Origin of the sequence: Burkholderia sp. MS455 (assembly GCF_016899445.1) — a bacterium.
GTDB lineage: Bacteria > Pseudomonadota > Gammaproteobacteria > Burkholderiales > Burkholderiaceae > Burkholderia > Burkholderia pyrrocinia_C.
On record NZ_CP041779.1, the window covers coordinates 1,414,029 to 1,470,275 of the forward strand.

The following is a 56,247-nucleotide window of genomic DNA, read 5'->3' on the forward strand; positions in this document are numbered from 1 at the left end:
TCCGCCATGATAATGGAGTCGGACCAGTTTCCATGCTGCATGGCGGCAGCGAGGGGCCGCGCTGGCGCTGCCGGGTGTTCAGGCGATGCCGTCGATATCGTGCGTTGCGCGGGTTTCGCCGGTTTCGTCGGCTTCATCGAGATCGCCCGGCTCGCACATCACGAGCCGATAGCCGAATCCGTACATCGTCATCAGCCGCACGCCGTGCCGGCCGTCGAGTTCGAGCCGGTCGCGCAGGGTGGCGACATGCGTATCGACGCGGCGGCTCGACGACGCGACGAGCGAGCCCCACACGAGCTGGCTCAGATGCGCGCGCCCGAGCGCGCGGCCCATGTTCAAGAAGAACGCGGTCGCGATCTGGAAGTGCTTCTCGGTCAGCACGTGCTCGCGGCCGCCGACGCGAACCGTGCGTTCGGCCGCATCGAACTCGAACTGGCCGACCCGCCAGCGCCGATGATGCGTCGTGCGGTGGTGCGCCCACCTGAGCCACGTCGACACACTCGCGACGAGCAGCTCCGGCGGCGACGAGTAGGGCAGGTGCTCGTTGGCGCCGGCCATGAAACAGGCGGTGCGTGACGTGTCGTCGTCACGCTGGCTGACCGACAGAATCGGCGCGGTATCGGAAAAGCGCGCGCGCAGCGTGCGGATCGCTTCGAGCGTGCGGTAGCAGGTCGATTCGCATTGCACGACGAACAGGTCGAACGGCCGCGTGTCGCACGCGGACAGCAGCTCGGGCAGATATTCGAAGCGGGTGGGCCGGTAACCGGATTTCCTGAGGATGTCGTCGATGCGCAGGCGGTCGTAGCCGTATCCGGCGCGGCGCAGGCGATCGTCGAACGCGTGGCGGCTCGGATGGTCGATCGTCAGGATTGCGATGGCGAGCGGAGATGCGTCAGTCACGATGCGACGCCTTCGAAAAAGATCCCGCCGGGGTAGGCGGGACAAATATCGACTATGGAAATCCCGACCGCCCGCATCCAGGCAGCGAGCGGCAGGTGAAGCCATTGTGGCGGCTTCGGCATCGCAGGGAAATCGGCCCAGTCCGAATGTGTGCGGATTTTCGGCATGTTTTTCCGGAAAGCGCGGGCTGCACTGCGATTTAGGACGGGGCTGATCGTTGAGATAAGCGTTATCGGACCATGGGCAGGGTCGTCTTGCCGACAATGTGACGGAACCTGCGTGGCGCCGCGACATGGTCGTGTCGTTGCGCATGCAACCTTGCCGCCGATGCGCGCGCCATGTGCGATGTGTCGCGCGTCGGCCGTGCATCCCGTGCGTTTCGCACGCCGTCTGTTTCCGCCATCGATGATGAAACCCTCCCTTCGCGTCGCCGTGCTGTTCGCATGGCTCGTACTCAGCCTGGCCGGCACGGCTTTCGTTACGTCGCGCTTCGTCGCCGACGCGCACGATCGCTTCTTCCAGAATTCGAGCATCGTGATTCGCCTGCTCGCGCAGAAGGCCGCGCAGCACGAAGCAATCCTCGCGACGCTTGGCGCCACCGCGTTGCCCGCGCCGCCGTCGAACATGCTCGACAGCCTGCGCGAGCGCATGCCGCAGCTCGACGCGCTCGCGCACTGGCAGCGCGGCGCCGGATGGCGCGGCACGGGCGGGCGGCTGCCCGTCGGCGCGCCTTCGCGCGACGGCGCCGCGACGTTCGCGCTGACGTTCGACGCGGACGGCGGATACTGGCTCGTCGGCGATACGGGATGGGCGGTGCTGATCGATCCGCGCCGGTTGCTGCAGCCGGGCGACAGGCCCGATTCGTTGTCGTCGGCGACGCTGCATCTGCACGATCGCACGTTCGAGCTGTTGCAGCGCGCCGCGCCCGCGACACCGTTCGGCTGGACGATGCGCGTGGAGAAGCGCCTGCCTGCGCAACCGCAGGCTTTCGTGCTGACGACCACGCGCACGTTGACCGTGGCCGATCTGCCGTGGCTGCCGATCGCGCTGTGGAACGCGGTGGCCGCGCTGCTCGTCGCGGGCGCGCTCGGCGCGTGGCGCTTGCGGGAGGCGCGGCGGCGCGAACATGCGCGCGAGCGGATCGACCGCTTCGGCCGCCTCGACACGCTCGGCGAGATGGCGGCCGGGATCGCGCACGAACTCAACCAGCCGCTGACCGCGATCGTCGCGCATACGCGCGCGGCCGAACGCATGCTCGACCTGCCGGCCGAGCGCGACGGCGTGCGCCGCGCGCTGCAGTCGAGTGTCGCGCAGGCGAAGCGCGCGGCGGCGATCCTCGACCGGCTACGCGGCGCGATGACGTCCGCCGGCGGCGGACGCGCCGACGCGATCGATCCCGACGCAGTGATGGATGCCGTGCTGTTCCTGCATCGCGACGAACTCGCGCGCGAAGGCATCGCGCTGCTGTGGCACAACGCGGCGCCGCGCGCCGCGCCGGTGGCCGAGCCGGTCGCGGTCGAACAGATCCTGCACAACCTGATCCGCAACGCGCGCGACGCGCTGGCCGGCATGCCGCTCGGCGAGATTCGCATCAGCGGCGGCCGTGCGGGCCGGCACTATCGCTTCAGCGTCGTCGACAACGGCCCCGGCGTGCCCGACGACGCGCTGCCGCACCTGTTCGAGCCGTTCTTCACGACGCGCGAAAACGGGCTCGGCCTCGGGCTGCCGCTGTGCGACACGCTCGCGCAGCGGCAGGACGGCTCGCTGATGATCCGGAACCGCCCGTCGGGCGGCGTCGAGGCGACGCTGCTGCTGCCGCTGGCAGAGGAGGCGGGCGCATGAGTGGGACACAAGCGATGCCGCACGACATGCCGATCGTCGCGATCGTCGACGACGACGATCCCGTGCGCGACGGCCTCGCGCTGCTGCTGCGCACGGTCGGGCTGCCGACGCGCTGCTATGCGGATGCCCAGGCGTTTCTCGCCGACGCCGACGACCGCGCGCTCGGCTGCGTGCTGCTCGACCTGCGCATGCCGGGCATGAGCGGCCTCGAGGCGCTCGACCGGTTGAGCGCGCAGCGCGCACTGCCGGTGATCGTGCTGACGGGCCACGGCAATGTCGATGCGTGCCGGCGCGCGTTCAAGCGCGGCGCGAGCGATTTCCTGCGCAAGCCCGTCGACGACGACGAACTGATCGACGCCGTGCAGCAGGCGATCCGCCAGCACGAGCGCCGACGCGACGGCGACGGAGCGGAACAGGCGCGCGCGGCGCGGGTCGCGACGCTGAGCGTGCGCGAGCGGGAGGTGCTCGACGGCATCGTGCGCGGCAGCAGCAACAAGGAAATCGCGCGCGTGCTCGGGTTGTCGCCGCGCACCGTGGAGACGTATCGCGCGAACGTGTTCGACAAGCTGCATGCGGCGTCGCTCGTCGAGCTCGTGCGCGACTATGCGGCGTTCGCACACGCGCCGACTCCGTAGCGCTACGGAGGCGCAACCCGTAGGCGAACGGGTTCAGCGAAAACGGCGGGCTCCCTACGATGACGGTTTCCACGCATCATCGAAAAGGAAGCATGTCATGCTCAAGCACTTCGCCCTCCCGTCGTCGCTCGCGTTGCTGTTCTCGGGCGCCGCGTTCGCCGATACGGCCGCACCCGAAACGAAGCGGCAGGACCTGAGCGACGCCGGTTACTACGCAACCGCGCGCGTGGTCGGCGCGTTCGACAACGCGACCAACATGGAGCTGACCAGCCCGCGCGTGACGAATCGCGTCGGCGGCCCCGACGGCAATTCGAGCGTGACGGGCGCGGTGGCGCTCGGCTACCAGTTCGGCAACGGCTGGCGCGCGGAAGGCGAATACACGTTCAAGCGCACGGACAACTTCGTCAGCTACTGGGCGCCGTTCGACGCGAACGCGAACGAGTTCCACGTGTCGGCGCAGCGCCTGATGCTGAACGGCTACAAGGATTTCGATCTCGGCCGCGGTTTCTCGGTGTACGGCACGCTCGGCGTGGGCGTGGCGATCGTGTCGGCCGACGGCTGGCAGACCAACGACACGCGCCGTTTCGCGTCGCGCACGCAGACCAACCTCGCGTATTCGGCCGGCGCGGGCGTCAGCTATGCGATCAACAAGCGTTTCTCGATCGATGTCGGGTATCGCTATGTCGACATGGGCAACGTCGAGTCGGGCTACAACACGTTCGCGAACCGCGTGCTCGCGCGCGACGAGCAGCTGAAGTCGAAGCTGTCGTCGAACGAAGTGTTCATCGGCTTGCGCGGTCGGTTCTAAGCGCTTTTCGATCGGATCGATGCGCGTCGTCGCCGGTTCGTGTTCGCGCATCCGGTGCGGCCGTTCGTTCGCCGGTAGGACCAGGCTGACCGCATCGACGCACCGATCCGGCCTGGTCCGATTTACGGCGCGCGGCACGAACGGCGATACTCGCCATCATCGATTCACTCCACGGGAGCGCGGGTCGTCACGGCGGACGTCGTGCAGTGCCGCGTCAACATCATCATGGGCATGCAGGACATCACCGGCGTTTTCGCGCTACCGCTCGCGCATCCATATTCCGACGTGCCGCCGCCGTATGGCCGGCGGCGCGCGCCGTTCGTCAGGAGCCGGCGGCCCCTGCCGAGCGTGTTCGATCTGCGCGTGACGCGCGAGCCGCTCGAGGCGCCGCGCGTCGCGGCGGTCCAAGCGGCGGATTTCGGCTCGGAGAATCGCGCGTGGGCGGCGTCGCGCGCCCGGCACCGCCGCTTGCGGCCGACGCTGATGACGCTGCTCGTCGGCCTCGTGTTCGGCTCCGTTTGTGTCGCGGCGACGCATATCATCGACACCCGCACGCGTGTGCCGTCACCGGACACGTTCTACGAGGCGGCGATCTCGATGATGCCCGAGGCGGGGGGCGCGGCGCCGGTCGCCGCCGTCATCGCGCCGGAAAGCATGCAGCCGGTAGCGAATCGACAGGAATCGTTCGTGATGCAGACGGATAGCGCCGCAGCGAAGGACCCGCAGGAGGCCGTCACGACCGTCGTGCCCGCCGATGCACCGAAGCCCGCGATGGCACCGCGCCGCAAGCAGGCGCGCATTGTTCCGGCCCGCGAGCCGGCGGCATCGACAGCATCGACGGCACCGGTTACGCCGGCCGCCGCGAATGCCGCCACGCCGAAGGTGCGTGCGGCGCGCCACGACGACGCGGCGCTTGCCGAGGCGTCGTCGTCCGGCTCGGCCGCGGCGGTCGGCATGACCGCCGCCGAGTTCACGCGCTGGCTTGTCGCGACGCGCGAACCCGCGCGCCAGACCGCGCAGATCGCGCACCCGGCCGACACGGGCGTGGCCTTCACAGATCATCCGCGCCTGATCGAACCCTGACGGCCCGTGCGTCGAGCGAACGGCGCGCTATTGCGCGTCGGGCTCGCCATAGAGCGCCGCGACGAAATCGACGAACGCCCGCACCTTGGGCGGCACATGGCGGGATTTCGGATAGAGCGCGTAATAGAGCCGCGTCGCGAGCGTATAGCCGGGCAGCACGTGCACGAGCCGGCCATGCGCGATGTCGTTGCGCACCGTATGGCGTGTGAACGCGCCGATCCCGAGCCCGCCGACCACCGACGCATGCAGCGCGGTAATCGCATCGATCCTCAAGGTACTGTCGAGTTTCACGGCCACCGCCGGCCCGCGCGCCGGCGCGAGCTGCCAGCATGCACCGTCTTCCCGCCCGCTGTAGCCGAGCAATTCGTGCTCGGCCAGATGCGCGGGCGTGCGCGGCAGGCCGCGGCGCGCGATGTAGTCCGGCGACGCGACGAGGATCTCGTCCGATATCGCGAGGGTGCGCGCCACGAGGTCGGAATCCGGCAGTTCGCCGCTGATGCGCAACGCGACGTCGAAGCCTTCCGCGAGCAGGTTGACCAGGCGGTCGCTGCATGACACGTCGAGGCGGATGTCGGGATAGCTGCGACGGAACGACGGCAGCCAGTCGGGCATCTCCAGCGTGCCGACGGAAAGCGGCATGCTGACGCGCAACCGGCCCGACGGCTTGCGCCGCTTGTCGGTCACGTCTTCCGCGGCGGATTCCACGCGTTCGAGGATATCGACGCAGGCCGCGTAATAGCGTTCGCCGGCAGGCGTGAGCGAGAAGTGCCGCGTGTTGCGATTGACGAGCTGGACGCCGAGCTGCGCTTCGAGCAGCTTCAGCTGACGCGAGACGGTGGAGTGGGTCGTGTCGAGACGCGCGGCCGCGGCGGAAAATCCCTTCGTGTCGACCAGGCATCGATAGATGCGCATCGCGAGCAATTGATCCATGCTGAAACGCGTCCGGATGGGCCGCGCCCGCGACGGCGGGCACGGCGGGGTTCGTGATCAGCGAACCAGCCTGACGATCCGGTCGGTCGTCATCACGTCGCCGAAGGTGTCCTCGATTTCCGCGAGCGCCGCGCGATGCAGCGTGTCCTTGTCGATCGACTGACCGTCGTCGCGGACGATGCCGCGTGTCGCGGAAGCGTCGGATGCTACCACGACCTTGTAGCCGAGCGGCACCGCGTCGCGCGCCGCGCCGGCAACGCATGCATGCGTCATCAGGCCCGCGATCACGAGCGTATCGATGCCATCGGCCTTCAGGCGCTTGTCGAGATCCGTGCTCGCGAACACGCTGACGGTCCGCTTCTGCAGCACGGTGTCCGTGGCGCGCGGCCTCATCTGCGGCACGAACTCGACGGTCTTGCCGCCGAGCGCGAACAGCGGCGAATCCGCGGGCGCGACGTGCTGGATCTGGAACACGCGGATGCCGTGCGCGTCCGCGAATTCGATCAGCCGCTGCGTATTGGCAATCGCACGCTGGATGTCGGGGATCGGCATCTTGCCGTTCAGATATTCGTTCTGGAAATCGATGACGACGAGCGCGGTCGATTTCGGCACGAGCTGGTCGATCGGCTTCGCACCGGCCATCGCGCGGATCGTCGGCGTGGCGGGAAACGCGGGTGCGGCGCTTGCGGCCGGCATCATCGCGGCGGCCGACGCGAACAGGGCGAAGCGCGCGAAGTTGCGGATCGAGAAGGTAAACATCGATGTGTCTCCAGGGAGTCAAAGGGTGATCGAACTGTACGTTCGATCGGCGACCATGGCGACATCGAGCCAGGCACAGTTCCTGTGTGTACGGTGCACAAGTCACGAACGCAGGACTATCTCGGCTCTGCGATAAAAGATACGGAAAGCGGTGCGAATTCAATAACAAGGGGCCCAGTCGCCTGGCCGCGAGTCGGTCAGGGGCGGCCCGGCCGAAGCGGTCGGCGAGCCGATGCTGAACGTGCAGATCCGTCGCCCCGGCGATTTGTCGCGAGTCGCGAACGGACCGCCGCGCGCGGATGTCTTGCCGGCCGGTATGACGTTTGCCGATCGAACTGACTACATCCTGCGCGGGTCGACGCGTCTGCCGGACGATTTCGTGATCGGCCGCGTCCATCGGCCATCGCCGCACGGATCCCGTATCGTTTTCACGTACGGCAACGCGTGCGGCGATCAACCCGACCCCGGCGTTGCGCCGGAGTGACACAACCCCGTCACTCGACCGTCACCGATTTCGCCAGGTTCCTCGGCTTGTCGATATCCGCTCCGCGCAAACACGCCGCGTGATACGCAAGCAGCTGCAACGGCACCACATGCAGGATCGGCGACAACAGTCCGTAGTAATCCGGCATCCTCAACACCGACACACCCTCGCTGTTGTCGATCCGCGTATCGGCATCGGCGAACACGTAAAGCTGCCCGCCGCGCGCCCTCACTTCCTGCATGTTCGACTTCAGCTTCTCGAGCAGCGCATCGTTCGGCGCGATCGTCGCGACGGGCATCGTATGGGTGACGAGCGCCAGCGGCCCGTGCTTCAGCTCGCCCGCGGGGTACGCTTCCGCGTGGATATACGAAATCTCCTTCAGCTTCAGCGCGCCTTCGAGCGCGATCGGGTAATGCAGCCCGCGCCCGAGAAACAGCGCATTTTCGTGCTGCGCGAATTCCGCCGCCCAGCGCTCGATCTGTGGCTCCAGCCTGAGCACGTCGTCGAGCGCATCGGGCAGTCGCCGCAACTGCATGGTGTAGCGTGCGAGCTGCGCATCGTCGACATAGCCGCGCAGCCGCCCGAGCGTCACGGCGAGGATGAACAGCGCGACGAGCTGCGTCGTGAACGCCTTGGTCGACGCGACGCCGATTTCCGGGCCGGCCCGCGTCAGGAACCGCAGGCCCGTCTGACGCATCATCGCGCTGGTCGGCACGTTGCAGATCGCCAGCGTGTCGATATGGCCGAGCGCCTGCGCATACTTGAGCGCGGCGAGCGTGTCGGCGGTCTCGCCGGATTGCGACACGCTCACCACCAGCGTGTTCGGTGTGGCGAGCGCGTCGCTGTAACGGTATTCGCTCGCGATTTCGACCTGCGCGGGCACGCGCGCGATCGTTTCGAGCCAGCGGCGCGCGGTCAGGCCGGAATAGTGGCTCGTGCCGCACGCGAGAATCAGCACGTTGTCGATCTGCCCGAACGCCCGTGCGGCGTCAGGGCCGAATACGGCCGGATCGAACAGCCCCGCATCCGGGATGGTCGCGGCCACCGCCTGCGGCTGTTCGAAAATCTCCTTCTGCATGAAATGCCGGTACGGCCCGAGTTCGACCACGCCTTGCGCGGAGGAAACGGTTTGTATCGCGCGCTCGACCTGCGCGCCGCTGCGATCGAGTACCCGCACGCCGCCCGTCGTCAACTCGACGACGTCGCCTTCCTCGAGAAAGATGAAGCGGTCGGTGATGCCGGCGAGCGCGAGCGCGTCGGACGCGAGAAAGCACTCGCCGTCCTTCACGCCGACGACGAGCGGGGAGCCGGCCCGCGCGCCGATCAGCCGCTGCGGCTCGTGTTTGCTGAACACCGCGATCGCATAGGCGCCGTGAAGCTGCGACGTCGCATCGCGCACGGCGGCGAGCAGGTCGCCGCGATACTTGCTGTGGATCAGGTGAGCGACGACCTCGGTGTCGGTCTGGCCGTCGAACTCGTAGTGCTTGTCGGAAAGTTGCTTGCGCAACGTTTCGTGGTTCTCGATGATGCCGTTGTGTACGAGCGCGATTTCGTCGCGCGAGAAGATCGGATGCGCGTTGCAGGTTGCCGGTGCGCCATGCGTCGCCCAGCGGGTGTGCGCGATGCCGGTGCTGCCGGTCAGGCCGGTGCTGCGCACGTGCGCGTCGAGATCGGCGACGCGCGACATGCTGCGTTCGCGGCGCGCCTGGCCGTCGACGACCGTTGCGACGCCGCATGAATCGTAGCCGCGATATTCGAGGCGACGCAAACCTTCAATCAGAATCGGGACGATGTCCCGTTGCGCGACCGCGCCGACGATGCCACACATTAGACTTCTCCTTCCCTTTTGATCATCATGAACCGCGCACCCTTGCATCAGCGCGACGCGGTTGCCGTTGCCGCCGCCGTCGTGAATCCGCATCGAGCGGGTGTGACGGGCTCCGCCATCCGGCTTTCGAATGCCAGATAAAGCGATTCCTCCAGTACGTTCCAGTGTGCACCGTGACGGTATGGGCCCGATCGCGCATGCCAGCAGGCGACCGTGCTCCAGTCGTTCATCTTGAGCGCGACCAGCGCGATCAAGCCCCACGGATAATCGGTGCCGGCGAGTTGATGCCATGTCCTGCCGTACTTCTGCATCCATTGCGCATAGATCATCTCGTTGGATTGTTCGGGAACCTTGATATCGGACAGGAGCGGGAAAATCTGCGCGACTTTCGCCGGATAAAAACTCGTACCGCCGACTTGCTGCGTGCTGGCGCGAAAGCCGGACTGCGCGCCGCGCCAGAACACCTTCAGGATCGCCGACGCGAGCTGGTCGGCACGCTGGCTCCACGGGCCCGCATGCATGTAGTCGGCGCGCCGTACGTAGTACGCCGCGAGCGCCCGGAACGCGCCGTGCACCTCGACGTTGTCCATCAGCAGCGCGACGTGCAGCGACGACGAGATCTGATAGATGCCGGCAGGCTTGTCGAGCAGGGTGTCCAGATGCGCGCCTGCGCGGCTCAGGCTGAGTTCCCATGCGGCGGGCATGCCGTCGGGCGGCGCGAAGCGGGCGAGCAGTTCGATCCAGGTCGCCATCATCGCGTCGTCGGCGTCCGCTTCAGCGCATGCGCTGTACTGGCCGTTCTGCACACAGTAGCGATCGAAGCCGCCGTCCAGACGCTGGCGCGGCAACAGCCAGGCAATCCATGCGAGTGCGGCCTGATGCGCGTCGAGCCGCGCATCGGACGCGGCGAGCAGCGCCTTCGCCGCGAAATAAGGATCGATGCCGGCACCGTTCAGGCGCACGGTGATCGCTCCGTCGGGGCGTTGGTACAGCCCGTTGAGCAGGAGCTCGGCGGCGCTCGCGTGCAGCGCGAAGCCGCACGCGGCGACACAGCAGGCGATGCGCCACAGGCGGCGCAGCCGGGCGGTGGCCACCGCGCATGCGCGTGCAGCCGGGAAAAGCGCGGGCCGGTTCATGATCGGGGGCTCCTGCGCGGTGGTCCTTCGCAATCGTCGCCGGATGCGGCGTTGGCCGCGTCGCGCCCGGCGAGCGTGTCGACGTTGTGGCTCAGTGCACCGTGGTGCCGGTGAACTTGAGGCTGGTGCCGCCATTCGCGCTCACGGGCCGGTTCGTCGCATGAGCGCTTGAAGGCGGCCCGCGGATCGCGCGGATGTCGACGGGAAACGACGGCGCGTTTGTCGCGCAGGGGCGGCTGTCTTTCGCCCCGGGCGGACGCGTCGCCTCCCGGCTTCGTTGCTTCGGCGCCTCCGTCTGTCCGCTGTCGTGCGAGTACTTCGGGACACACCTGTCCGGTATTAAGCAAGGCGTGAGCCATCGGCCGCGATGCACCGTGCAGCAAGGGGCGGGAGGGCGGGCTGAGAATGCGGACCGGGGGCGGCGGCGGGTTTTGATTCACCGACGAATCAGCTCATGCGCAATCGGTGCGATCGCACGCGGTCGACGTTGCGGCCCGCACGCGCCATGCGGCGGGCGATTTGTCTGCCGAACCGGTGCCACCTTGCGGGGGGGCGGCTTTGCGAGGTCGGCGCATCACGCGCTATTCACTGCATATGCATAGGTCGGGAGGCCGGGGCGATGCCCGCTACCGCGAGCGCAGGATGGACCGGACTCGGATGTAACCGCCGGTTCCGGATTTGCGTTACACATTCGCAACATTTCGCTCTCGCGGACTCATGCGGCGCAAACGACGCCGCATGTCGGGGAATCCTCCGTGCGCGACCGTGGCCGAGCGGTCGATTGCACGCCGCGGACTGCACGGACAAAGGTTGCGAAGCGAGGCGACGCAAAGCGTTTCGAAAGATGCGCGAGGTCCGGGGCGCAATGGGTGCTCGACATGAATTCGTTATTTATCGGACGACGTCGCCGGATGGATCGTGCGACCGACCGGATGTTTATCCATGCCGCGCTCGTCGGGCGATGCGACGCTCGTAGCAGTTGTGAAACATTCCGCACGCGCGGCATGTGCGCCGCGCGCGCCGAACGAACCGGACCCGGCCGCAGGGCGGTTGGTTTGATTATTGCTGTAGTGGTTGTGGCGTGACGAACAGACGTGACGCACGGCCCGGCGAGGAACGACTCATGACGTGACCGATCAAGTGCAACGGGACGCCGGTAGTACGACGATTCGCGTGGCGGAGACCGCGCGGACAGGATGGCGCGCTCGCCCGCGACACCGCTGCACCGCGTGCGCGGACGGGAGGCGCCGCCTGAATACATGCTTCGCGCCACGAGCAGGCTCATTCAGCGCGGGGTGGCTAAACGAGGATAACGATGAAAAAGATCTTGCTTGTGTTCGGGACTCGGCCGGAGGCCATCAAAATGGCGCCGCTGGTGCGCGCGCTGAAGGCGCAGACGGATGTCGACGTCAAGGTATGCGTGACCGCGCAGCATCGGGAAATGCTCGATCAGGTGCTGACGTTGTTCGACATCAAGCCCGACTACGATCTCGACCTGATGCGTCAAAGCCAGACGCTGACCGACGTGACGACCAGTATTCTTCAGGCGATCGGCTCGGTCTTCGACGAATTGCGCCCGGACGTCGTGCTGGTGCACGGCGATACGACGACCACACTCGCGGTCAGTCTCGCGGCGTTCTATCGCTACCTGCCGGTCGGGCACGTGGAGGCCGGTTTGCGCAGCGGCGACATCTGGTCGCCGTGGCCGGAGGAACTGAATCGCCGTGTGACCGACGCGGTATCGTCGTGGCATTTCGCGCCGACCGGGAAGGCGCGCGACAACCTGCTCAGCGAGGGCGTGCCGGGGGGCGCGGTCGTGCTGACCGGCAACACCGTGATCGATGCGTTGCACGAGGTCAAGCGCATGCTGGACCACAACGACGAGCTGACGGAAAAGGTTGCCGCGAGTTTTCCGTTCCTCGAACCGTCGCGTCGCGTCGTGCTGATCACCGGCCATCGCCGCGAGAGCTTCGGCGAGCCGTTCCGGCATTTCTGCGAGGCGTTGTGCACGCTCGCGAACCGCTATCGCGATGCGCAGTTCGTCTATCCGCTGCATATGAATCCGAACGTGCGGGAGCCGGCGCGCGCGCTGCTTGGCGGCGTGCGGAACATTTACCTGATCGAGCCGCAGGAATATCTGTCGTTCGTATTCCTGATGTCGCGCGCGCATTTCATCATCACCGATTCGGGCGGCATTCAGGAGGAAGGGCCGGCGCTGGGCAAGCCGGTGCTTGTCACGCGCGACACGACCGAGCGGCCTGAAGCGATCCAGGCCGGCACCGCACGGCTCGTCGGCACCAATCAGGAGCGGATCGTCTGGGAAGCGTCGCGGCTGTTCGACAACGAAAGGGCATACGAGGAAATGTCGCGCGCGAGCAATCCGTATGGCGACGGGCATGCGAGCGAGCGGATCGTTCACGCGCTGATGCGTACGCCGGGGGCGACCTCGAAGACGACGAGTTTTTCGATGGGGGCCGCGGAAATGCCGTATAACGCGCTCACGCTGGGGTTGCAGGCGTTGAGGTCGCGATGAACGTGATCGCGCGGTAGCGTCCGAACCGTTCGATGCGGTCGTGCGAAGGTCCGGTCCGGCCGGGAGGCTGGCCGGACCTTTGCATTGACGCGATTTCGCGATCGACCATTTTCCGTTTTCCCGGCCCGTTGATCGCACCGGGCAGCGTGCGGGAACGAGAAAGAAACGCCTTCTGCCGCGCATCGGGACGCCGGCACGCAAGCCGCCGGCGACATCGCCGACAGGTATGACCCGTCGCAACCTCCCTTTCCAGGCTGAACCTCCTTCCCCCGATTGCCTAAAACTCTCGAATCGCCTCGATCCGACGGCAAATTCGAAATGGTTCGATAATGCCATCGGCGATCCACGCGGACGAGCGGTTGACCGGGATGTCATCGAAAGGTTGCGAAGGCAACCGGAAGACAGCGTCGTTTGCGGCATCGGCCCGAGCGTGTCTGCAGGCGACACGGTCCACGAAACGGCGCCACGCCTGCCTGGTTGTTCGGAATGTGCGCCGCGCCGTTCGAATCCCCACTCGATGCCTGCCGGACGCGGGCGTCGCAACCAGGAGGTGAACGATGATCATGCTGACCGTCAACGGTAGCGAACAGCATTTCGACGGCAATCCCGACATGCCGTTGCTGTGGTATCTGCGCGATGTCCTTGGCCACACCGGCACCAAGTTCGGCTGCGGCATGGCGCTGTGCGGCGCATGCACCGTGCATCTCGACGGTGTCGCGATCCGTTCGTGCATCACACCCGTCGCGGCCGCTTCCGGCAAACGCGTGACGACGATCGAGGGACTGTCGACGGACCTGACGCATCCGCTGCAGCAGGCATGGCAGGAACTGAACGTCGCGCAGTGCGGCTACTGCCAGTCCGGGCAGATCATGCAGGCCGCGTCGCTGTTGAAGACGAATCCGCATCCGAGCGACGCCGACATCGACGATGCGATGTCCGGCAACATCTGCCGCTGCGGCACCTATACGCGCATCCGCGCGGCAATCCGGCTGGCCGTGCGCCGCGGAGGTGCGGCATGAGCGCGCCCGAACTCTCCGTCCACAACGAAAGCCGCCGTGCGCTGCTGCTCGGCTTCGCATCCGGCGGGCTGCTGCTCGCGTTCGGCGTGCCGTCGCTCGCGCGCGCAGCCGCGCCGGTGCAGCCGCCCGTCAGCACGAATCCGCAGTACGGCGGCGCCGGGATGCCGCACGGGTTGCGCGACGATCCGCACCTGTTCGTTGCGATCGCAACGGACGGCACCGTCACCGTGACCTGCATCCGCTCCGAAATGGGGCAGGGCGTGCGCACGAGCGTCGCGCTTGTGGTGGCCGATGAACTCGGTGCGGACTGGGCGCGCGTGAAGGTCGCGCAGGCAGTCGGCGACGAGCCGCGCTACGGCAACCAGAACACCGATGGCTCGCGCAGCCTGCGCCAGAGCTTCGCCGCGCTGCGCCGCGCGGGCGCGGCCGCGCGCACGATGCTCGAGCAGGCTGCCGCGACGGCGTGGGGCGTCGACGCGCGCCAGGTCAAGGCGACGGTGCACGAGGTCGTCGATACGAAGAGCGGGCGCAAGCTCGGCTTCGGCGAGCTCGCGGCGAAAGCGGCCGCGCTGCCGGTGCCGGATCCCGCCACCGTGATGCTGAAGGCGCCGGCCGAATTCCGCTATATCGGCAAGGGCAAAACCGCATTGATCGACGGCCGCGACATCGTCGGCGGCCGTGCGCACTACGGGATCGACACGCGGCTCGACGGCATGCTGTATGCGGTCGTCGCGCGACCGCCGGCCTATGGCGACACGGTGGCGTCGTTCGACGCATCGGCCGCCGAGAAGCTGCCGGGCGTCGTCAAGGTCGTGCAGCTCGCGTCGACGGCGCTGCCGTCCGGCTTCCAGCCGCTCGGCGGCGTAGCCGTCGTCGCGCGCGACACGTGGACGGCCATCCAGGCGCGTGCGCAATTGAAGATCGACTGGAAGCACGGGCCCAACACGAACTACGACTCGGCCGCGTATCGCAAGACGCTCGAAGCGGCCGCCGCGCAGCCGGGCGACGTGATCCGCAACGACGGCGACGCGGCCACGGCGCTCGCCGGTGCCGCGAAACGCGTGCGCGCGACGTACTACATCCCGCATCTCGCACACGCGACGATGGAGCCGCCCGCGGCCGTCGCACGGGTGGCGGACGGCCGCTGCGAAGTATGGACCTGCACGCAGGCGCCGCAGACCACGCGCGACGAGATCGCGAAGGCGCTCGGGCTGCCGACGGAGCACGTGACGGTTAACGTAACGCTGCTCGGCGGCGGTTTCGGCCGCAAGTCGAAACCGGACTACGTGGTGGAGGCGGCATTGCTGTCGAAGGCGGTCGGCGCGCCGGTCAAGCTGACGTTCACGCGCGAGGACGACATCGCGCACGACTATTTCCACGCGGTGTCGCTCGAAGCGTTCGACGGCGGGATCGATGCGTCGGGGAAGGTGGTCGCGTGGCAGCATCGCACGGTCGCGCCGTCGATCCAGTCGACGTTCAGGGCCGGCGTCGTGCACGAGCAGCCGGGCGAACTCGCGCAAGGGATCGCGGATCTGCCGTTCGCGATTCCGAACGTGCGGATCGAGAATCCGGCCGCGCAAGCGCACACGCGGATCGGCTGGTTCCGCTCGGTCTACAACATTCCGCATGCGTTCGGAGTCCAGAGCTTCGTGTCGGAGCTCGCACACGCGGCCGGCCGCGACCCGAAGGATTTCCTGCTCGAGCTGATCGGGCCCGCACGGCGTTTCGAGCCGCATATCACGGTGAAGAACGTGAACTACGGCGAGGATCCCGCGCTGTATCCGGTCGACACCGGGCGGCTGCGGCGCGTGGTCGAGACGGTCGCGCGCGAAGCCGGTTGGGGACGCAAGCTGCCGAAGGGGCACGGGCTCGGGATCGCCGCGCATCGCAGCTTCGTGTCGTACACGGCCGCGGTGTGCGAGGTGCAGGTCGGCGCGGACGGCAAGCTCTCGGTGCCGCGCGTCGACATCGCGATCGACTGCGGGCCGCAGGTCAATCCGGAGCGCGTGCGCTCGCAGCTCGAGGGGGCGGTGGTGATGGGGCTCGGCATCGCGCTGCACGGCGAGATCACGTTCAAGGACGGGCATCCTGAACAGAGCAACTTCAACGGCTTCCAGGTGCTGAGAATGAACGAGGCGCCGCGCGAAATCCGCGTGCATCTCGTCGCGCCGGACGACTTCGCGACGCCGCTCGGCGGCGTCGGCGAGCCGGGCCTGCCGCCCGTCGCGCCGGCGCTGACCAACGCGATTTTCGCGGCGACCGGCACGCGCATCCGCAGCCTGCCCATTGCGGATCAGCTCGTGAAGCAAAAGGCGGGCTGATGAACCGGTGCGCGCCGGTTCGCGATCGTCCGGCGCGCAGTCGTGACAATCCCCTCGGCGGATGCCGCGGCGCTTAGGCGCGCCGTGGCAGCGTCGCCGTATTCGCGGGATCGCTGATGCCGTTCGCGGCCCGCGCCGGCGCGTCGCCCGGCAAGTCGGGCAGCGTCAGCGCCGGCAGCGTGATCACGAAGCGCGCGCCGCCGAGCGGCGAATCGTCGAGCCGGACGTTGCCGCCATGCACGAGCGCGACGCGCCGCACGATCGCAAGCCCGAGACCGAATCCACCCGTCTGCCGGTCGCGGCTCGAATCGAGCCGCTGGAACGGTTCGAACACGCGCGCGCGCTCGACGGCCGGAATGCCGGGGCCGTCGTCGTCGACGCTCAGCACCAGCATGCCGGACGCGTCGCTCGTCGCGGACAGCCGTACCGTGCGCGTCGCATAGCGCGCGCCGTTGCGGATCAGGTTCAGCAACGCACGCGCGACGAGCTTCGGATCGCATACGTAGGTGGCGGGCGCACCGCACGTCGACACGTCGAGCGTGATCCCGCGATCGGCGATGTCGTTCGCGACGTTGCCGGCGACGCTGTCGATCAGCGCATCGACGCCGATCTCCATCGGCGCGAGCTGGCTCGCGCCCTGTTCGAGCCGGCCGATCGTCAGCAGCTCGGTGACGAGCTCGTCGAGTTCGCGTACGTCGTGCCGCAGCGCGTCGCGGCGTTCGCGCATCCGTCCCGTTTCGTCGGGTTCCGCGAGCAGCGCGAGCCCGAATTCGAGCCGCGCGAGCGGCGTCTTCAGTTCGTGCGAGATGCCGTGCATCATTTCGCGCTGCTGCTTGATCGACGCCTCGATGCGCTCGGCCATGTCGTTGAACTGCTGCGACAGTTCGTAGATGTTCGACCGGCCCGACAGCTTCACGCGCGTCGACAGGTTGCCCGCGCCGAACGCGCGAGCGGCCTCCTGCAGCCGGCGCAGGTCGCGCCAGTGATACGAGGTCCACAGTGCGACGGCGAACAGCGCCGCGAGCGCGATCACCAGGTACGCATAGATCTTGATGTCGAGGTCGGCGGGTTCGATCGGGCGTGCATGGAGCACGGACCCGTCGGCGAGCGGCATGTAGTAGTTCTTGCCGTTGTAGCTGATCGCGATCCTGCCGGCGTCGAGGTCGCGCAGCGGCGCACCGCTCAACTGGCTGCGGGCGTCGGCCATCGTCACGAAGCCGAATCGCTCGTTGCCGTGCTGCGCGAGTTCACGCAGCGCGAGCGTGCGCTGCGCGCCGGGATGGCGTTCGAGGTAGTCGTTCAGCACGAACGCGTAGGTGGTCAGCGAATCGCGCTGTGCCTGCGCCACACGCTCATAGAAGATTCGGTTGAACGAGTATTGAATCAACATGATCGATGCGGCGCAGCACACGATCACGATGAGATACAGCTTGATCAACGGGCGCAGCATTTACTCGTCCCACGCGGAAGGGCTGAACAGGTAGCCTCGGCCCCAGATCGTCTTGATCCGGTGCGGCTCCGACGAAGCATCCTCGAAGCGGCGGCGCAGCTTCGAGATGCCCGAGTCGACCGAGCGGTCGAGCCCGTCGAACTCGATCCCGCGCAGCTGCTTCAGGATGTCGTCGCGGCTCAGCACCGTGCCGGCCGCACGCGCGAGGATCAGCAGCAAATTGAATTCGGCGGTCTTCAGGTCGACGAGTTCGCCGCGCCACGTGACCGTGCGGTTCGGCGGCGAAATCGTCAGCTCGCCGAACACGAGCGCGTGCGCCGGCGCATCGGCCGGCGATTCCGGTGCGGCGGGCTGCGCGCGCCGCAGCAGCGCACGCGCACGCGCGACCAGCACGCGCGGCTCGATCGGCTTCGTCACGTAGTCGTCGGCGCCGAGTTCGAGGCCGGCGACCTGGTCGTAGACGTCGGCGCGCGCGGTGAGAATCAGCACCGGGACGTTGGTGAACGCGCGAATGCGCCGGCAGACTTCCATCCCGTCGAGATTCGGCAGCATCAGATCGAGTATCACGAGCGCGGGCCGGTGTTCGCGCACCGCGGCGACCGCGAGATCGCCGCGTCGCACGACCGTCACCGCGAATTCATAGCCGTCGAGATATTCGCGCACGAGCTGCGCGAGGCGGTCGTCGTCCTCGATCAGCAGCACACGGTATTTGAGCGGATTGTCGTTCATGGTCTTCCCGAAATGCTCGCGTCGCCTGGCGCTCCGGCAGGCGGGCGCGCGACGCGGCACTCGAATTCTATCCGCGTTGCCGCGGCCTGAGCCACCGCTAGACAATCGGGAACACTCGAACACAATTGGGCACAGATTCACCGCAGATTCCGGACAGTTCCGCCGCGCGGCCGCACCTAGACTTCGGGCTTCGTCATTCTTATCTCGATATTGTGCGTCCATTCCTCCACTTCTCCCGCTATTGCATGCCGCTTGCCGGCCTGACCCTGGCCGCCGTCGCCCACGCCGAAAACCAGTACGCGATATCGCTCGGCGGCGGCGTCGCGCCGCGCTACCAGGGGAGCAACCAGTATCGCGGCGTCGTTGCGCCGTCGTTTTCGGCGATGTTCGGCAACGGCTTTTTCATCGGCACCAGTGGGGGGGCCGGCTACCGGCTGAACCTGCCGAACGGCGCGTTCGTGTCGGCGGCGGTGGGCTACGACCCGGGCCGTGCGGACGAAAACCGCTTCGATCTGCCGGGCTCGGACCACCTGAAGGGGATGGGCCGCGTTCCGGGCTCGGTGCTGGTCGGCATGCGTGCGGGCGTGAAGTTGCTGGACGGCGGCGAACTGAGCGTCACGGTCGACGCGCCGGTCACGCATACGTCGCGCGGCCTGTCCGGGCACCTCGATCTCGCGGTGCCGGTGTTCAAGGCCGGGCGGCACGAGATCGTCGTGACGGGCAGCGTGCACGCCGGCACGGGACGGTATATGCAGACGTTCTACGGCGTGACCGATGCGCAGTCGATGACGAGCGGATTCAGCCCCTACTCGACGAGCGGCGGCGTCGACAGCGCGACGATGTCGGTCGCTTGGAACTGGGACGTGTCGCGGCACTGGTCGGTGCACGCGACCGGCAGCTTCACGCGGCTGCTGGGACGCTACGGCGACAGCCCGATCGTGCAGACGCGCAGCAACTATTCCGGAATGACCGGCGTGACGTACAAGTTCTGAGCGCGGCCGACGCCGATCCGCTGCGCGGTTCGATCGCGCACGCGCGGGCGAAGCGGGATTCGGCGTCGCGTCGTCATGGTCAATCGCGTGCGGTAACATGCTCGAGGCTTCGGCATCGCGCCGGCCCGTGACGGCGCCGCTTCGGCAATGCAGGTTGCGCGCGCAACCGGTCACGGATGGAACAGGCCCGGTCGGCCGGAACGTCGCGCGTTCGCCGGCCGGGCATAACGGAGAAATCGATGAAGAAAGCGATCACGATGATGGTTGCGCTCGTTGCGGGCGCAACGTTTGCCGGATGTGCGGACATGAACACGAAGAACGCGAATGGCGGCGGCGCTTCGGCGAACGCCGGGCAGCCGGGCGTGTCGCGCGCATGCAAGGCAGACGCGGGGCCGGACGACGCGCTGATCGGCAAGAGCGAGGCCGAAGCGGCCGCATTGCTCGACGGCTGCCTGTGGCGCGTGCTCGAGCGTGACGGCAAGTCGTTGCCGGGCACGATGGATTATCGGGAAGAGCGTCGCGATCTCGGCATTCGCGACGGAAAGGTGGTGTGGGTGCGGCGCGGGTGATCGACGCGGTCGGCGGGAGGCGCGTTCGCTGCCGGCATCGCTCACACTATCCGCGTGTGATCCGGATGAACCACGGCACGGCGGAACGGCAACCGGCGGACCGCATGAGCGCCATCGAATGGCGGCCGGCCATCAAGCGGCGGTCGCCGCGACCAGTGTGCAGCCGGCAGCGCGGGTGCGCTATTTCGAGATGTACCACAGCGCATCCGTGCTGACGCGCGCCGGCTGAGCGGCCGCAGCCGGCGCCTTGGTCGTTGGGGGCGGCGGCGTATTCGACGTCACCGCAGTCGGCCACGTGGCGGCCGTATTCGGCATATTGGCCGTACTCGGTGTATTCGACGCCGTCGCCGTCGCGCCCGACGTCGACGACGTGTTCAGATACCACAGCGCATCGGCCGACGCCGTACGCGGCGCCGGCGTATTCGCAGCCGCTTTCGATGCGGACTGCGCCGAAGTCGAAGCCGCAGCCCCGGGCCGCTGCGTCCCGGCCGCCTGTGCCGTCATCCCGGCCGCGCCGCGCTGCGCACGCGCCTCGAACGGTCCGAGCTGGAAGATCAACGTTTGCGCGGGGCGCGTCAAGACGGCATACGGAAACTGCAGCTCCCACGACATCAGCACGCGGCCCGACGACGTTTCGGTGAAGATCGCCGGCACGTGCTTCATGTCGCTGAACTGCACGTAGATCCGTGCACCGTCGTCGAACACCTGGGTCGGCTTCGCCTGGTCCGCGCCCGTGACCGTCCATCCGAAGTTGTACGTACCGGCCGGACCGGCAGGCCCGCCTTGCGGCGGAGGAGGAGGCGGGGCCGGCGATACCGTGCGCGCTCGCGTGACCTGCGGCGCCGCGACGCTCAGGCTCGCGAACGGGTTGTACGCCTGTTGCTGTTGCGGCGGCGTAAAGGAAGGCGGAAGGATGGGCATGGGAGTATCCGGCGAATCCGGCATGGTCCGGATTGCATCATAGACTTTGCGCGCATACGCGAGGCGCTTGTCGGGCGACGCGGAGTTGTACGCGCCGATCGCGTTCCAGTTGGGGCCGAGCTGGCGGATGTTCTGCGACAGGATCCACGCGCCGACATACGCGTTCGTGCATGCATCGAACAGGCTCTCCCGCGTGATGCCTTCGCGCGCGAGCGTCGGCAGCCACGTGCTGTTGATCTGCATCAGGCCGATGTCGACCGTGCCGTTCGTATTGGTGTTGACGGCGTTCGGATTCATCCCCGATTCGACCTGCGCGATGCCGCGCATCAGGGCGACGCTCACGTGCTGGAACGCGGCCGCGTCGTCGAGGCAATCGGCGCGCGCGACGCCGTGCAGTACGCACGACATCGCGATCGTCGAGGCGACCTTCAGCGTTTTGCGGCTGATCGAACGGGTTGTCTGACGCGGCATGGCAGGATGGGGCGGAATCCGGCCGCCCGGTGCAAGGAAATGACGAGAGACGCGAAGTGTGCCATAGCGAGCAGACAAATGGCTCGCGTCAAACTTTCCTTTGCAATTGCCCAGGCGCTCGCCCCGCATTTTTATCGCGTCGGATCATCGGTCGCGATGACGGTGGATCGGTAAAAATGGCCGCCATTTCTGCGAATGCCGGTGCAATGATGATGCGCTGAATACTGACGTATCGCGTCAGTCATGCCGGGAGAACGGCGCTGAATCAAGCGGAATGGAAATCGCCCGGCAATCGGTGTCCGGGCCGGAAAGGGCGATGAAAAGACGACCGAAAGACGACGGCGGCCGAAGCCGCCGTGCGGGTGCATGCGGTTCCGGCCGGCCGCGCGGCGCGCAACCGGCCGCTTCGCATCAGAAGCGGTGACGCAGGCCGAGGTTGACCATCGTCTGGGAGCTCGTGCCCGCATAGCCGTACGAACCGATCGATGCCTGTGCGGCCATCGAGCCGCCGTTGCCGTCGCCGGTCTGGCCGCTCGCGTGCTGGTAGGCGGCGGTCAGGTAGACGTCGGTGCGCTTCGACAGGTTGTAATCCGCGCCGGCCGACACCTGGTGATAGGTGGCCGACGTGTCGCCACCCGAGCGCGTGTAGCTGTAGCCGACGCCGACGAGCAGCGCGTTCGTCGCCTGGTAGTTCACGAAGCCTTGCCCCGTGTTGTAGTGCTCGTTCGAGCCGAACACCGAGCTCGCGTCGCGGCGGTACTGCGCGTTGCTGTAGCCGAGGCCGAACGTGAACGGGCCGGCGACGTACTGGCCGGCGATGCGCGCGATGCCGATCGAGTGCGCGCTTGCATAACCGTTGTTGATCGGGCCGTCGAACGTGCCGTCCGACGAGCTGGTCCAGCCGCTGCGCAGGCCGTTCGACGCGGGGCTGTTGGTCGCGTGGAAGTAGCCGCCCGCGACGCTGAACGGGCCGTTGTTGTACGACACGGCGGCCGAATACGATTGCGCGGAGCCCGTGCTGCCGGCAATGCCGCCGAACGAGTACATCGCCGCGAACTGCAGGCCCGAATAGACGGCCGACGTGTACTTCACCGCGTTGTCGACGCGGAAGCTGTTGTCGTAGTTGTCGACGTCGCCCGGCGTCGCGAATACGCTGCCGAGATAATTGTCGGCAGTGATGCCCTGCACGAGGTCGACGAGCGGATCGTACTGGCGGCCGAACGTGAGCGTGCCGTAGCGGTCGCTCGTCAGGCCGACGAACGCCTGGCGGCCGAACAGGCGGCTGCCCTGGCCCTGCCGGCCGTTGCTCGGGTCGAAGCCGTTCTCGAGCTGGAACAGCGCCTTCAGCCCGCCGCCGAGATCCTCGGTGCCTTTCACGCCCCAGCGGCTGCCGGCCAGGTTGCCCGCGCTGCTGTTGCCGAGCATCCACGCGTTGTCCTTGCCCTGCGCATGGTTCACGTAGGTGATCGACGTGTCGATCACGCCATACAGCGTGACGCTCGACTGCGCATGCGCGACGGGCATTGCCGCGAACGACGCGACGGAAATCAACGAGAGGGTCGTGCGTTTCATTTCATCTCCTTGCGCATTGGCTTGTGTTCGCGATCCGAATGGCAGGAGACTACAGATCCGGAATAAAACGGCAAAAATGAAATTCTCTTTTGTGGCCTGAGGCAGACAGATACGTACTGCGGAATTCATTATTGAGGGATCTGAATTATTCGGAATCACGTATCAATTGGTTGTAATTTCGAAATTTCGTTACTTCGTTGTGCGGATTCCGTTAATAATTTGCGGCGATTCTCAGGGAGATTGCGGCGATCGGGATATTGTTATTGATCCGTCAATTAATTATTTAATGAATTGAATTGGTTGGGCTGTAACGAATGTGTTAACGCAGCGCCGTTCGTGGTTCGACGCGGCCGTCGACTGGGCGGCCGGGCGGCGCTGATCCGCAACGGCTACGGCGTCGCCGGGCGCGCGACTCAGGTCGCCTGCGACGGCGGGCGCCGCCGCGATGCCTCTTCGATCAACCGGGCCAGCATCTGCGCCGGTTCCGACATCGTCCGCCGTGCGCGATGCACGAGCCCGATGTCGCGGTGGAACGTGTGGTGTCCGAGGTCGATCGCGCGCACGCCGGCCGGCCAGCGGCGATACACGGCGGTCTGCGGCACGATCGCGATGCCGACGCCGTTCTCGACCAGCTTGACGATCGCGTCGAGCTCGTCGAGTTCGCAGGTGTCGCGCACCGCGATGTGCATCTTCCGCAAAAAACGATCGACCTGGCGGCCGCCGAACGACGCGCGGTCGTAGCGCACGAACGGCTCGTTCGCGAGCAGCGCGGCCCAGTCCTTGCCCTTCACGCCGCGCGGCACGATCAGCCGGAACGGCTCCTGCGCGAGCGTCGTCCAGTGCAGGTCGCTCTGCAGCGAAAACGGCGGCCGGATGATCGCGGCCATGTCGATCTCGCCCGCGTCGACGCGGTTGACCAGCTCGATCGACAGCCCCGGTATCACGCGTGTGCGGCACGCGGGATGCCGGCGATGGAAATCGGCCAGCGCGGCCGGCAGCAGCGCGCTCTGCACCGACGCGATCGCGCCGATCGTCACGCGCACGGCGGCCGGCGAGCCGGGCGCGGTCGAGCTCAGGTTCTCGTACAGGCCGATCAGCGCCTGCGCCTGGTCGAGCACGTGATGGCCCATCTCGTTGAGACGGGCCGAGCGGCCTTGCCGGTCGAACAGCGCAAAGCCGAGCTCGGCTTCGAGACGCTGCATCTGCGCGCTGACGGCTGCCTGCGTCAGCCCGATACGGTTGCCCGCGGCCGCGAACGTGCCTTCACGGGCGACGGCGACAAGGGTTTTCAGTTCGCGGATCATTGATCAATTCCGTTTGTGAATCGCAAAACTATATATTGATTTAATTTTTGCCTGGCGTTGTCTACCATGGTGCGATCCTCGCGCCATGCGAGCGTTCCTTCACGAGGCAACTATGAGTCTTTCCCCGTTTCACCTGGCGATTCCGGTCTACGACCTGCCGGCCGCGCGCGATTTCTACGGCCGCGTGTTCGGGCTGGAAGAGGGGCGTTCCAGCACGCAATGGGTCGACTTCGACTTCTACGGGCACCAGCTCGTGATTCACGAGCATCCGAAGACCGCGTCGCAGGAAGGCGCGCATACGAATGCCGTCGACGGTCACGACGTGCCGGTGCCGCATTTCGGGATCGTGCTCGACTGGGCGAGCTGGGAAGCGCTGGCCGAGCGGTTGAAATCGTTCGGCGTGACCTTCGCGATCGAACCGTACGTGCGGTTCAAGGGGCAGGTCGGCGAACAGGCGACGATGTTCCTGTTCGATCCGTGCGGCAATGCGCTCGAGTTCAAGGCGTTCCGCGACATTGGGCAACTGTTCGCGAAGTGACGGATCGGGCGAGTCTGCGCCGATTGAAAATGGGTGCGAGAATGCGGCCTCATGCCGGGCCGCGTGCAGGCGCGCCGGCCTGCGCCGCGCCGCACTGCATCCGTCCGTGCGAGCCGTTCTCCAAGGAACCCGTATGGACAGTCACATCGCTCCGGTGGAGCTGAAGAAAGCCTACCGTCTCCTCAACCACGGCCCGACCGTGCTCGTGTCGGCCCGCCACGACGGCGTCGACAACGTGATGGCCGCCGCGTGGGCGTGCGCGCTGGACTTCCTGCCACCGAAGCTGACGGTCGTGCTCGACAAGTCCGCGAAGACGCGCGAGCTCGTCGAGCGCAGCGGCACGTTCGTGATCCAGGTGCCGACGGCCGCGCAGCTGCAGCTCACGCACGCGGTCGGCAGCCACAGTCTTGCCGAGCGGCCGGACAAGCTGCGCGAAGCGGGCGTCACGCTATTCGACGTCGACGGCCATGACCTGCCGTTCGTCGCCGGCTGCTCGGGCTGGCTCGCGTGCCGGCTGATTCCCGAGCCGCACAACCAGCAGACCTACGACCTGTTCATCGGCGAGGTGATCGGTGCGTGGTCCGACACGCGCGTGTTCCGCGACGGCCACTGGTATTTCGAATCGGCCGATCCGGCGCTGCGCAGCCTGCACTACATCGCGGGCGGCAATTTCTATACGATCGGCGAGTCGCTGCACGTCGATCCGGACGCGCAATAAGCGTTACGCAGGCTTTCTTTCCCGGTCCGGGCGCGCGGTTTACGCGCGCTTTTCCAATTCCGCCAGCATCGCTTCGGCGAACGCCTGCGCGACGCGCGGCAGCGTGCGCCCGCGTTTCGTGACGAGCGCGATCGGCCGCACGAACGCGGGATCGTCGATCGGCTTCGCGACCAGCTCCGGTTCGGCGCGCACCTCGCGCGCGGTCGCGGGCAGGATCGTCACGCCGAGGCCGCCGCGCACCATCGCGACGGCCGTCATCATGTAGGTCGGCTCGCACGCGATGTCGGGCGTGCAGCCGGCCGACTCCAGCGCGGCGTCGACGACGCTGCGCACGCTCGTGCCCTGCGCGGTCAGCACGAGCGGCACGCCCGCGACGTCGGCGGTGCTCACGCGGCGCTTGCGCGCGAGCGGATGATCTTTCGGGCACACGACGACGAGCCGGTCGGCGCCCGTGTACAGCACTTCCAGCGATGCATCGAACGCATCGCCTCCCGTCAATCCAAGATCGGCTTCCTCGTTGCGTACGAGCGCGGTGACGAGGCTCGCGACGCCGTCGCGAATCTCGAAGCCCGCGCGCGGCACGTCGCGCCGGAACGACTGGATCAACTCAGGCAGCACGCTGGACGCGAAGGTCGGCAGGCACGCGAGCCGCACCGTGCCGCTCGTGCCTTCGCCGAGCGCGCGCGCATCGCGCAGCACGCGCTCCATGTCGTCGAGCGAGCGCTGCAGCAGCGGCAGCAGCTCGCGCCCGGTCTGCGTGAGCGCGACGCTGCGGCTGTTGCGGTCGAACAGCCGCGCGCCGACGATTTCCTCGAGCCGGCGGATCTGCACGGTCAGCGCCGGCTGCGACAGGTGCAGCCGCGCGGCCGCGCGCGTGAAGTTGCCGGCGTGCGCGACGGTGACGAAGGCGCGGATGTCGCGAAGATTCAGATCCATAACGATTCGTGATTGCTGCGATCAAATCATTTCAATTGTGCTATCGCTGCGCCGACCTTACGCTCGTCCCCAACAAAAGACAAGGTAGGAGACACGGATGCTGCCGTTACTCGGGCTTGGCACGATCGTCGTGCTGCTGGCCGCGATTCTGTCGAAGCGGATGTCGCCGCTCGTCGCGCTGATCATCGTGCCGATCGCGGCGTCGCTGATCGGCGGTTTCGGGCTGCACACCAGCAAGTTCGTGATCGACGGGCTGAAGGGCCTCGCGCCCGTCGTCGGGATGTTCGTGTTCGCGATCCTGTATTTCGGGACGATCACCGACGCCGGCACGCTCGACCCGATCATCGACCGCATCCTGCGTGCGGTCGGCACGCGGCCGACGCGCATCGTGATGGGCACGACGCTGCTCGCGCTGCTGATCCATCTCGACGGCTCGGGCGCTGTCTGCTTTCTCGTGACGATACCGGCCGTGCTGCCGCTGTACGACCGGCTGAAGATGGATAGGCGCGTGCTGGCCGCGGCCGTGTCGATGGCCGCGGGCATCAACTTCCTGCCGTGGACGGGGCCGATGATCCGCGCGTCGGCGTCGCTGCACCTGCCGGTGTCGGCGCTGTTCAATCCGCTGATTCCGGTTCAGGCGATCGGGCTCGTGTTCGTGTTCGGCGTCGCGTACTGGCTCGGGCGGCGCGAGGAGAAGCGGCTGGGCCTCACGCGCGACGATGCATCGATCCCGCTGCCGACGCGCGAACTGACGCCCGACGAGCAGGCGCTGCGCCGGCCGCACCTGTTCTGGTTCAACCTCGTGCTGACGCTCGTCGTGCTCGGCACGATGGTCGTGATGGGCGAGAAGATCCCGCCGGCGATCATGTTCATGGTCGGGCTGTGCATCGCGCTGATGGTGAATTACCCGGACGTCGACATGCAGAGGAAGCGGGTCGACGCGCATGCGCGCGCGGCGCTGATGATGGCCGGCATCCTGCTCGCGGCCGGCGTGTTCACGGGGATCATGCAGGGCAGCGGGATGCTGAAGGCGATGGCGCAGGCGGCGGTCGGCTTCGTGCCGCCGTCGATGGCCGGCCATATTCCGGTGGTGCTCGGCCTCGCGTCGATGCCGCTCAGCATGCTGTTCGATCCCGATTCGTTCTACTTCGGCGTGCTGCCGGTGATCGCGGAGGTGGCCGGCCAGCTCGGCGTGCCGGCCGTGCAGGTCGGGCAGGCCGCATTGCTCGGCCAGATGACGACCGGGTTTCCGGTCAGCCCGCTGACGCCCGCGACGTTCCTGGTCGTCGGCCTGTGCGGCATCGAGCTGGCCGAGCATCAGAAATTCACGTTCCCGCTGCTGTTCGGCGCCTCGATCGTGATGACGATCGCGTGCGTCGTGCTGGGCATCTTTTGATTTTTCCCGGCGGCGCGCCCGCCGGACGACGGTACGGACATGACAGCAAAGCAACCTGAACGGCGCGTGCGCGTCGGCGCGGGCGCCGGCTACTCGGGCGACCGGATCGAGCCCGCGGTCGAGCTGGCCGAACACGGGCAGCTCGACTATCTCGTCTTCGAATGCCTGGCCGAGCGCACGATCGCGATCGCGCAGCAGGCGCGCCGCAAGGATCCGGCGCTCGGCTACGACCCGCTGCTCGACGCGCGCATGCGTGCGGTGCTGCCGGTCGCCGTGCCGAAGGGCGTGCGCATCGTGTCGAACATGGGCGCGGCGAACCCGCGCGCCGCGGCAAGACGTACCGCGCAGATCGCGCAATCGCTCGGTATTGCTCAATTGAAAGTCGCGGCGGTCGAAGGCGACGACGTGCTCGACGTCGTGCTGCGCGGTGCGTTCCGTTTCGAGGAATCGGGCGACGAAGTCGCCGCGTATCGCGACCGCATCGTGTCCGCGAACGCGTACCTCGGCGCCGCGCCGATCGTCGACGCGCTCGCGGCCGGCGCGGACGTCGTGCTGACCGGGCGCGTCGCCGATCCGTCGCTGTTCGCCGCACCGCTGATCCACGCGTTCGGCTGGCGGATGGACGACTGGGACACGCTCGGGCAGGCGACGGTCGTCGGCCATCTGCTCGAATGCGCGGGGCAGGTGACGGGCGGCTATTTCGCCGATCCCGGCTACAAGGACGTGCCGGATCTCGCTCGCCTCGGGTTCCCGATCGGCGAAGTCGCGGCCGACGGCTCGGTCGTGATCACGAAGGTGGCGCACGCGGGCGGCCGCGTGAGCGCGGCGACCTGCAAGGAACAACTGCTCTACGAGATTCACGACCCGGCGCGGTATCTGCAGCCCGACGTCGTCGCGGATTTCACGCGGGTCGCGGTCGCGGAGGAAGCAACGGACCGCGTGCGCGTGACGGGCGGGCGCGGCACCGCGCGGCCCGATACGCTGAAGGTGTCGGTGGCGTACGTCGACGGCTACATCGGCGAAGGGCAGATCTCGTACGGCGGCCCCGGCGCGCTCGAACGCGCGCGTCTCGCGCTCGACATCGTCCGCGAGCGGCTGGCGCTGACCGGCGTCGCCGCGACCGAGTTGCGCTTCGACCTGATCGGCGTCGATTCGCTGTATGGCGACGCGACGCCGGCCGTGCGCGGCGAGCCGGCCGAGGTGCGCGTGCGGGTGGCCGGCCGTGCGGCGAGTGCCGACGAAGCGGTGCGGATCGGCAACGAAGTCGAGACGCTCTATACGAACGGGCCGGCCGGCGGCGGCGGCGCGTTCAAGTCGACGCGCGAGGTGATCGCGGTGCAGTCGGTGCTGCTGCCGCGCGCGGCGGTGACGCCGTCGTTTTCATTCGTGGAGGCATGATGCAACTGCGTGAACTCGCGCACGCGCGCACCGGCGACAAGGGCAATACGCTGAACGTGTCGGTCATCTGCCGCGATCCGCGTCATTACGACCATCTGCGCACGCATCTGGATGCCGGCAAGGTGAAGGCGTGGCTCGCGGGCATCGTGCACGGCGACGTCGTGCGCTACGAATTGCCGGCGCTGGGCGCGTTCAACTTCGTGCTGCGCGATGCACTCGGCGGCGGCGTGACGCGCTCGCTCGCGCTCGATGCGCACGGCAAGTCGGTCAGTTCGGCGTTGCTGGCGATCGAGGTGCCCGACCCGGCGTGACGGACGGCGTCCGCGCCGGGGTGCGGGCACAAGGTCACGGAATCAGCAGCTCGCGGCGCCCGTCCGCGTGTTCGATGCGCGCGCCGGCGATGTGCAGGCGCTGATCCTTTCGATAATCGTAGATTGCGCGCGACGCGGCGAGCTGGTCGAAATCGTGTTGCCGGCTTCGAAAATCACGTTGCCGAACGGATCGACCGCGAGGCTGCTGCCCGCGAACACGACGTCGTGCGTGCTTTTGCCTGCCCGGTTTCGCTTTTTTTCTCCGGTCCGACCAGTCCGACCTCAAGTTGCGTCTCGCGCGGTCGTTAAGGACGATTGAGTGCCCATTTGACCAATCGAAAACAACGCGGCAACCGGAGATCACCGTCATCATGCTGTCATCGATTCGCGCCCGAATTCTGGCGACCTGCGTCGCCATCGTGGTCACGGCCCTGGCCGTGACAGGCGGCCTTGTTTACTACGTCGTCAAGCAGCACAACGACGCAACCATCGACCAGAACCTGCAGTCCGTCCTGACCGGCCACGCGCTCGCGCTCGACGAATGGGTCGCGAGCCGCGCTCAGCAGACCCAGGCGCTCGCGGACACGCTGGCGCCGGGCGAAGGCGACCCGCTGCCGGCGCTGACGCTGCTCGGCAAATCGGGCGGCTTCCAGGTGCTCACGCTCGGCCTGCCGGACCGCACGGCGTTCTCGAACGTCCCGCTCGCGGCCGGCTACGATCCGACCGCGCGCCCGTGGTTCAAGCAGGCGGTCGAGGCCGGCCGGCTCGTCGTCACGGCGTTGTACCGCGACGCGTCGACCGGCAAGCCCGCCTTCGCGTTCGCCGCACCGATCGTGCGCAGCGGCACGCTGAAGGGCGTGCTCGCGGCGAGCCTCTATATGGAGCGCGCGAGCGCGATCGTGGCATCGATGCACCCGACGCCGTCGAGCTTCGCGTTCCTGGTCGACAAGAGCGGGCGCCTGATCGCGGGCGCGAAGACCGATCTGATCATGAAGCCGGCCGTCGAGCTGTCGCCCGAACTGACGCCGGAGCGCCTCGCCGGCCTGCAGGCGGCGACCGAACCGGTGGCGATCGATGTGGACGGCGTGACCAAGCTGCTCCGCGCGCGCCCGATCGCCGGGACGGACTGGTCGCTCGTGATGGCGCTCGACCGGTCGGACGTGACGGCCGGCATGCGGGCCGTCGCGACGACGACGCTCGTTGCGATCCTCGTCGTCGCCTGCGTCGCGGCAGCGCTCGTCGGCGCGCTGACGAACGCGGCGTTCAAGCGCGTGCTGCTCGTGCGCGACGCGCTGACCGACGTCGCGAGCGGGAGCGGCGACCTGACGAAGCGGCTGCCGGCCGACGGCCGCGACGAGGCCGCGCAGATCGCGCACGCTTTCAATATGTTCGCCGAAAAGATCAGTGCGATCCTGTTGCAGATTCGCGGCTTCAGCGAATCCGTGAACGTGGCGAGCGCGGAGATCGCGCAGGGCAACCAGGATCTGTCGAGCCGCACCGAACTTGCGGCATCGAGCCTGCAGGAGACGGCGGCCGCGCTCGAGGAGATCGCCGGCACGGCGCGCAACTCGGCCGATGCGGCCACGCAGGTGAGCCGGCTGGCGGAATCGGCGTCGGGTGTCGCCGTGCGCGGCGGCGAGGTGGTGAGCGAGGTGGTCGCGACGATGGACGAGATCACGAAGGCGTCGGCCGAGATCTCGAACATCATCGGCGTGATCGACGGCATCGCGTTTCAGACCAACATCCTCGCGCTGAATGCGGCCGTCGAGGCGGCGCGCGCGCACGAGCACGGGCGGGGCTTCGCGGTGGTCGCGGGCGAGGTGCGCACGCTCGCGCAACGCAGCGCGGTGGCGGCCAGGGAAATCAAGCAGTTGATCCAGTCGTCCGTCGAGAAGATCGAGGGCGGTTCGGGGCTCGTGCAGACGGCCGGTGCGACGATGGACGAGATCGTCGAGGGCGTGCGCGGCATCACGAGCGTGATCGCGGAAATGACGGTCGCGGCGAACGAGCAGAGCACCGGGCTCGCGCAGGTGAACCAGGCCGTGTCGCAGCTCGATCACTCGACGCAGCAGAATGCGGCGCTTGTCGAGGAATCGGCCGCCGCCGCGGCGCTGTTGCGCGAGCAGGCGGCGCAGCTCGCGCAGACGGTCGGCGAATTCAAGCTCGCGGGTTCGCACCGGGCCGAGACAGTATCGGCGTGATCCGGCCGCGGTCGCCGAAGGCTGCGAGAGGGATGCACGAAGGGGGAGCGGCGGAACGGGCGCCGTGCGTGTACGCTACGGGCTCGCGGGTGCATGCCCGCGCGCGCGGCGCGGGCCGCGCGCATCGACCGGGTCCTGCAATGAAGAACGAAATCGTAACGCCGGCCGGCGCGAATGGCGAGGCCGGGCGTCGTCGCCGGTTCGCGGCTTCGCCATTCGCATTTGCCGCACTCACGGTGCTCGCCGCGCTCTCCGCGTCGTCGCCTGTCTCCGCGGCCGATCCGATCCATCCGGACCGTCAGTTGCAGAAGTTCATTAGCGACAGCTACGGCACGTGGCGCGCGGACCGCAAGGGCTGGCAGTCGGACGCGGGGGATTCGATATATTCGCCGTGCGGCTCGCTGCGCGTTGCGACTGCCGACGGCCCGCGGTATCTGCTCGCGATGTGCGGCGAGACCGAAGCGGCCGTGCAGAACGGAATGCCGGGCATGGACAGCGACGCCACGCCGGGCACGGTCGATCTGTACGTGCTGCGGCTTTCGCCGGACGGCAAGGGACTCGAAGCGGTGTCGAAGAAGACGGACATCGCGTCCGGCACGCGCGGCGAGCCGGGCACGCCGCGCATCGAGCGGCTCGGGCCGCACCTGTTCGGTTTCGTCATCGGCGACGGCGATTCGCGACAAGGCTATACGCAACGTATCCGTTCGATCTGGCTGCCGTACGGCGATGCGCTGGTGCTTGCGGCGGCGCGCATCAATGAGGCGCTCGACAATGCAGAGTCGAACGAATGCGCGAACGCCCCGGTGCGTTGCGAAGCGCTGCGCTTCGAGATCACGCCGGACCTGACCGGCACAGGCGCCGTCTATCCGTTGATCGTGACCGAAACCGGCACGCGCGGCGATCGCGCGGTCCGGGCGCGCTACGTGGTGAAATTCGACGCGGCGCGTGGCCGCTACGTCGTGCCGAAGGCGGTGCGGGAAGGGTATTGAGTGGTTGCGGCGCGACGCGAAGGCCGCGTCACACCCTCCGCGCATCACACGTACAGGTAGCGCACCAGGTGGAAGAACACCGGCGCGGCGAAGCAGATCGAGTCGACGCGATCGAGCATCCCGCCGTGGCCCGCGATCATCGAGCCCCAGTCCTTCGTGCCGAGCGAGCGCTTGACTGCCGACAGCACGAGCCCGCCGACGAAGCCCGCGATCACGATCGCGAGCGAGATCCCGAACGCCGCGCCGAAGCTGAACGGCGTCACGCGATACAGCGACGCGCCGCACAGCGTCGCGAGCAGGCCGCCGCCGACGAAGCCTTCGACCGTCTTCGACGGCGACAGCTGCGGCGCGATCTTGCGGCGCCCGAACAGCTTGCCGACGACGTACTGCAGCACGTCGCTGATCTGCACGACGACCAGGAAGAAGAACAGCAGCAGCGCGTTCTGCCCCGCGTAGCGCGGAATGTCGAGGATCAGCACGGCCGGCGCGTGGCTCAGCCCGTACACGCATACCATCAGCGCCCAGTTGATCTTCGCGTTGCGGCTCAGGAATTCGCGCGTGTCCTGCGTGAGCGCCGACACGAGCGACATCGCGAAGAACAGGTGCACGGGCACGAAGATCGAATACATCCCGTACCAGTTGATCCCGAGCAGCAGGTACTGCACGGGGATCGCGACGAAGAACGCGATGAAGAGCGTCGTGTGGTCGCTCGCGGTGGTCGGCGTGAGCGTGATGAATTCGCGCAGCGTCAGGTACGACAGCAGCGCGAACACGAGATACGTGACGTTGTTGCCGAGGCCGATCGCGATGGCCATGATCGCGATCATCGCCCACCACGCGCGGATGCGCTGGTTCAGGTTGACGATGGTCGAGCTCGTGCCGCCGCTGCGCGCGCCGAGGATCGCACCGATCACGGTGGCGACGACGAGCACGCCCGTGACGCCCGCGACCAGTTCCCAGAAGAGAGTTCGCATGGGGATATCCGGAAAAAGGGAGTGGAGGGCGCCGCGTTCAGCCCGCGGGCCGCTGCGGCGCGAGCGCGACGATCGCGTCGCGCATGCGGGCGAGGAACGTCGGCTTGTCTTCCTGGTCGCCGAGCGCATCGTTCGCGCCGAAGTGCACCTTGCAGATCAGCGGCACGGGCCAGATCGCGCCCTTCGGCATGATGCGCTGCAGGTTCTCGAGGTAGACCGGCGCGAGCGCGACGTTCGGGAACTCGGTCGCGAGATGGAACAGCCCGCTCTTGAACGGCTGCGGCAGAACGTCGGCGCCGCGCGTGCCTTCCGGGAAGATGATGATCGAGTGGCCTTGCCGTAGCGCGTCGCGCACCGGTTCGAGCGGGTCGCCGCCGGATTCGCGGTGACGGTCGATCAGCACCACGTTCAGCAGCTTCTGCGCGATGTGGCGCTTCATGTCGCTGCTGTCCCAGTAGTCGCGCGCGGCGACCGGCCGCACGACCGCGCGCACGTCGCGCGGCAGCGCGGCGAGGATCGCGAGCGTGTCGATGTGGCTCGTGTGGTTCGAGAAATAGATCTTTTGCGTCGGGGACGGCGGCGCCTGATGCCAGACCGGATACGCGCCGGCGACGAGCCGCACGATGGACAGCAGGAAGTCGCGCTGCCAGACGTTGACGATGTTCATCGGCGCGGTGCCTCCTGCCTGCATGCCCGGCCTGCCGCGCATGCGCGGCGGGCGGGATCCCGGAGTGCCGGCGCGGCAGGATGCGCGCCGGACGGCCTTTGTTTAAATTTTTTCAAGTTCGTGACTGCCTGTCGCAGGTCCGCGATAATCGGACGGTTCGCCGTCACGCCACGCTGCGTAGCGGCGAATGTGCCGGTCGGCGGCGTGATGATCGGCCATTGCACGAGCGCCCGTTTGCAGTTCGAATGGATCCTCGCTGCGATCGGGCCAGCGGATTATCGCGAGTTTCCGCCAAAAACGCCAGATTGGCGCCGCGCGGGCGGCCCCGTGGCGTGCTTGACGCATCGGAGCGGCTCGGCGACGATGAGGGCCGTCCATTGAAGGCCGACGAAGGCCGTTTCGCCGCCCGGGGCATGGCGGCGGGAAACGTGTCCGACTGTGCCGCGCGAAAAATACGAATACGAAACGATGAGCCTCTACGCACTCAAACCCAAATTCCAGGACCGTCTGCGCCCGTTCGCGAATTCGCTCGCCGAACGCGGCGTCACCGCCAACCAGGTCACGCTGTTCGCGGCCGGCGGCTCGATCGTCGTCGGCGCGCTCGCCGGGCTCGGCGTATTCGCCCGCGTGCTGTTTCTGCTGATTCCGTTGTGGCTGTTCGCGCGGATGGCGCTCAACGCGATCGACGGCATGCTCGCGCGAGAACACGGGCAGAAGAGCACGCTCGGCGCATACCTGAACGAGCTGGGCGACATCGTGTCCGATGTCGCGCTCGTGCTGCCGTTTCTCGCCATTTCCGCGTTCGCTCCGGCGGACGTCTGGCTGTTCGCGCTGACGGCGGTGATCGTCGAATGCGCAGGGCTGATCGGGCCGCTCGTCGGCGCAACGCGCCGCTACGACGGCCCGTTCGGCAAGAGCGACCGCGCGCTGGCCCTCGGCGCGTTCGCGCTGTGGATCGGCTTCGGCCTGCCGGTCGGCAGCATCGCCGCGTGGCTGTGGCGGCTGCTGATCGTGCTGTCGATCGTGACGGTGGTGCGGCGCGTGCAGGCCGGCATCGCCGAAAAGGGCGGTTGACCGACGAGGCGCCGGAGGGCGGCGCCACATGATTCGAATAACGAAACGAGAGAGATCACATGAGCGCACGCACGGCCCGCGAGGCCGGCTTCATCACGCACGACGGCGAAACGCTGTTCTATCGTCACTGGCCCGCGACGGGCCCGCACTGCCGCGGCGCAATCGTGCTGCTGCATCGCGGCCACGAGCATTCGGCGCGCGTCGCGCACCTCGTCGACGAGCTCGACCTGCCGGATTTCGCGTTTTTCGCATGGGACGCGCGCGGCCACGGCCGCTCGCCCGGCGCGCGCGGCTATAGCCCGAGCGCGGCCGCGTCGGTGCGCGACCTGCAGACCTTCGTCGAGCATATCCGCGACACGCACGGCATCGCGATCGAGGACATGGCCGTGGTCGGCCAGAGCGTCGGTGCAGTGCTGGCCGCGACCTGGGCGCACGACTACGCGCCGCCGATCCGCTGCCTCGTCGTCGCGTCGCCGGCATTCCACATCAAGCTCTACGTGCCGTTCGCACGGCCGGGGCTGCGGCTGATGCGCAAGCTGCGCGGGCTGTTCTACGTGAACAGCTACGTGAAGCCGAAATTCCTCACGCACGATCCCGAGCGGATCGCGAGCTACGCGTCCGATCCGCTGATCACGCGGCCGATCGCGGTCAACATGCTGCTCGACCTGCACGACACCGCGCAGCGGATCGTCGCCGACGCGGCCGCGATCACCGTGCCGACGCAACTGCTGATCTCGGGCGCCGACTGGGTCGTGCATCGCGGCCCGCAGGACCGCTTCTTCGAACGGCTCGGCTCGGCGCGCAAGGAGCGCATCGTGCTGCCGGGCTTTTATCACGACACGCTCGGCGAGCGCGACCGCGCACAGGCGCTCGCGCCGCTGCGCGCGTTCGTGCTGCGCGAGTTCGATACGCCGAGCCCGCGCGTGTCGCTCGCCGACGCCGACCGGCGCGGCGCGTTCCACGACGAATACGCGGCGCTCGGCCGCCCGCCCGCGAACGTGTTCGCGCGGGCGTACTGGGCGCTCACGCGCGCCGGCCTGAAAGCAGGTGGCGCGCTGTCGGACGGCATCGCGCTCGGGCTGCGGCTCGGTTTCGATTCGGGCTCGACGCTCGATTACGTGTACCGCAACCGCGCGCAGGGGCGGCTCGGCGTCGGCGCGCTGGTCGACCGCACGTATCTCGATTCGCCGGGCTGGGTCGGCATCCGCCAGCGCAAGGTGCACCTGCAGGAGCTGATCGGCGCGGCGATCGGCCGCCTGCGCGGCCACGGCACGCCGGTGCGGATCGTCGACATCGCGGCCGGGCACGGGCGCTACGTGCTCGACGCGATCGCGACGGCCGCCGAGCGTGACGGCGCGGCGCCCGACGACATCACGCTGCGCGACTACAGCCCGCCGAACGTCGAGGCCGGGCGCGTGCTGATCGCGCAGCGCGGGCTCGAGCCGATCGCGCGCTTCGAGCGCGGCGACGCGTTCGACGAGGCGTCGCTCGCGACGCTCGAGCCGCGACCGACGCTCGCGATCGTGTCGGGTCTCTACGAACTGTTCGGCGAGAACGCGCTGATCGAACGTTCGCTGCGCGGGCTCGCGCAGGCCGTGCCGCCGGGCGGCTATCTCGTCTATACGGGGCAGCCGTGGCATCCGCAGCTCGAATTCATCGCGCGCGCGCTGAACAATCACCGCGGCGAGGCGACCTGGGTGATGCGTCGCCGCTCGCAGGCCGAGATGGACGAACTCGTCGCGCGCGCGGGCTTCCGCAAGCTCGACCAGCGGATCGACGAGATGGGCATCTTCACGGTCAGCCTCGCGCAGCGGCTCGACGCGTCATGAGCGCGCTCGGCGGCGGCGCGAGCGGCCTCGCCGAGCCGGCGGCCGGCGCGCGCGACGCGTCGTTCGCGCTGCGCTTCGGCTGGCTCGCGGCGATGGGCGCCGTGTTCTTTTCGACGTACGGCTTCGCGAACTGGCTCGCCGCGCGCCGCGCGGCAGTGCCGACGTTCGCGTTCGGCTGGGAGCACGCGGTCCCGTTCGTGCCGTGGACGATCGTGCCGTACTGGTCGATCGATCTTCTGTATGCGCTGTCGTTCTTCTTCTGGACGCGCCGCGACGATCTGCTCGATCACGTGAAGCGGTTGCTGACCGTGCAACTGGTGTCGGTCGCGTGCTTCATCGCGTGGCCGCTGCGCTTCGGTTTCGAGCGGCCCGACCCGGGCGGCGCGGCCGGCGCGCTGTTCACGCTGCTGATGGGCTTCGACAAGCCGTTCAACCAGGCGCCGTCGCTGCACATCGGGTTGCTCGTCGTGCTGTGGGCCGTCTATGCGAAGCATCTGCGCGGTACGGTCGCGCGCGTGGTGCTGCATCTGTGGTTCGCGGCGATCGGCGTGTCGGTGCTGACGACCTACCAGCATCACGCGATCGACGTGCCGACCGGCGCGGCCGTCGGCTGTCTCGCGCTGTTCCTGTTTCCGCTGCGCGATGCCGCGGGCCGGCTGCCGGGCGCCGACGCGTCGCCGGGCGCGGCCGGCCGCGCGCTCGCGCGTCGTTATGCGCTCGGTGCGGTGCTGGTCGCGCTCGTGGCGCTGTGGTGCGTGCCGCGCGCGCCGGGCTGGGCGCTGGCGGCGGGGTGGATCGCGCTGGCGCTCGCGTGCGTCGCGTGGCTCTACCGGCGCGGTGCACCCGGCGCCTTTCAGAAGGATGCGCACGGGCGTTTGCCGGTCTTCATCCGCTGGCTGCTCGCGCCGACGATCGCCGGCGCGTTCGTCAATTCGCGGCTGTGGACGTTTCGGCAGCCGGCGCCGGTGCGGATCGACGAGCGCGTGTCGATCGGCCGCACGCCGACGACGCGCGACGTGCGGCGCCACGGCTTCACGGCGCTGGTCGACCTGACCGCCGAGATGCCGCGCTGGGCGGCGGCCGATGCGTCGCTCGCGTATGCGGCCGTGCCGCAGCTCGACCTCGTCGCACCGACCGCAGCGCAACTCGCGGAGGCAGTCGCTTCGCTCGAGCGCCTGCACGGCGAAGGGCGCGACGTGCTGGTCTGCTGCGCGCTCGGTTACGGGCGCAGCGTGCTGTGCGCGGCCGCATGGCTCGCCGCGCGGCGCGGGCTCGGCGATGCGCGCGACGCGCTTGCCGCGGTGCGCGCGGTGCGGCCGCATGCAGTGTGGTCGGACGACGGCGTGGCCGTGCTGCAGCACTGGATCGATCGCCGTCGCAGCGCGGGAGGCGTGTGATGCGCGATCCGTCCGCTCCATTTCGGATTGCCGCCGCGCGCGGCGCGCTCGATGCGGGCGCGTGGGCGATCGCGGCTGCGCTGGCCGCGGCCGGTGCGGGCTGGTGGATTGCATCGGGCTGGGCGCCGGCGACGATCGCGCGCGTGCTGCTGGCCGTCGTCAGCACGGGGTCGGGGATCGCGGCGCTGTGGTACGCGGTGCGCATCGAGATCGACCGCCGGCTGTTCGCCGCGTTGGCGCGCGCGGCGGCGGGCGATGCGTCGGTCGACGACGGGCTTGCGGCGCTCGACCGCGCGCTCGCCGATCTCGGCTGGATCGACGCAGCGAAGGCCGGGCGCGCGCTCGACGCGCGCGTGCGCGGCGCGGTCGGGCTGTGCCGGGCCGGCGTGCTCGTCGCGGTTGTGCAGTGGCTCGTGGTCGGGCTCGCGATCGCGATGCCGCAGGTGGGGTAGCGCCTGCTCACGCTCGCACCGGGCTGGCGATCGAGGCTTTCCGCGCGCCCCTCGAGGGGATTTCCTTCGGGCCGGCGTTATACGCGCGCCGCACGCTGCGATCGCGCCCGCTTGGCTTCGTACATCGCCTGATCCGCATGCTCGATCAGCGCGTTCATGTCGGTGCCGTCGTCGGGCAGCATCGCGATCCCGACGCTGACGCCTAGCCGCAGCGCGTGTCCCTCGAATTCGAACGGTTCGCCGACCTGCCGCGCGAGCCGCGTGCTTTGCGTGTGCGCATCGTCGCGGTTGCCGACGTTCGGCAGGATCACCGCGAATTCGTCGCCGCCGACGCGCGCGACCGTATCCGAACGCCGCACCGCACCGATCATCCGCGTGGCGATCTCGCGCAGCGCGGCATCGCCCGCGCGATGGCCGAAACCGTCGTTGATCGGCTTCAGCCCGTCCATGTCGATGTTGAGGATGCCGAGCCGGCCGTTCGCGCGCAGCGCCGTATGCATCGACTGCCGCAGGCGGTCGTAGAACAGCGCGCGGTTCGGCAGGCCCGTGAGCGCGTCGTGCGTCGCGCGCAGGTACAGCTCGTTCGCCTCGTTGCGCGCGGCATGGAACATCGCGGCGGCGATCAGCCCGGCCGTCAGCCGCAGCGTGCCGGCGTCGGCCTGCGAGAAGCCGTCGACGTCCGGCGACATCACCTTCAGCACGCCGACCGTCGTGTCGGCATGCGTGAGCGGCATCACGAGCATCGAGCGCAGGCCGACCCGGCGGCACGCGTCGCGATCGACGCGCGGATCGGTTTCCGAATCGACGCAGTGCAGCAACTCGCCGCGCTGCACGCACAGGCCCGACAGGCTGCCCGAGCGCCGCAGCCGCAGGCCGAGCATCCCGGCGGCCGTGCCCGACGCGGCGCGGTACACCATGTCGTCGTCTTCGGCGAATTCGACCGCCGCGGCGCTCGCGCCGGTGAGCAGCGGCACCTGCTCGGCCACATGGGCCATCACGCTGCCGAGGTCGAGACCGAGTTTCGCGATCTCGGTTTGCACGGCGATGATGCGCAGCAGCGTGTCGGGGGATGGGGTGGCAGTGTCGACGATTTGATCCAAGTCGGTTTTCCGCGAAGAAAGATCATCAGGCGGTGCGGGAGTGCGGTAGCATACGCGCCGCCCCCGCGGCAGTGTCTTGCGGGCGGTCTGCAACGGACCGCCGCCGGCATGCCGGCCCGGCCGGCCGCGTCGGCAGTATGCCGTTCGGTCCCGCCGGCAGCAATGGCGAAAATTTTGCCATTCACTCCTTTTGCGCAGCATTTCCGACCGGATTGAGGTTTTTTTCGCTTCACTGTCGCGAATCGGGGTAAGTTTTGTCCTATTTTTGAGATAGTGTGACGAATGAGCGCGTGCCGGTGCCAGGCGCGCGCGCAAACACGACGACAGCCGATTAAAGAATGTGCCGCTTCGTTTCGATAAATGAATCGGGCCAGTTAATTGATATGAGGGAAGCAGTGGGGATGTTCACTCACGGGCATGGCTGCTTTGCGCGCGTCGGGTTCGATGCGACGGACGACCGGATGACCCTGACGAAATGGAGCGGCGCATGAAGCCGGCCGCGTCGCTGCTGGTCCTGTCGATCGCCATGGCCGGCGCTTTTCACGCGGCCGTGTTGTCGGCCGCTCCGATGCCGGCGGCCGTTGCGGCGTCCGGCGCCGGTAATGCGGCGGCGCCCGTGCTCGCGGCCGCGCCGGCGGCGGCCAGCGCGCCGTCCGCCGGGCTGCCTGCGACGACCGTGCGCGTACCGTTCGCGTCGCTCGGCGCGTTCGAGCCGCTGCGCCTGCGCGGCGCCGACGACGCGCGCACGATCCACGCGGGCGTGCGGCTCGACCGCGTGGTCACGGGCGCGCGGCTGCGCCTGACCTACGCGTATTCGCCGTCGCTCGTGTTCCCGATGTCGCACCTGAAGGTGTCGGTGAACGGCGAGGTCGTCGCGACCGTCCCGTTCGACGCCGCGCGCGCGGGCCGCACGGTCACGCAGGACATCCCGATCGACCCGCGCTACTTCTCGGATTTCAACCAGATCGGCCTGCGCCTGATCGCGCACTACACGCTCGACCATTGCGAGGATCCGTCGAATTCGGCGCTGTGGGCCGACGTGAGCCCGACGAGCGAACTGATCCTCGACGAATCGCCGGTCCGCCTGCCGAACGATCTCGCGCTGCTGCCCGCGCCGTTCTTCGACCGGCGCGACAACGGCCGCGTGCGGCTGCCGTTCGTGCTGCCGGGGTCGCCCGATTCGGCGACGCTGCGCAGCGCGGGCGTGCTCGCGTCGTGGTTCGGCGCGCTGGCCGACTACCGGCATGCGCGCTTCCCGGTGTCGCCCACGCTGCCGGCCGACGACCAGGCGGTGGTGGTCGGCACGGCCGCGACGCTGCCGGCCGGCCTCGTGCTGCCGTCGGTCAACGGTCCGCTGCTCGCGGTCGCCGACAACCCGGCCGCGCCGGGGCGCAAGCTGCTCGTCGTCACGGGCCGCACGGCGGCCGAGGTCGACGACGCAGTCGCGACGCTCGTGCTCGGCCGCGCGGCGCTGTCGGGGCCGGCGGCGACGGTCGCGCACGTCGATCTCGGCGCGCCGCGCAAGCCGTACGACGCGCCGCGCTGGCTGCCGGTGAACCGGCCGATCGCGTTCCGCGAACTCGTGTCCGATCTGCGCGAGCTGGAAGCGCGCGGCACGACGCCCGACGCGATTCGCCTGAACCTGCGCGTGCCGGCCGATCTCCATTCATGGAACGGCTCGGGCGTGCCGATCACGCTGCGCTACCGCTACACGGCGCCGACCGTGCAGGACAACTCGACGCTCGCGGTCGAGATCAACGACCAGCTCGTGAAGTCGTACCGGCTCGGGCCGGCCCATGCCGAGGACGCGCGCGGCCGCATGCAGCTGCCGCTGTTGTCGGTGCCGGAAGGGCGCGTGACGAGCGACGTCGACATCCCGGCGTTCCGCGTCGGCAGCGGCAACCAGCTGCAGTTCCGCTTCACGCTCGATTCGCAGAAGACGGGCCTGTGCTCGAGCACGGCCACCGAGCCGCAGCGCGCGGCGATCGATCCCGATTCGACGATCGACTTCTCGCACTTCGTCCATTACGCGCAATTGCCGAACCTCGCGTATTTCGCGAACAGCGGTTTTCCGTTCACGCGCTTCGCCGACCTGTCGCAGACGGCTGTAGTGATGCCAGACCGGCCGTCGCCGCAGGAGCTCGAGGCCTACCTGACGATGCTCGGCCACATGGGCGAGTGGACGGGTTTCCCGGCACTGCGCGTGCAGGTCGCGCGGCCCGGCGACGTCGCCGCGTTGTCGGGCAGCAAGGATCTGCTCGTGATCGACGGCTCGCCCGCGTCGCCGCTGCTCGCGCACTGGCGCTCGGCGCTGCCGCTCGCGATCGGCGAGCAGGGCGGTGCGGGCGGCGACGGCGCGACGCGCGTCGCGTTCACGGTCAAGGAGCGCTGGCGCAACGGCGTCGGCCTTCCCGACGGCGGCGCGCATATCGAGCAGACGGGCCCGCTCGCGGCGCTCGCCGGTTTCGAACTGCCGGGCAGCCATGGCCGCAGCGTCGTCGCGCTGACGGCGACCGACCAGCCGCGCCTCGGCGATCTGCTGAACGTGTTCGAGAACTCGGGCCTCGTGTCGCAGTTGCAGGGCGACCTCGCGCTGGTGCGGCCGGGGCAGGTCGACAGCCTGCGCGTCGGCGAGCCTTACGTGGTCGGCTTCGTGCCGTGGTATGCGCGCGTCTGGACGCAGGCGGCGCGGCATCCGGTCGTGCTCGGCGCGGTCGGCGTCGTCGCGGGGCTGCTGCTCGCGCTCGGCGTGTTCAGCGTGCTGCAGAGAATCGCCGCGCGTCGACGGGGGATGTAACGGATGGCGCGGGTTATGGCGAAGCGACGGGCAACGCGGCCGGCGCGGCGCGTCGGCGCGGCACTCGCGCTGGCGGTTGCGATGGCGTGCGCGGCAACCGGCATGGCCGCTCGCGCGCAGGCCGCGGGCGCCAGCGCGACCGATGCGGCCGCCGCCGGATGCAGCGCGGCGTGGCCGCGCTGGGACGCGTTCAAGCGCGATTTCATCTCGGCCGACGGCCGCGTGATCGATGTCGGTTCGGCCGATTTACGCACGGTGTCGGAGGGGCAGGCGTATGGGCTTTTCTTCGCGTTGGTCGCGAACGACCGGCGCATGTTCGACACGATCCTCGCATGGACCGAGAACAACCTCGCGCAGGGCGACCTGAGCGCGCACTTGCCGGCGTGGCTGTGGGGTCGTGCGCCCGACGGCGCGTGGCGCGTGCTCGACGCGAACGCGGCGTCGGACGCCGACCTGTGGATCGCGTACGCGCTCGTCGAGGCCGGGCGGCTGTGGCACGAGCGCAGCTACACGGCGCGCGGCGCGCTGCTCGCGAAGCGCGTGCTCGACGAGGAAACCGCGACCGTGCCGGGCCTCGGCGTCACGCTGCTGCCGGGGCCGACCGGCTTCAGGCTGCCCAATGGCCAGTGGCGCGTGAACCCGAGCTATTCGCCGCCGCAGGTGATCCGCGCGCTCGGCGCGCGCCTGCCCGACGACCGGCGCTGGGCCGCGCTGGCGTCCAGCACCGGGCGCGTGCTGCTCGACACGGCGCCGAAGGGTTTTTCGCCCGACTGGGCGCTGTATCGCGCGGGCACGGGCTTCGGGTCCGATCCGCAGACGCATGCGCAGAGCGCGTACAACGCGATCCGCGTGTACCTGTGGGCCGGCATGCTCGACCGCGCCGATCCGCTCGCCGCGCCGCTGCTCGCGCGTTTCGCGCCGTTCGCCGACCATATCGCCGCGCATGGCGCGCCGCCGGAGAAGGTCGATACGACGACGGGCGTCGCGGGGCCGAACGACGGCAACGCCGGGTTCTCCGCGGCGGCCGTGCCGTTTCTCGACGCGCGCGGCCAGCGCGCGCTCGCGGATGCGCAGGCGGCCCGCGTCGAGTCGCTCGCGCGCCAGTCGGCGCCCGGTTATTACACGAGCGTGCTGACGCTGTTCGGCCTCGGCTGGCGCGACGGACGCTACAGGTTCGGCGCGGACGGCACGCTCGACGCCCGCTGGGGAGGCCATTCGTGCGCCGCCCGCTGAAGTGCGCCGCGCCGCATGTCGCGGGGTTCGCATGGCTCGCGTCGTCGGTGTGCGCGGCGGCGCCGGGCACCGCAGCCGACGCGGCGATGCCGAAAACCGCCATGCCGGCGGCCGCCGCTTCCGCGGATGCACAGCGTCAGCTCGATACCGCGCGGATGTGGGGCGTCAAGCATCGCGACGACCTCGCGCACGATGCGCTGCGCAAGGGGCTGCTGATCGCGCCGGGCGATCCCGGACTGCTTGCCGAACAGGTCCGTGTGCTGCTGCGGCTCGGCGACGCGAAGGGCGCGCAGGCCGCGCTTGCGCGCCTGCAGGCGCAGTCGCCGAATGCGCCCGCGACGCGGCGGGTGGCCGACGAATACCGCGTCGCGACGAGCGGGCGCGGCGAGATGGCGCAGATTCGCCTGCTCGCGCGCAGCGGCCGCGCCGACGAGGCGGCCCGGCGGATCGTCGCGCTGTTTCCGAACGGCGCGCCGTCGGGTGCGCTCGGCGCCGAGTATTACCAGATCGTGTCGAATGCGCCGGGCGGTCGCGAGCCGGCGATCGCCGCGCTGCGCCGCGCGGCCGCGGCCGATCCGCAGGACACGAGCGCGTCGATGGCGCTCGCGCGGCTGCTGAACCAGCGTGCCGACACGCGCGCGGAGGCGAACCGGATCGCATGGTCGCTCGCGAAGCGGGACGACGCCGACCATACGGAGGCGATGGCGCTGTGGCGGCGCGTGCTGCAATCGGCCGGCAGCGATCCCGCGTATCTCGATGCGCTGCATGCGTATCTCGCGCTCGTGCCGGACGACACCGAATTCCGCGGCCGCGCTGCCGAACTGGACAGCCGGCGCGATGCGCAGCGCCGGCTCGAACGCGATCCCGGCTACATCGCGCAGCAGCGCGGCCTGCAGGCGCTCGCGCGCGGCGACCTTGCGGCCGCCGATCCGCTGCTCGCCCGCGCCGCACGTGCGCGCGCGGACGACGCCGATGCGGTCGGCGGGCTCGGCCTGCTGCGCCTGCGCGAAGGGCGGCACGACGACGCTCGCGCGCTGTTCGCGCGGGCCGCGACGCTCGCGACCGACCAGCGCGGCAAATGGCAGAGCCTGGCGCGCACCGCGCAGTTCTGGGGCCTGCTCGCGCAAGGCCGCGCGGCTGCCGCCGCGGGCCGGCCGCAGGATGCCGAGCGCGCGGCGCGTGCCGCGCTCGCGATGCAGCCGGACAGCCCGGACGCGAAGCTGCAGCTTGCCGATGCGCTGCTCGCGCAGCGCGACTGGGCGCGCGCGGAGCCGTTGCTGCGCGAATTGCTGGCCGTGCGTTCGCCGAACCCGTCGGCCGTGCGCGGCACGGCGACGCTGTATGAAAACACCGGCCGCGCGGACCGGATCGGCCCGCTGCTCGACGCGCTGCAAGGGCGCGTGACGGGCCGCGACGATCGCCGCGCGCTCGACGGCATGCGCGCCGACCTGCTCGCGAACCAGGCGCGCGCGCTCGCGGACAAGGGCGAACGCGGGCCCGCCGCGCAACGCTACGAGGCGGCCGTGCGTGCGGCGCCCGACGCGCCGTGGACGCGCTTCGCGCTCGCGCGCCTGTATCGCGACATGGGGCTGCCGCAGCTCGGCCGCACGGTGATGGACGAAGGGCTCGCGCAAAGCGATACGCCCGAGATGCGCTATGCAACGGCGCTGTACCGCAATTCGCTCGACGACGTCGCGGGCGCGCAGGCCGCGCTCGCGCCCGTCGACGACGCGCACCGCTCGGACGGGATGCGCGCGCTCGCGCGCAAGCTCGACGCCGAAAGCACGCTGGCCGACGCGCGCGGCGCGCTCGGGCGCGGCGATCGTGCGGCATTCGCGGCATCGCTCGCGCATGCGCAGGCGAGCGCGCCGGACGATCCCGACATGCTCGCCGCGATCGGCGCGCAGTGGATCGACGCGGGCGAACCCGAGCGCGGCCTCGCGCCGTTGCGCGACTGGATCGCCGCGCACCCGCGCGAAGCCGATGCGGACGTGCGGCTGCGCTACGGCGACCTGCTCGGCAGCGCGGGGCGCGACGACGCACTCGCCGCGTGGCTCGATGCGCTGCGCCGCGAACTGTCGCTGACGCCCGCGCAGACGGCGAGGCTCGAGGACCAGTCGCTGCGGCTCGTGCTGCGGCAGACGGACGATGCGATCGCGCGGCAGGACTACGCGCAGGCGCGTGCGCTGCTCGATCGCGCGAGCCCGGCCGGCCGCGCGGACAAGCGCCATGCGCTCGAACTGGCCGATCTCGAACGTGCGCAGGGCCATTACGGCGCGGCGCGCGACGCGCTTGCGCCGGCCGTCGCACGCACGCCGGACGATGCCGATACGCAGCTTGCGCTCGCGCGGATCGACGAGGACAGCGGCAACCGTGCGGCCGCGCTCGCGCGGGTGCAGGCCGTGCTCGCACGCACGCCGGACGACGACGTCGACACGCAACTGTCGGCAGTGCGCCGCCTGAACGCGCTGCGCCGTCCGGACGAAGCCGCGCAGGTGACCGGCCGGCTGCAGGCCGCGTATCCGGCGCGTGCGGACGTGACGGTCGCGGCCGGGCGCGTGGCCGAGGCACAGGGCCGCTATGACGACGCGGCGTCGCTGTACCGGCTGTCGCGGTCGCAGGAACGCACGGCGGGCGTGAGCCCGGGCCGCGACGGGCTGACGCCCGCGCAGGCCGCGTTCGCGGATCTCGAACAGCGGCGCAACCCCGAGATCGAGACCGGCTGGATGCCGGCGTACAAGTCGGGCGACGAAGGCATCTCGTCGTATCGCGCGCAGCAGGTGCCGATCTACCTGCAGATGCCGATCCGCTACGACGGGCATGTGTTCGCGCAGATCGACACCGTGCATCTGGATCCGGGCACGCTCGATACGAGCGACCCGAACGCGTATTCGCTGAAGACCTTCGGGACCTACGCGGCGCTCAGGGCATCGAACGGGCTGCCGCCCCCGTTCCAGTCGAATCAGCCGGCCGCCGCGCTGATCGCGAATCCGCCGGGCTCGCTGCACCAGTCGACGACGGGCGTCGCGCTCGGCGCCGGCTACCGCACCGATGCATGGCGCTTCGATCTCGGCACGTCGCCGCTCGGTTTCCCCGTGCATTACCTCGTCGGCGGCGTGCGTTACCGTTTCGACGCCGGCCCGGCGAGCTTCAGCGTGAATGCGTCGCGGCGGCCGGAAACGAGCAGCGTGCTGTCGTACGCGGGGATGCGCGACCCGTGGACGGGCGCGGTCTGGGGCGGCGTGCGCCGCGACGGCGTGAACCTGCGTGCGTCGGTCGACGTCGGCCGCACGAACCTGTTCGCGGAACTCGGCGCGGGCGTGCTGTCCGGCCGCAACGTCGAACGCAACGCGGAAGTCACGCTGCGCACCGGGTTCACGGTGCCCGTGTACGAGCGCGCGACGATGAAGGTCAGCACCGGGCTCGTCGGCAATGCGTGGCACTACGCGCAGAACCTGCGCTACTACACGTACGGGCAGGGCGGTTACTACAGCCCGCAGCGCTACCTGTCGCTCGGCGTGCCGATCGAATGGGCGGGGCGGCGCGACGCGCTGTCGTGGGACCTGACCGTCACGGGCGGAATCTCGAACAGCTACGAGAAGGATTCGCTGTTTTACCCGACGTTTTCGGACCAGCGGGCCGCGCAGGTGGCGGCCGGGTTCGTGTACGCGGGCAGCTCGACACGCGGCGTGTCGTTCTCGTACGGCGTGAACGGCATCGTCGAGTACCGCGTGAACCCGCACCTGAGCGTCGGCGCGCAACTGCATGTCGACCGGTCGCACGACTACGCGCCGAGTTCGGCGCTCGTGTACCTGCGCTATGCGTTCGATGCGCGCGCGCAGCCCAGCTGGCTCGTCACGCCGACGCCGGTGCGGCTTTATTCGGATTACTAGGGGAACGTCGTGAATACGGAAATCGATGCCACCCGTCCCGCGCTCGGCGCCGCCGGCCTGCTGGGCCGCCTGCGTGCGCTGCTGCGCACGGGGCCGGCCGGCGGCCGCGTCGGTACGCTGAGCCGGCTCGCGATCGACGGCCTGCCCGACGCATGGACGCAACTGGAAGCGGGCGGCCTGTACGCGATCTACGCGGCCGGCGGCACGCCGGCGTGCGATGCGCTCGTGTGGGAGAGCGCGCGGCAGGCGCGCACGCGCGACGTCACGGTCGTGCTCGCACGCGACGCGGCGCGCGTCGTCGAGCAAATGGAGGCGCGCGGCTTTGCGGGCGGTGCGCAGCCGGCCGGCTGGCCGCGCAACCTGAGCGTGCTGGCGATGCCGGCGGCGGCCGAGCCGGCCGATGGAGAAGGCGCCGGCGCCGCACCGCGCCGCGCGGCGCCGGGCCCGTTCGCGCGGCTGACCGGCGGCTTGCGCGCGATGAAGCGCTACGGTTTTCGTGCGCGTTCGCTGTATTTCGTCGAAGGCGCGCAGCGCTGGTTCAGCTGGGACGATCCGGTCGTGCTCGCCGACGAAGCGCGCGCACTCGCCGACTGGTGCCGCACGCACCGCATCGCGCTCGTGCTGCTGCTCGATCCCGAAGCGGCTCGTGCGGGCACCGATGCGCGCACCGACGATCCGCCGCTCGTGCGCGGTGCGGATCGCGCGCCGCGCAGCGGTTTCCACGGCGTCTTCTCGGGTGTCGCACAGATGCAGCGCACGCACGGTGAACTGCTGTGGATCGTCGATTTCTGGCGCGCGGGCGACACGCTCGCGGCCGGCGAGGTGCGGCCGCTGCGCTTTGCGCCGGGCGGCCGGCTGTCGGCAAGCATCGATGGCGGCGCGACCGAGCCGGCGCGCCGGATGAAGCTCGCGATCGACGAGGATCGCGTCGTCGTCAGCCGCGCGGTGCTCGACGGCGTGAACCGCGCGCCCGGCGACTGGGAAATCGTCGACGACAACGCGGCCGTCGTCGCTGCCTGCGCGCATGCCCAGGCCGCGACCGCGGTGCTCGCGTTCCGCTCGCATGCGCAGCTCGAAGCGTTGTGCGCGGACGTGCACGCGCTGCGCCGGCAGTGCGGCGGCGCGCTGAAGATCGCGGTCGTCGAGCGCGGAGGCGAGGTGCTGCGCCAGCAGTTCGAGATGCTCCTGCTGAGCGTCGGCGCGAACCGCGTCGTCGCGCGCGACCTGCCGGTGTCGCGGATGCAGGCCGCCGTGCACGCGCTGCGCGGCCAGCTCTATGCGCGGCCCGTCGCGGCGGACTATCGTGCGGCGCTCGCGGCCGCGCTCGGCGATTCGGTGCTCGGCTATCTGCCGGTCGGCGCGTTCTGCCTGCGGATTCGCGCGGTGCTCGATCGCGGCGCCGTGCTCGCGCTGCCGCACACGCTCGCGAAGATCGCACTGCTGCCGGGCGTGTCGCACGTCGACGCGCTGCGGCACTGCCAGCCGCGCCGCGCGGGCGACGTCGTGACGGCCGATCCCGGGCACCTGTACGTGTTCCTGTTCGCGTGCGAGCCGGTCGATGCCGACGACGCGCTCGCGCGCATCTTCGACGTGCCGGTCGACACGTTGTCCGATCGCGTCGTGTGCCTCGGGCGGGGCAGCATCGACACGGAGCTCGATGCGCTGAAAGCGGAGAACCGGCGCGCGCCGATCGCCGACTACAGCGACCTGTTCGCGGTCAAGCAGCCGCCGGGCGCCGCGCGTGCGCCTGCGGCGCGCGCCGATTCCGGCGCGGCGTCGGACGAAGCGAGCGAAGTAAGCGATGCGATCGACGCGATCGATACGATCGTCGCGCTCGAGGCGATCGGTGCGACGCCGGCGCCCGCGGGCGTCGACGCGGCGCCGCCGCAACCCGTGATTCCCGCCGCGCGAACGCGCAGTGCCATCCGCAGCGCGATGCCGCTGCGCAAGCCGGAGGGCGCATGATCGCCGAACTCGTCATCGGATTCATCGTCGGCATCGTGGTCGCGGTGCCCGTCTGGATCGTCGCACAGCACCTCGGCATCGGCCGCGGCTTTCAGGCGCCGCGCGGGATCGACCGGCGCGACGCGGTGCCGTGCGAACTGGTGCCGGTCGCGCTGCGCGGGCGGCTGCTGCCCGGCGCCGAGCGCGGGGACGAGCGCGGTGGCGAGCGCGGCGGCGAGCATGGCGGCGAGGCGACGCGATGAAGACGATCGCCATTACATCGACGACGGGCGGCGCGGGCCGCACGACGCTCGCGGCCGCGCTCGCGGTGCTGCTCGCGCGCCGCGGCCGGCAGGTCGTGGCCGTCGAGTTCGATGCGCAGAACCTGATGGGCGCGACGCTCGGCCTCGACTCGCTGGCCGGGCACGGCCTCGCGCAGAGCGTGCTCGGCGGCGCCGAGCCGTGGCACGCGCATACGTGGCGCAATGCCGACGGTGTGCTGTTCGTGCCGTACGGGCAGGTCGACGCGGCCGGCGCGGCCGCGTGCGATGCGCGGCTTGCGGCCGACCCGGCATGGCTGTCGCGCGCGCTCGACGAGATCGCGCTGCCGGCCGACGGCGTCGTGCTGGTGGACACCGCGCGCTATCCGTCGCCGCAGGCCGAGCAGGCGATTCGCCGCGCGGACCTGACGCTCGTCGTCGTGCCGCCCGAACCGACCGCCTGCGCGACGGCGGCCGCGCGGCTCGGGGCGCTGCGTGCCGGCGGTGGCGAACTGCAGATCGTCGTGAACCGGCTGAATCCGGCACGCGACATGCAGCGCGATGCGATCGCGATGCTGCGCGCGGTCGCGGGGCCGGCATCGATGCTCGAACAGCGGATCCACGTCGACGCGGCCGTGCCCGAAGCGCTTGCGCGCGGCAGCTGGATCTTCGACGACGCGCCGTATTCGCAGGCGTCGCACGACCTGAACGGCATCGCCAACTGGGTCGATGCGTGGCTGGCGGCGGCAGTCGCCGGCCGCACCGGAGCGGCGCGATGAAGGCCGCCTTCGTGCCGCGGCTGCGCGCGTTCGGCCGCCGCGCGACCGACTGGTTCGCGCGCGGCATCGGGCTGCCGGCGGAGCGCACGCTGCTCGACTGGGTCGTGCGGCTGTTCTTCCACGCGCCGCCGCCGGGCCGGCCCGATCCCGTGCGCCGCCGGGCGCGCGCCGCGTTCCTGCGGCTCGCGCACGAGTGGGGCGTGCTGCAGCCGCTCAGTCCGCGCGAATGGCTGTGGCGCGCGATCGTGCGCGCGCCGCGCGCGGCGGACGGCCGGCCCGCACGCGATCCGCTCGCATGGTTCGACACGTTCGTCGTGCCGGTGTATGTGGCCGGGCGCGCGGTCGGCCGTCGCATCGACGCGATGCTCGAACGCCTGCCGTGGGCGCGCTGGGGCGGCTGGCTCGATGCGCGCGCGAACGGCGTCGGCCGCCACCGCTGGCTCGCGCCGCTGCTGCTCGTGGCCGGCGCGCTGCTGTGGGCCGCGGCCGGGATGTCGCCGCTGATGCCCGGCGCGCAGTTCGCGTTCTTCGCGATCGTCGCAGTGCTGGCGCTCGCGCTGCGCCGCCTGCCGGGCCACCTGCCGACGCTCGCGCTCGCGTCGCTCGCACTGCTCGCGGCAGTGCGCTACGTGTGGTGGCGCACGACGCAGACGCTCGACTTCCGCAGCCCGGTCGAAGCGGTCGCCGGCTACCTGCTGTACGGCGCCGAAGCCTATACGTGGATGATCCTGCTGCTCGGTTTCGTGCAGACCGCCTGGCCGCTCGACCGGCCGATCGTGCCGCTGCCCGACGACCCCGACACCTGGCCGACCGTCGACATCTACATCCCGACCTACAACGAGCCGCTGTCGGTCGTGAAGCCGACGGTATTCGCCGCGCAGAGCATCGACTGGCCGACCGCGAAGCTGCGCGTCTACCTGCTCGACGACGGCCGGCGCCCCGAGTTCGCCGCGTTCGCGGCCGAGGCCGGCATCGACTACCTGACGCGCGACGACAACCGCCACGCGAAGGCCGGCAACATCAACCGCGCGCTGCCGAAGACGCACGGCGAATACATCGCGATCTTCGACTGCGATCACGTGCCGACGCGCTCGTTCCTGCAGACGACGATGGGTGTGTTCCTGCGCGACCCGAAGTGCGCGCTCGTGCAGACGCCGCACCATTTCTTCTCGCCCGATCCGTTCGAGCGCAACCTCGGCACGTTCCGCGAGATCCCGAACGAGGGCAACCTGTTCTACGGCCTCGTGCAGTCAGGCAACGACCTGTGGAACGCGACGTTCTTCTGCGGATCGTGCGCGGTGCTCAAGCGCAGCGCGCTGGAAGAGGTCGGCGGCGTCGCGGTGGAAACCGTGACCGAGGATGCGCATACGGCGCTCAAGCTGCACCGGCGCGGCTATACGTCGGCGTACCTGCCGACCGTGCAGGCGGCCGGCCTCGCGACCGAAAGCCTCGCGGGCCATGTGAAGCAGCGCACGCGCTGGGCGCGCGGGATGGCGCAGATCTTCCGCATCGACAATCCGTTCCTCGGGCGCGGGCTCGGCCTCATCCAGCGGATCTGCTACGGCAACGCGATGCTGCATTTCTTCTACGGGATTCCGCGGCTGGTGTTCCTGACGATCCCGGTCGCATACCTGTTCTTCCACCTGTACTTCATCAACGCGTCGTCGCTCGCGCTCGCGAGCTACGTGATCCCGTATCTCGTGCTCGCGAACGTCGCGAACTCGCGGATGCAGGGGCGCTACCGCCATTCGTTCTGGGCCGAGGTCTACGAATCGGTGCTCGCGTGGTACATCGCGCTGCCGACCACCGTCGCGTTCTTCAGCCCGAAGCACGGCAAGTTCAACGTGACCGACAAGGGCGGCAAGATCGACGAAGGCTATGTCGACTGGTCGACGTCGAAGCCGTATCTCGTGCTGTTCGCGCTGAACGTGCTCGCGATCGTCGCCGGCCTGTGGCGGCTCGCGGCCGACCAGGGCGACGAGGCGTCGACGATCCTGATCACGCTCGGCTGGACCGTGTACAACCTCGCGATGCTCGGCGCGGCGCTGGCCGTCGCGCGCGAGACGAAGCAGGTGCGCGTCACGCACCGGATCGCGATGCGCGTGCCGGCCACGCTGCTGCTCGCCGACGGAACGACGGCCGCATGTTTCACGAGCGACTACTCGACCGGCGGCCTCGGCCTCGAAGCGGTGCCGGGGCTGCCGCTCGCCGTCGGCGACACGCTGACGGTGTGCGTGACGCGCGGCGACCGGCCGTTCCCGTTCCCGGTGCGCGTGAGCCGCGTGACGCCGACCCACGTCGGCGTGAGTTTCGAAGCGCTGACGCTCGAACAGGAGCGCCAGCTCGTGCAATGCACGTTCGGCCGCGCGGATGCGTGGCTCGACTGGCACGAAGGCACGCGCGTCGACACGCCGCTCGGCGGGCTGAAGGGAGTGCTGCGCATCGGCGTGGACGGTTATGTGCGGATGTGGAAGGGTGCGGCGCGCGGCCTGCAGGCCATGCTGGCGCCGAAGCTCGATCGGGCGCGCGACTGACGCGCGCTCATCATGGAGTGGGTTAGATGGCGTTCTGGAATCTGTATTTCATCCTGAAGTTCGCGCTGTTCGCGACCGGGCACCTGCAGCCGCTGTGGCTCGCGAACCTCGCGTTCGCGGTGGCGCTCGCGGCGAGCGCGCCGGTGCGGCGGCGTGCATGGCGCATCGTCCGGCAGCTCACGGCGATCGCGATCGCGGTGCCGCTGCTCGCGCGCGAGATGCATGCGCCGCCGCTCGCACGCCTCGTCGAGGCCGCGCGCGAAATGAGCACGTTCCGCGTCGACTACTGGATGGAACTGCTGCCGCGCCTGCTGCCGCCCGCGCTCGTGCTGACGGTGGCCGGCGCGCTGATCGTCTATTTCATCGTCAACCGCTGGCTGCGCGTCGCGACGTTCGTGCTGGCCGTGCTGATCGTGATGCCGCTGTGGCAAGCGGGCAGCGGCCTGATGGCGCGCGTGGCCGCACCGGCCACGCAGCAGGCGAACGCGCAGGGCACGACGACGATGGGGCGCGCCGACCAGCCCGAGGACCGCAACGCCGCGCTCGCGACGTTCCGTGCACAGGAGTCGCAGCGGCAGGTCGCGTTCGGCCATCTCGGCAACGATCCGGCCGCGCAGTTCGACGTGATCGTGCTGCACGTCTGCTCGCTGTCGTGGGACGATCTCGATGCGGCGAAGGTGCGCAATCACCCGATGCTGAGCCATTTCGACTACCTGTTCTCGAACTTCAGCACCGCCGCGAGCTACAGCGGCCCGGCGGCGATCCGCGTGCTGCGCGCGAGCTGCGGGCAGGAGGCGCACGCGGACCTGTACAAGCCCGCGCCGCAACAGTGCCAGCTGTTCGCGCAACTCGCGAGCGCCGGTTACACGGTGCAGTCGCTGCTGAACCACGACGGCCACTTCGACAACTTCCTGCAGGTGATCCACGACAACATCGGCGCGGCCGACGCGCCGATGGTCTCGAACGCGGCCGCGCCCGTCGCGATGCACGCGTTCGACGGCTCGGCGATCAAGGACGACTACGGCACGCTCGCGAACTGGTATGCGCAGCGCGGGGCGGTGCAGGGGCCTGTCGCGCTGTACTACAACACGATCAGCCTGCACGACGGCAACCGCGTGGTCGGCAGTTCGCTGACGAGCATCGATTCGTATCCGCAGCGCGCGACGAAGCTGATGAGCGACTTCGACCGTCTCGCCGACCTGATCGCGCAATCGGGCCGCCGCGCGGTGATCGTGTTCGTGCCCGAGCACGGCGCCGCATTGCGCGGCGACAAGAACCAGGTTGCGGGCCTGCGCGAGATCCCGACGCCGCGCATCGTGCACGGGCCGGTAGGCGTGCGGCTCGTCGGCTTTGCCGGCAACCACGGCGCGACGACCGTGATCGAGCAGCCGACCAGCTTCCTCGCGCTCGCGCAGCTGCTGTCGAATCTCGTGTCGAACAGCCCGTTCAAGCCGGGCGCGACGCTCGCGCAATATGCGGCGGACCTGCCGCGCACGCGGATGGTCGGCGAGAACGAGGGTACGGTAACGATGCAGACAGCCGCGGGCTACGCGGTGAAAACTCCGGATGGCGTATGGATCGACGAACAGTAATCCTTCCCGGCGACGGCGACGACGATCGCCTGTCGCAGCCGAACGACGTGCTCGGCCTCGCGCGGCATCTGCCCGCGCTCGACCCGGAGCGCTATGTCGACGAGCAGGCGCGCCGCGCGTTCATCGAGTCGCTCGAGCGCTGGCCGACGCTCGCGAAACTGATGGGATTGAAGCGGTAAACGAACGACGGCCGGCATGCGTGCCGGCCGTCGCCTGCTTGCGGGCGAACCTGCCTATTCTGCCGGTCGCGCCCTGCGTTCCGGCTGGCGCGTCCATTCGTCTTCCTCGCCCGGCACCTTGCCGAAGGTCTGCGCGGCCCACGCTGCGCGCGCCGCTTCGATCTTCGCGCGCTCGCTCGATACGAAATTCCATTCGATGAAACGCTCGCCCGGCAGGTGTGCGCCGCCGAGCAGCATCACGCGCGCGCCGTTCGCGCTGGCGAGCGCAACGGTCGCGCCCGGTTCGAGCACGGCCATCGTCGCGGGGGCGAGCGGCGTGCCGTCGATGGTGAGGTCGCCGTCGACGAGATACACGCCGCGCTCGTCGTGCTCCGCATCGAGCGCGAGCTGGCCGCCCGCCGCGAATTCCGCATATGCATAGAGCGTCGGCGAGAACACGGCGACCGGCGACGTAAGCCCGAACGCGGTGCCCGCGATCACGCGCACGCTCGCGCCGTCGCGCGCGAACGACGGCAGCGTGTCGGCCGGATGATGGACAAATGCGGGCGCGGTGTCCTCGTGCTCGACCGGCAGCGCGACCCAGGTCTGGATCCCGTGGACCGGCTGCTCGCGCGGGCGGTCCTCGTCGGGCGAGCGCTCCGAATGCACGATGCCGCGGCCGGCCGTCATCCAGTTCACGTCGCCCGGCACGATCTTCTGCCGGAAGCCGAGGCTGTCGTGATGCATCAGCGAGCCGTCGAACAGGTAGGTGACGGTCGCGAGCCCGATGT

At 69.1% G+C, this 56,247-nt stretch carries 49 protein-coding genes (2 of these 49 running past the window's edge); 30 read left to right on the forward strand and 19 right to left on the reverse strand.

Annotated features, from left to right (window positions below; translation table 11 throughout):
- The 3 genes from FPJ27_RS25690 to FPJ27_RS25700 all read right to left on the reverse strand — a co-directional run.
- A protein-coding gene (locus tag FPJ27_RS25690; RefSeq protein ID WP_239483382.1) for a sensor histidine kinase crosses the window boundary here: on the reverse strand, positions 1–8 show its 5' end (the start). The gene continues 3,031 nt to the left of window position 1, outside the view; 8 of the gene's 3,039 nt are visible here — the first part of the coding sequence; it begins with the start codon at positions 6–8; its stop codon lies beyond the left edge, outside the window.
- A 70-nt stretch (positions 9–78) separates the two neighbouring features.
- Positions 79–900, reverse strand: a complete 822-nt coding sequence (locus tag FPJ27_RS25695; RefSeq protein WP_204426159.1) for a response regulator transcription factor — start codon at positions 898–900, stop codon at positions 79–81.
- Positions 897–1,067, reverse strand: coding sequence for a hypothetical protein (locus tag FPJ27_RS25700; protein ID WP_204426160.1), 171 nt, complete (start codon positions 1,065–1,067; stop codon positions 897–899). The genes FPJ27_RS25695 and FPJ27_RS25700 overlap by 4 nt, the downstream gene beginning before the upstream one ends.
- 241 nt (positions 1,068–1,308) lie before the next feature.
- Between FPJ27_RS25700 and FPJ27_RS25705 the strand changes: the two genes are divergently transcribed.
- The 4 genes from FPJ27_RS25705 to FPJ27_RS25720 all read left to right on the forward strand — a co-directional run bounded on the left by FPJ27_RS25705 (position 1,309) and on the right by FPJ27_RS25720 (position 5,268).
- The gene (locus FPJ27_RS25705; protein WP_204426161.1) at positions 1,309–2,742 is read left to right on the forward strand and encodes an ATP-binding protein; all 1,434 of its coding nucleotides are present in this window, start codon (positions 1,309–1,311) and stop codon (positions 2,740–2,742) included.
- Entirely contained in the window at positions 2,739–3,377 is a 639-nt protein-coding gene (locus tag FPJ27_RS25710) for a response regulator (RefSeq protein ID WP_204426162.1), read from the forward strand. Before FPJ27_RS25705 ends, FPJ27_RS25710 begins: the two co-directional genes overlap by 4 nt.
- Positions 3,378–3,474: 97 nt before the next feature.
- Positions 3,475–4,185: an outer membrane beta-barrel protein gene (locus FPJ27_RS25715; RefSeq protein WP_072435817.1), complete on the forward strand. Its 711-nt coding sequence runs from the start codon at positions 3,475–3,477 to the stop codon at positions 4,183–4,185.
- 201 nt (positions 4,186–4,386) lie between these two features.
- Positions 4,387–5,268 (forward strand): hypothetical protein, encoded by an 882-nt coding sequence (locus FPJ27_RS25720; protein ID WP_204426163.1) that lies wholly within the window; start codon positions 4,387–4,389, stop codon positions 5,266–5,268.
- A gap of 27 nt (positions 5,269–5,295) precedes the next feature.
- Here FPJ27_RS25720 and FPJ27_RS25725 read toward each other — a convergent pair whose 3' ends face one another.
- Both FPJ27_RS25725 and FPJ27_RS25730 read right to left on the reverse strand, forming a co-directional pair.
- Positions 5,296–6,198, reverse strand: a complete 903-nt coding sequence (locus FPJ27_RS25725; RefSeq protein WP_204426164.1) for a LysR family transcriptional regulator — start codon at positions 6,196–6,198, stop codon at positions 5,296–5,298.
- A 57-nt stretch (positions 6,199–6,255) separates the two neighbouring features.
- Positions 6,256–6,957, reverse strand: a complete 702-nt coding sequence (locus FPJ27_RS25730; RefSeq protein WP_083533866.1) for a cysteine hydrolase family protein — start codon at positions 6,955–6,957, stop codon at positions 6,256–6,258.
- Between the two features lie 232 nt (positions 6,958–7,189).
- Here FPJ27_RS25730 and FPJ27_RS25735 point away from each other — a divergent pair, with 232 nt between their 5' ends.
- Positions 7,190–7,441 (forward strand): hypothetical protein, encoded by a 252-nt coding sequence (locus FPJ27_RS25735; RefSeq protein WP_204426165.1) that lies wholly within the window; start codon positions 7,190–7,192, stop codon positions 7,439–7,441.
- Positions 7,442–7,451: 10 nt separating this feature from the next.
- Here the strand turns inward: FPJ27_RS25735 and glmS are convergent, their stop codons facing one another.
- A complete protein-coding gene (gene glmS / locus FPJ27_RS25740; protein WP_204426166.1) occupies positions 7,452–9,269 on the reverse strand; it encodes a glutamine--fructose-6-phosphate transaminase (isomerizing) in 1,818 nt (605 codons plus the stop codon).
- Between the two features lie 47 nt (positions 9,270–9,316).
- Positions 9,317–10,405 (reverse strand): hypothetical protein, encoded by a 1,089-nt coding sequence (locus FPJ27_RS25745; RefSeq protein ID WP_072435812.1) that lies wholly within the window; start codon positions 10,403–10,405, stop codon positions 9,317–9,319.
- Between the two features lie 1,315 nt (positions 10,406–11,720).
- On the opposite strand from FPJ27_RS25745, the gene wecB reads away from it, so the two are divergent.
- From wecB to FPJ27_RS25760, 3 genes are all read left to right on the forward strand, one after another.
- Positions 11,721–12,938, forward strand: coding sequence for a UDP-N-acetylglucosamine 2-epimerase (non-hydrolyzing) (gene wecB, locus FPJ27_RS25750; RefSeq protein WP_204426167.1), 1,218 nt, complete (start codon positions 11,721–11,723; stop codon positions 12,936–12,938).
- Between the two features lie 557 nt (positions 12,939–13,495).
- Complete coding sequence (locus tag FPJ27_RS25755) at positions 13,496–13,957, forward strand: (2Fe-2S)-binding protein (protein WP_175963889.1); 462 nt, start codon at positions 13,496–13,498, stop codon at positions 13,955–13,957.
- Positions 13,954–16,278, forward strand: coding sequence for a xanthine dehydrogenase family protein molybdopterin-binding subunit (locus FPJ27_RS25760; protein ID WP_204426168.1), 2,325 nt, complete (start codon positions 13,954–13,956; stop codon positions 16,276–16,278). The genes FPJ27_RS25755 and FPJ27_RS25760 overlap by 4 nt, the downstream gene beginning before the upstream one ends.
- Before the next feature lie 73 nt (positions 16,279–16,351).
- Here FPJ27_RS25760 and FPJ27_RS25765 read toward each other — a convergent pair whose 3' ends face one another.
- Positions 16,352–17,728: an ATP-binding protein gene (locus FPJ27_RS25765; protein ID WP_204426169.1), complete on the reverse strand. Its 1,377-nt coding sequence runs from the start codon at positions 17,726–17,728 to the stop codon at positions 16,352–16,354.
- Positions 17,729–18,457, reverse strand: coding sequence for a response regulator (locus FPJ27_RS25770; RefSeq protein WP_072435807.1), 729 nt, complete (start codon positions 18,455–18,457; stop codon positions 17,729–17,731).
- A 245-nt stretch (positions 18,458–18,702) separates the two neighbouring features.
- Here FPJ27_RS25770 and FPJ27_RS25775 point away from each other — a divergent pair, with 245 nt between their 5' ends.
- Together FPJ27_RS25775 and FPJ27_RS25780 are read left to right on the forward strand one after the other, a co-directional pair.
- The gene (locus tag FPJ27_RS25775; RefSeq protein ID WP_204426170.1) at positions 18,703–19,449 is read left to right on the forward strand and encodes a MipA/OmpV family protein; all 747 of its coding nucleotides are present in this window, start codon (positions 18,703–18,705) and stop codon (positions 19,447–19,449) included.
- Between the two features lie 239 nt (positions 19,450–19,688).
- Positions 19,689–20,018, forward strand: coding sequence for a hypothetical protein (locus FPJ27_RS25780; protein ID WP_072435805.1), 330 nt, complete (start codon positions 19,689–19,691; stop codon positions 20,016–20,018).
- 180 nt (positions 20,019–20,198) lie between these two features.
- Here FPJ27_RS25780 and FPJ27_RS25785 read toward each other — a convergent pair whose 3' ends face one another.
- The 3 genes from FPJ27_RS25785 to FPJ27_RS25795 all read right to left on the reverse strand — a co-directional run bounded on the left by FPJ27_RS25785 (position 20,199) and on the right by FPJ27_RS25795 (position 24,286).
- A complete protein-coding gene (locus FPJ27_RS25785) occupies positions 20,199–21,410 on the reverse strand; it encodes a transglycosylase SLT domain-containing protein (protein ID WP_204426171.1) in 1,212 nt (403 codons plus the stop codon).
- Between the two features lie 411 nt (positions 21,411–21,821).
- Positions 21,822–22,982: a porin gene (locus tag FPJ27_RS25790; protein ID WP_072435801.1), complete on the reverse strand. Its 1,161-nt coding sequence runs from the start codon at positions 22,980–22,982 to the stop codon at positions 21,822–21,824.
- Positions 22,983–23,395: 413 nt separating this feature from the next.
- Positions 23,396–24,286, reverse strand: a complete 891-nt coding sequence (locus FPJ27_RS25795; protein ID WP_204426172.1) for a LysR family transcriptional regulator — start codon at positions 24,284–24,286, stop codon at positions 23,396–23,398.
- 112 nt (positions 24,287–24,398) lie between these two features.
- Here FPJ27_RS25795 and FPJ27_RS25800 point away from each other — a divergent pair, with 112 nt between their 5' ends.
- Positions 24,399–24,824 carry a VOC family protein gene (locus tag FPJ27_RS25800; protein WP_034183320.1) on the forward strand — a complete coding sequence of 142 codons (426 nt, stop codon included), beginning with the start codon at positions 24,399–24,401 and terminating at the stop codon, positions 24,822–24,824.
- Between the two features lie 133 nt (positions 24,825–24,957).
- The gene (locus tag FPJ27_RS25805) at positions 24,958–25,542 is read left to right on the forward strand and encodes a flavin reductase family protein (RefSeq protein ID WP_204426173.1); all 585 of its coding nucleotides are present in this window, start codon (positions 24,958–24,960) and stop codon (positions 25,540–25,542) included.
- Between the two features lie 39 nt (positions 25,543–25,581).
- Here the strand turns inward: FPJ27_RS25805 and FPJ27_RS25810 are convergent, their stop codons facing one another.
- The gene (locus tag FPJ27_RS25810; protein WP_204426174.1) at positions 25,582–26,478 is read right to left on the reverse strand and encodes a LysR family transcriptional regulator; all 897 of its coding nucleotides are present in this window, start codon (positions 26,476–26,478) and stop codon (positions 25,582–25,584) included.
- A gap of 97 nt (positions 26,479–26,575) precedes the next feature.
- On the opposite strand from FPJ27_RS25810, the gene FPJ27_RS25815 reads away from it, so the two are divergent.
- From FPJ27_RS25815 to FPJ27_RS25825, 3 genes are read left to right on the forward strand one after another with little or no spacing between them, the layout of a single operon-like run.
- Positions 26,576–27,874, forward strand: coding sequence for a citrate:proton symporter (locus FPJ27_RS25815; protein ID WP_204426175.1), 1,299 nt, complete (start codon positions 26,576–26,578; stop codon positions 27,872–27,874).
- 39 nt (positions 27,875–27,913) lie between these two features.
- Positions 27,914–29,272, forward strand: a complete 1,359-nt coding sequence (locus tag FPJ27_RS25820) for an acyclic terpene utilization AtuA family protein (RefSeq protein WP_204426176.1) — start codon at positions 27,914–27,916, stop codon at positions 29,270–29,272.
- Positions 29,272–29,583 carry a hypothetical protein gene (locus tag FPJ27_RS25825; RefSeq protein ID WP_034183467.1) on the forward strand — a complete coding sequence of 104 codons (312 nt, stop codon included), beginning with the start codon at positions 29,272–29,274 and terminating at the stop codon, positions 29,581–29,583. Before FPJ27_RS25820 ends, FPJ27_RS25825 begins: the two co-directional genes overlap by 1 nt.
- A 34-nt stretch (positions 29,584–29,617) precedes the next feature.
- On the opposite strand, the gene FPJ27_RS36615 is transcribed toward FPJ27_RS25825, so the two are convergent.
- Positions 29,618–29,956 (reverse strand): hypothetical protein, encoded by a 339-nt coding sequence (locus FPJ27_RS36615; RefSeq protein ID WP_239483383.1) that lies wholly within the window; start codon positions 29,954–29,956, stop codon positions 29,618–29,620.
- Here FPJ27_RS36615 and FPJ27_RS25835 point away from each other — a divergent pair.
- Both FPJ27_RS25835 and FPJ27_RS25840 read left to right on the forward strand, forming a co-directional pair.
- A complete protein-coding gene (locus FPJ27_RS25835; RefSeq protein ID WP_204426177.1) occupies positions 29,955–31,784 on the forward strand; it encodes a methyl-accepting chemotaxis protein in 1,830 nt (609 codons plus the stop codon). The genes FPJ27_RS36615 and FPJ27_RS25835 overlap by 2 nt on opposite strands.
- Positions 31,785–31,924: 140 nt before the next feature.
- Entirely contained in the window at positions 31,925–32,773 is an 849-nt protein-coding gene (locus FPJ27_RS25840) for a topoisomerase IV (RefSeq protein WP_204426178.1), read from the forward strand.
- Positions 32,774–32,817: 44 nt separating this feature from the next.
- On the opposite strand, the gene FPJ27_RS25845 is transcribed toward FPJ27_RS25840, so the two are convergent.
- The 3 genes from FPJ27_RS25845 to FPJ27_RS36620 form a co-directional block, all read right to left on the reverse strand.
- Positions 32,818–33,747 carry a phosphatidate cytidylyltransferase gene (locus FPJ27_RS25845; protein ID WP_034183328.1) on the reverse strand — a complete coding sequence of 310 codons (930 nt, stop codon included), beginning with the start codon at positions 33,745–33,747 and terminating at the stop codon, positions 32,818–32,820.
- A 37-nt stretch (positions 33,748–33,784) separates the two neighbouring features.
- A complete protein-coding gene (locus FPJ27_RS25850; protein WP_034183469.1) occupies positions 33,785–34,414 on the reverse strand; it encodes a lysophospholipid acyltransferase family protein in 630 nt (209 codons plus the stop codon).
- Positions 34,415–34,516: 102 nt separating this feature from the next.
- On the reverse strand, positions 34,517–34,759 hold the full coding sequence (locus FPJ27_RS36620; protein WP_239483384.1) for a hypothetical protein: 243 nt from the start codon (positions 34,757–34,759) through the stop codon (positions 34,517–34,519).
- A gap of 123 nt (positions 34,760–34,882) precedes the next feature.
- On the opposite strand from FPJ27_RS36620, the gene FPJ27_RS25860 reads away from it, so the two are divergent.
- From FPJ27_RS25860 to FPJ27_RS25875, 4 genes are read left to right on the forward strand one after another with little or no spacing between them, the layout of a single operon-like run.
- Positions 34,883–35,488, forward strand: coding sequence for a CDP-alcohol phosphatidyltransferase family protein (locus FPJ27_RS25860; RefSeq protein ID WP_072436404.1), 606 nt, complete (start codon positions 34,883–34,885; stop codon positions 35,486–35,488).
- A gap of 59 nt (positions 35,489–35,547) precedes the next feature.
- On the forward strand, positions 35,548–37,317 hold the full coding sequence (locus tag FPJ27_RS25865) for a bifunctional alpha/beta hydrolase/class I SAM-dependent methyltransferase (protein ID WP_204426179.1): 1,770 nt from the start codon (positions 35,548–35,550) through the stop codon (positions 37,315–37,317).
- The gene (locus FPJ27_RS25870) at positions 37,314–38,714 is read left to right on the forward strand and encodes a phosphatase PAP2 family protein (protein WP_204426180.1); all 1,401 of its coding nucleotides are present in this window, start codon (positions 37,314–37,316) and stop codon (positions 38,712–38,714) included. Before FPJ27_RS25865 ends, FPJ27_RS25870 begins: the two co-directional genes overlap by 4 nt.
- Positions 38,714–39,166 carry a hypothetical protein gene (locus tag FPJ27_RS25875; RefSeq protein ID WP_204426181.1) on the forward strand — a complete coding sequence of 151 codons (453 nt, stop codon included), beginning with the start codon at positions 38,714–38,716 and terminating at the stop codon, positions 39,164–39,166. The genes FPJ27_RS25870 and FPJ27_RS25875 overlap by 1 nt, the downstream gene beginning before the upstream one ends.
- A gap of 77 nt (positions 39,167–39,243) precedes the next feature.
- On the opposite strand, the gene FPJ27_RS25880 is transcribed toward FPJ27_RS25875, so the two are convergent.
- Positions 39,244–40,266 (reverse strand): sensor domain-containing diguanylate cyclase, encoded by a 1,023-nt coding sequence (locus tag FPJ27_RS25880; protein WP_204426182.1) that lies wholly within the window; start codon positions 40,264–40,266, stop codon positions 39,244–39,246.
- A gap of 487 nt (positions 40,267–40,753) precedes the next feature.
- Between FPJ27_RS25880 and bcsB the strand changes: the two genes are divergently transcribed.
- Genes bcsB through FPJ27_RS25925 form a run of 9 tightly spaced genes read left to right on the forward strand, consistent with a single transcriptional unit; the run spans position 40,754 to position 55,477 of the window.
- Entirely contained in the window at positions 40,754–43,063 is a 2,310-nt protein-coding gene (bcsB, locus tag FPJ27_RS25885; RefSeq protein ID WP_204426183.1) for a cellulose biosynthesis cyclic di-GMP-binding regulatory protein BcsB, read from the forward strand.
- Between the two features lie 3 nt (positions 43,064–43,066).
- Positions 43,067–44,296: a cellulose synthase complex periplasmic endoglucanase BcsZ gene (gene bcsZ / locus FPJ27_RS25890; protein WP_204426184.1), complete on the forward strand. Its 1,230-nt coding sequence runs from the start codon at positions 43,067–43,069 to the stop codon at positions 44,294–44,296.
- The gene (locus FPJ27_RS25895) at positions 44,281–48,189 is read left to right on the forward strand and encodes a cellulose synthase subunit BcsC-related outer membrane protein (protein ID WP_204426185.1); all 3,909 of its coding nucleotides are present in this window, start codon (positions 44,281–44,283) and stop codon (positions 48,187–48,189) included. The genes bcsZ and FPJ27_RS25895 overlap by 16 nt, the downstream gene beginning before the upstream one ends.
- A 9-nt stretch (positions 48,190–48,198) precedes the next feature.
- Positions 48,199–50,154 (forward strand): cellulose biosynthesis protein BcsE, encoded by a 1,956-nt coding sequence (gene bcsE / locus FPJ27_RS25900; protein WP_204426186.1) that lies wholly within the window; start codon positions 48,199–48,201, stop codon positions 50,152–50,154.
- On the forward strand, positions 50,151–50,396 hold the full coding sequence (locus FPJ27_RS25905; RefSeq protein WP_204426187.1) for a hypothetical protein: 246 nt from the start codon (positions 50,151–50,153) through the stop codon (positions 50,394–50,396). The genes bcsE and FPJ27_RS25905 overlap by 4 nt, the downstream gene beginning before the upstream one ends.
- A complete protein-coding gene (gene bcsQ / locus FPJ27_RS25910) occupies positions 50,393–51,172 on the forward strand; it encodes a cellulose biosynthesis protein BcsQ (RefSeq protein WP_204426188.1) in 780 nt (259 codons plus the stop codon). Before FPJ27_RS25905 ends, bcsQ begins: the two co-directional genes overlap by 4 nt.
- Positions 51,169–53,706 carry a UDP-forming cellulose synthase catalytic subunit gene (gene bcsA / locus FPJ27_RS25915; protein ID WP_204426189.1) on the forward strand — a complete coding sequence of 846 codons (2,538 nt, stop codon included), beginning with the start codon at positions 51,169–51,171 and terminating at the stop codon, positions 53,704–53,706. Before bcsQ ends, bcsA begins: the two co-directional genes overlap by 4 nt.
- 26 nt (positions 53,707–53,732) lie before the next feature.
- Positions 53,733–55,298 (forward strand): cellulose biosynthesis protein BcsG, encoded by a 1,566-nt coding sequence (gene bcsG / locus FPJ27_RS25920; protein WP_204426190.1) that lies wholly within the window; start codon positions 53,733–53,735, stop codon positions 55,296–55,298.
- On the forward strand, positions 55,280–55,477 hold the full coding sequence (locus tag FPJ27_RS25925) for a hypothetical protein (RefSeq protein WP_152858840.1): 198 nt from the start codon (positions 55,280–55,282) through the stop codon (positions 55,475–55,477). The genes bcsG and FPJ27_RS25925 overlap by 19 nt, the downstream gene beginning before the upstream one ends.
- Before the next feature lie 54 nt (positions 55,478–55,531).
- Here the strand turns inward: FPJ27_RS25925 and FPJ27_RS25930 are convergent, their stop codons facing one another.
- Positions 55,532–56,247, reverse strand: the 3' portion of a protein-coding gene (locus FPJ27_RS25930) for a pirin family protein (protein WP_204426191.1). 178 nt of this gene lie beyond the right edge of the window; only the last 716 of its 894 coding nucleotides appear in the window; its start codon lies beyond the right edge, outside the window — the gene reads right to left on this strand; its stop codon occupies positions 55,532–55,534.

Bases quoted from the DNA above. Each gene is read 5' to 3' on its own strand.
- FPJ27_RS25700 (WP_204426160.1), bottom strand. From the start codon at position 1,067: ATGCCGAAAATCCGCACACATTCGGACTGGGCCGATTTCCCTGCGATG.
- FPJ27_RS25705 (WP_204426161.1), top strand. From the start codon at position 1,309: ATGAAACCCTCCCTTCGCGTCGCCGTGCTGTTCGCATGGCTCGTACTC.
- FPJ27_RS25710 (WP_204426162.1), top strand. From the start codon at position 2,739: ATGAGTGGGACACAAGCGATGCCGCACGACATGCCGATCGTCGCGATC.
- FPJ27_RS25715 (WP_072435817.1), top strand. From the start codon at position 3,475: ATGCTCAAGCACTTCGCCCTCCCGTCGTCGCTCGCGTTGCTGTTCTCG.
- FPJ27_RS25725 (WP_204426164.1), bottom strand. From the start codon at position 6,198: ATGGATCAATTGCTCGCGATGCGCATCTATCGATGCCTGGTCGACACG.
- FPJ27_RS25730 (WP_083533866.1), bottom strand. From the start codon at position 6,957: ATGTTTACCTTCTCGATCCGCAACTTCGCGCGCTTCGCCCTGTTCGCG.
- FPJ27_RS25735 (WP_204426165.1), top strand. From the start codon at position 7,190: ATGCTGAACGTGCAGATCCGTCGCCCCGGCGATTTGTCGCGAGTCGCG.
- glmS (WP_204426166.1), bottom strand. From the start codon at position 9,269: ATGTGTGGCATCGTCGGCGCGGTCGCGCAACGGGACATCGTCCCGATT.
- FPJ27_RS25745 (WP_072435812.1), bottom strand. From the start codon at position 10,405: ATGAACCGGCCCGCGCTTTTCCCGGCTGCACGCGCATGCGCGGTGGCC.
- wecB (WP_204426167.1), top strand. From the start codon at position 11,721: ATGAAAAAGATCTTGCTTGTGTTCGGGACTCGGCCGGAGGCCATCAAA.
- FPJ27_RS25755 (WP_175963889.1), top strand. From the start codon at position 13,496: ATGATCATGCTGACCGTCAACGGTAGCGAACAGCATTTCGACGGCAAT.
- FPJ27_RS25760 (WP_204426168.1), top strand. From the start codon at position 13,954: ATGAGCGCGCCCGAACTCTCCGTCCACAACGAAAGCCGCCGTGCGCTG.
- FPJ27_RS25765 (WP_204426169.1), bottom strand. From the start codon at position 17,728: ATGCTGCGCCCGTTGATCAAGCTGTATCTCATCGTGATCGTGTGCTGC.
- FPJ27_RS25770 (WP_072435807.1), bottom strand. From the start codon at position 18,457: ATGAACGACAATCCGCTCAAATACCGTGTGCTGCTGATCGAGGACGAC.
- FPJ27_RS25775 (WP_204426170.1), top strand. From the start codon at position 18,703: ATGCCGCTTGCCGGCCTGACCCTGGCCGCCGTCGCCCACGCCGAAAAC.
- FPJ27_RS25780 (WP_072435805.1), top strand. From the start codon at position 19,689: ATGAAGAAAGCGATCACGATGATGGTTGCGCTCGTTGCGGGCGCAACG.
- FPJ27_RS25785 (WP_204426171.1), bottom strand. From the start codon at position 21,410: ATGCCGCGTCAGACAACCCGTTCGATCAGCCGCAAAACGCTGAAGGTC.
- FPJ27_RS25790 (WP_072435801.1), bottom strand. From the start codon at position 22,982: ATGAAACGCACGACCCTCTCGTTGATTTCCGTCGCGTCGTTCGCGGCA.
- FPJ27_RS25795 (WP_204426172.1), bottom strand. From the start codon at position 24,286: ATGATCCGCGAACTGAAAACCCTTGTCGCCGTCGCCCGTGAAGGCACG.
- FPJ27_RS25800 (WP_034183320.1), top strand. From the start codon at position 24,399: ATGAGTCTTTCCCCGTTTCACCTGGCGATTCCGGTCTACGACCTGCCG.
- FPJ27_RS25805 (WP_204426173.1), top strand. From the start codon at position 24,958: ATGGACAGTCACATCGCTCCGGTGGAGCTGAAGAAAGCCTACCGTCTC.
- FPJ27_RS25810 (WP_204426174.1), bottom strand. From the start codon at position 26,478: ATGGATCTGAATCTTCGCGACATCCGCGCCTTCGTCACCGTCGCGCAC.
- FPJ27_RS25815 (WP_204426175.1), top strand. From the start codon at position 26,576: ATGCTGCCGTTACTCGGGCTTGGCACGATCGTCGTGCTGCTGGCCGCG.
- FPJ27_RS25820 (WP_204426176.1), top strand. From the start codon at position 27,914: ATGACAGCAAAGCAACCTGAACGGCGCGTGCGCGTCGGCGCGGGCGCC.
- FPJ27_RS25825 (WP_034183467.1), top strand. From the start codon at position 29,272: ATGCAACTGCGTGAACTCGCGCACGCGCGCACCGGCGACAAGGGCAAT.
- FPJ27_RS25835 (WP_204426177.1), top strand. From the start codon at position 29,955: ATGCTGTCATCGATTCGCGCCCGAATTCTGGCGACCTGCGTCGCCATC.
- FPJ27_RS36615 (WP_239483383.1), bottom strand. From the start codon at position 29,956: ATGATGACGGTGATCTCCGGTTGCCGCGTTGTTTTCGATTGGTCAAAT.
- FPJ27_RS25840 (WP_204426178.1), top strand. From the start codon at position 31,925: ATGAAGAACGAAATCGTAACGCCGGCCGGCGCGAATGGCGAGGCCGGG.
- FPJ27_RS25845 (WP_034183328.1), bottom strand. From the start codon at position 33,747: ATGCGAACTCTCTTCTGGGAACTGGTCGCGGGCGTCACGGGCGTGCTC.
- FPJ27_RS25850 (WP_034183469.1), bottom strand. From the start codon at position 34,414: ATGAACATCGTCAACGTCTGGCAGCGCGACTTCCTGCTGTCCATCGTG.
- FPJ27_RS36620 (WP_239483384.1), bottom strand. From the start codon at position 34,759: ATGCGTCAAGCACGCCACGGGGCCGCCCGCGCGGCGCCAATCTGGCGT.
- FPJ27_RS25860 (WP_072436404.1), top strand. From the start codon at position 34,883: ATGAGCCTCTACGCACTCAAACCCAAATTCCAGGACCGTCTGCGCCCG.
- FPJ27_RS25865 (WP_204426179.1), top strand. From the start codon at position 35,548: ATGAGCGCACGCACGGCCCGCGAGGCCGGCTTCATCACGCACGACGGC.
- FPJ27_RS25870 (WP_204426180.1), top strand. From the start codon at position 37,314: ATGAGCGCGCTCGGCGGCGGCGCGAGCGGCCTCGCCGAGCCGGCGGCC.
- FPJ27_RS25875 (WP_204426181.1), top strand. From the start codon at position 38,714: ATGCGCGATCCGTCCGCTCCATTTCGGATTGCCGCCGCGCGCGGCGCG.
- bcsB (WP_204426183.1), top strand. From the start codon at position 40,754: ATGAAGCCGGCCGCGTCGCTGCTGGTCCTGTCGATCGCCATGGCCGGC.
- bcsZ (WP_204426184.1), top strand. From the start codon at position 43,067: ATGGCGCGGGTTATGGCGAAGCGACGGGCAACGCGGCCGGCGCGGCGC.
- FPJ27_RS25905 (WP_204426187.1), top strand. From the start codon at position 50,151: ATGATCGCCGAACTCGTCATCGGATTCATCGTCGGCATCGTGGTCGCG.
- bcsQ (WP_204426188.1), top strand. From the start codon at position 50,393: ATGAAGACGATCGCCATTACATCGACGACGGGCGGCGCGGGCCGCACG.
- bcsA (WP_204426189.1), top strand. From the start codon at position 51,169: ATGAAGGCCGCCTTCGTGCCGCGGCTGCGCGCGTTCGGCCGCCGCGCG.
- bcsG (WP_204426190.1), top strand. From the start codon at position 53,733: ATGGCGTTCTGGAATCTGTATTTCATCCTGAAGTTCGCGCTGTTCGCG.
- FPJ27_RS25925 (WP_152858840.1), top strand. From the start codon at position 55,280: ATGGATCGACGAACAGTAATCCTTCCCGGCGACGGCGACGACGATCGC.